The sequence below is a fragment of the Kitasatospora sp. SolWspMP-SS2h genome (genome assembly GCF_003259315.1).
In the GTDB taxonomy this organism is placed as follows: domain Bacteria; phylum Actinomycetota; class Actinomycetes; order Streptomycetales; family Streptomycetaceae; genus Kitasatospora; species Kitasatospora fiedleri.
Window position 1 is genome coordinate 224,173 of sequence record NZ_QLLT01000009.1, and the last position, 54,636, is coordinate 278,808.

At 73.5% G+C, this 54,636-nt stretch carries 59 protein-coding genes and 1 tRNA gene (2 of these 60 cut by a window edge); 36 read left to right on the top strand and 24 right to left on the bottom strand.

Translation table 11 applies throughout. From position 1 onward, the window contains the following. Both K353_RS13600 and K353_RS13605 read left to right on the top strand, forming a co-directional pair. A protein-coding gene (locus K353_RS13600) for a hypothetical protein (protein ID WP_111553845.1) crosses the window boundary here: on the top strand, positions 1-154 show its 3' portion. Its footprint begins 398 nt before the window's first position; the window shows 154 of its 552 coding nt (coding positions 399-552); its start codon lies off the left edge, out of view; the stop codon is at positions 152-154. A 75-nt stretch (positions 155-229) separates the two neighbouring features. After that, complete coding sequence (locus K353_RS13605) at positions 230-580, top strand: DUF2516 family protein (protein WP_233533557.1); 351 nt, start codon at positions 230-232, stop codon at positions 578-580. 208 nt (positions 581-788) lie between these two features. On the opposite strand, the gene K353_RS35560 is transcribed toward K353_RS13605, so the two are convergent. Next, the gene (locus K353_RS35560) at positions 789-2,396 is read right to left on the bottom strand and encodes a PP2C family protein-serine/threonine phosphatase (protein WP_233533558.1); all 1,608 of its coding nucleotides are present in this window, start codon (positions 2,394-2,396) and stop codon (positions 789-791) included. Between the two features lie 227 nt (positions 2,397-2,623). Here K353_RS35560 and K353_RS13620 point away from each other — a divergent pair, with 227 nt between their 5' ends. Together K353_RS13620 and K353_RS13625 are read left to right on the top strand one after the other, a co-directional pair. After that, on the top strand, positions 2,624-3,151 hold the full coding sequence (locus K353_RS13620) for an O-acetyl-ADP-ribose deacetylase (RefSeq protein WP_111553846.1): 528 nt from the start codon (positions 2,624-2,626) through the stop codon (positions 3,149-3,151). 360 nt (positions 3,152-3,511) lie between these two features. Then, on the top strand, positions 3,512-4,750 hold the full coding sequence (locus K353_RS13625) for a Cys-Gln thioester bond-forming surface protein (protein WP_111553847.1): 1,239 nt from the start codon (positions 3,512-3,514) through the stop codon (positions 4,748-4,750). Between the two features lie 144 nt (positions 4,751-4,894). Here K353_RS13625 and K353_RS13630 read toward each other — a convergent pair whose 3' ends face one another. Beyond that, positions 4,895-5,719 carry a class I SAM-dependent methyltransferase gene (locus K353_RS13630; RefSeq protein ID WP_111553848.1) on the bottom strand — a complete coding sequence of 275 codons (825 nt, stop codon included), beginning with the start codon at positions 5,717-5,719 and terminating at the stop codon, positions 4,895-4,897. A 206-nt stretch (positions 5,720-5,925) separates the two neighbouring features. Between K353_RS13630 and mshA the strand changes: the two genes are divergently transcribed. From mshA to K353_RS13645, 3 genes are all read left to right on the top strand, one after another. Continuing rightward, entirely contained in the window at positions 5,926-7,278 is a 1,353-nt protein-coding gene (mshA, locus tag K353_RS13635; RefSeq protein WP_111553849.1) for a D-inositol-3-phosphate glycosyltransferase, read from the top strand. A 122-nt stretch (positions 7,279-7,400) separates the two neighbouring features. Then, entirely contained in the window at positions 7,401-7,916 is a 516-nt protein-coding gene (locus K353_RS13640; protein ID WP_111553850.1) for a YbjN domain-containing protein, read from the top strand. Positions 7,917-7,947: 31 nt separating this feature from the next. After that, positions 7,948-8,433: an SLATT domain-containing protein gene (locus K353_RS13645; RefSeq protein ID WP_111553851.1), complete on the top strand. Its 486-nt coding sequence runs from the start codon at positions 7,948-7,950 to the stop codon at positions 8,431-8,433. 18 nt (positions 8,434-8,451) lie between these two features. Here the strand turns inward: K353_RS13645 and K353_RS13650 are convergent, their stop codons facing one another. The 3 genes from K353_RS13650 to K353_RS13660 all read right to left on the bottom strand — a co-directional run bounded on the left by K353_RS13650 (position 8,452) and on the right by K353_RS13660 (position 10,599). Continuing rightward, positions 8,452-8,748: a hypothetical protein gene (locus tag K353_RS13650; RefSeq protein ID WP_111553852.1), complete on the bottom strand. Its 297-nt coding sequence runs from the start codon at positions 8,746-8,748 to the stop codon at positions 8,452-8,454. Positions 8,749-8,833: 85 nt separating this feature from the next. Continuing rightward, complete coding sequence (locus K353_RS13655) at positions 8,834-9,253, bottom strand: hypothetical protein (protein ID WP_111553853.1); 420 nt, start codon at positions 9,251-9,253, stop codon at positions 8,834-8,836. Between the two features lie 83 nt (positions 9,254-9,336). Then, positions 9,337-10,599 carry an MFS transporter gene (locus K353_RS13660; RefSeq protein WP_111553854.1) on the bottom strand — a complete coding sequence of 421 codons (1,263 nt, stop codon included), beginning with the start codon at positions 10,597-10,599 and terminating at the stop codon, positions 9,337-9,339. A 178-nt stretch (positions 10,600-10,777) separates the two neighbouring features. On the opposite strand from K353_RS13660, the gene K353_RS13665 reads away from it, so the two are divergent. Both K353_RS13665 and K353_RS13670 read left to right on the top strand, forming a co-directional pair. Then, positions 10,778-11,536: a phosphoglyceromutase gene (locus tag K353_RS13665; protein WP_111553855.1), complete on the top strand. Its 759-nt coding sequence runs from the start codon at positions 10,778-10,780 to the stop codon at positions 11,534-11,536. 307 nt (positions 11,537-11,843) lie between these two features. Next, the gene (locus K353_RS13670) at positions 11,844-12,434 is read left to right on the top strand and encodes a lytic polysaccharide monooxygenase (protein ID WP_111553856.1); all 591 of its coding nucleotides are present in this window, start codon (positions 11,844-11,846) and stop codon (positions 12,432-12,434) included. Positions 12,435-12,537: 103 nt separating this feature from the next. On the opposite strand, the gene K353_RS13675 is transcribed toward K353_RS13670, so the two are convergent. Together K353_RS13675 and phoU are read right to left on the bottom strand one after the other, a co-directional pair. Further along, positions 12,538-12,717 (bottom strand): hypothetical protein, encoded by a 180-nt coding sequence (locus K353_RS13675; protein WP_111553857.1) that lies wholly within the window; start codon positions 12,715-12,717, stop codon positions 12,538-12,540. Positions 12,718-12,867: 150 nt separating this feature from the next. Continuing rightward, entirely contained in the window at positions 12,868-13,542 is a 675-nt protein-coding gene (gene phoU / locus K353_RS13680; protein WP_111553858.1) for a phosphate signaling complex protein PhoU, read from the bottom strand. Between the two features lie 286 nt (positions 13,543-13,828). On the opposite strand from phoU, the gene K353_RS13685 reads away from it, so the two are divergent. Next, complete coding sequence (locus K353_RS13685) at positions 13,829-15,088, top strand: cell wall metabolism sensor histidine kinase WalK (protein ID WP_111553859.1); 1,260 nt, start codon at positions 13,829-13,831, stop codon at positions 15,086-15,088. Continuing rightward, complete coding sequence (locus K353_RS13690; RefSeq protein WP_033250991.1) at positions 15,085-15,777, top strand: response regulator transcription factor; 693 nt, start codon at positions 15,085-15,087, stop codon at positions 15,775-15,777. The genes K353_RS13685 and K353_RS13690 overlap by 4 nt, the downstream gene beginning before the upstream one ends. Positions 15,778-15,870: 93 nt before the next feature. On the opposite strand, the gene K353_RS34335 is transcribed toward K353_RS13690, so the two are convergent. After that, positions 15,871-16,560 carry a DUF461 domain-containing protein gene (locus K353_RS34335; protein ID WP_158585405.1) on the bottom strand — a complete coding sequence of 230 codons (690 nt, stop codon included), beginning with the start codon at positions 16,558-16,560 and terminating at the stop codon, positions 15,871-15,873. Positions 16,561-16,935: 375 nt separating this feature from the next. Between K353_RS34335 and K353_RS13700 the strand changes: the two genes are divergently transcribed. From K353_RS13700 to K353_RS13730, 7 genes are all read left to right on the top strand, one after another. Continuing rightward, positions 16,936-17,418, top strand: coding sequence for a CarD family transcriptional regulator (locus K353_RS13700; protein WP_014136563.1), 483 nt, complete (start codon positions 16,936-16,938; stop codon positions 17,416-17,418). Positions 17,419-17,578: 160 nt separating this feature from the next. Beyond that, positions 17,579-18,340 carry a 2-C-methyl-D-erythritol 4-phosphate cytidylyltransferase gene (ispD, locus tag K353_RS13705; protein WP_370447601.1) on the top strand — a complete coding sequence of 254 codons (762 nt, stop codon included), beginning with the start codon at positions 17,579-17,581 and terminating at the stop codon, positions 18,338-18,340. After that, the gene (ispF, locus tag K353_RS13710; protein WP_111553861.1) at positions 18,330-18,824 is read left to right on the top strand and encodes a 2-C-methyl-D-erythritol 2,4-cyclodiphosphate synthase; all 495 of its coding nucleotides are present in this window, start codon (positions 18,330-18,332) and stop codon (positions 18,822-18,824) included. The genes ispD and ispF overlap by 11 nt, the downstream gene beginning before the upstream one ends. A 44-nt stretch (positions 18,825-18,868) precedes the next feature. Next, positions 18,869-19,264 (top strand): PPOX class F420-dependent oxidoreductase, encoded by a 396-nt coding sequence (locus K353_RS13715; RefSeq protein WP_111553862.1) that lies wholly within the window; start codon positions 18,869-18,871, stop codon positions 19,262-19,264. A 66-nt stretch (positions 19,265-19,330) separates the two neighbouring features. After that, a complete protein-coding gene (gene cysS / locus K353_RS13720) occupies positions 19,331-20,725 on the top strand; it encodes a cysteine--tRNA ligase (RefSeq protein WP_111553863.1) in 1,395 nt (464 codons plus the stop codon). Between the two features lie 121 nt (positions 20,726-20,846). Then, positions 20,847-21,839 carry a 23S rRNA (guanosine(2251)-2'-O)-methyltransferase RlmB gene (gene rlmB / locus K353_RS13725; protein ID WP_111553864.1) on the top strand — a complete coding sequence of 331 codons (993 nt, stop codon included), beginning with the start codon at positions 20,847-20,849 and terminating at the stop codon, positions 21,837-21,839. 357 nt (positions 21,840-22,196) lie between these two features. Beyond that, positions 22,197-23,687: a DoxX family membrane protein gene (locus K353_RS13730; RefSeq protein WP_233533559.1), complete on the top strand. Its 1,491-nt coding sequence runs from the start codon at positions 22,197-22,199 to the stop codon at positions 23,685-23,687. Between the two features lie 214 nt (positions 23,688-23,901). Here K353_RS13730 and K353_RS13735 read toward each other — a convergent pair whose 3' ends face one another. The 3 genes from K353_RS13735 to K353_RS13745 all read right to left on the bottom strand — a co-directional run bounded on the left by K353_RS13735 (position 23,902) and on the right by K353_RS13745 (position 26,671). Beyond that, positions 23,902-24,651 carry a nucleotidyltransferase family protein gene (locus tag K353_RS13735; protein ID WP_111553866.1) on the bottom strand — a complete coding sequence of 250 codons (750 nt, stop codon included), beginning with the start codon at positions 24,649-24,651 and terminating at the stop codon, positions 23,902-23,904. 152 nt (positions 24,652-24,803) lie between these two features. Beyond that, complete coding sequence (locus tag K353_RS13740; protein WP_100837644.1) at positions 24,804-25,241, bottom strand: hypothetical protein; 438 nt, start codon at positions 25,239-25,241, stop codon at positions 24,804-24,806. Between the two features lie 332 nt (positions 25,242-25,573). Then, a complete protein-coding gene (locus K353_RS13745) occupies positions 25,574-26,671 on the bottom strand; it encodes an ABC transporter ATP-binding protein (protein WP_111553867.1) in 1,098 nt (365 codons plus the stop codon). A 300-nt stretch (positions 26,672-26,971) separates the two neighbouring features. Here K353_RS13745 and K353_RS13750 point away from each other — a divergent pair. Both K353_RS13750 and K353_RS33765 read left to right on the top strand, forming a co-directional pair. Further along, positions 26,972-27,045: transfer RNA gene (locus K353_RS13750), tRNA-Thr, on the top strand. A gap of 167 nt (positions 27,046-27,212) precedes the next feature. Next, the gene (locus K353_RS33765; RefSeq protein ID WP_146616456.1) at positions 27,213-28,019 is read left to right on the top strand and encodes a DUF6602 domain-containing protein; all 807 of its coding nucleotides are present in this window, start codon (positions 27,213-27,215) and stop codon (positions 28,017-28,019) included. Positions 28,020-28,083: 64 nt separating this feature from the next. On the opposite strand, the gene K353_RS33770 is transcribed toward K353_RS33765, so the two are convergent. From K353_RS33770 to K353_RS13800, 13 genes are all read right to left on the bottom strand, one after another. Next, complete coding sequence (locus K353_RS33770) at positions 28,084-29,202, bottom strand: hypothetical protein (RefSeq protein ID WP_146616457.1); 1,119 nt, start codon at positions 29,200-29,202, stop codon at positions 28,084-28,086. A gap of 151 nt (positions 29,203-29,353) precedes the next feature. After that, positions 29,354-30,508, bottom strand: a complete 1,155-nt coding sequence (locus tag K353_RS13755) for a site-specific integrase (RefSeq protein WP_111553868.1) — start codon at positions 30,506-30,508, stop codon at positions 29,354-29,356. Beyond that, positions 30,508-30,732: an excisionase family DNA-binding protein gene (locus K353_RS13760; protein WP_033250982.1), complete on the bottom strand. Its 225-nt coding sequence runs from the start codon at positions 30,730-30,732 to the stop codon at positions 30,508-30,510. Before K353_RS13760 ends, K353_RS13755 begins: the two co-directional genes overlap by 1 nt. Beyond that, on the bottom strand, positions 30,725-32,077 hold the full coding sequence (locus tag K353_RS13765; protein ID WP_111553869.1) for a replication initiator: 1,353 nt from the start codon (positions 32,075-32,077) through the stop codon (positions 30,725-30,727). Before K353_RS13765 ends, K353_RS13760 begins: the two co-directional genes overlap by 8 nt. A 63-nt stretch (positions 32,078-32,140) precedes the next feature. Continuing rightward, on the bottom strand, positions 32,141-32,311 hold the full coding sequence (locus K353_RS34850; RefSeq protein WP_370447597.1) for a hypothetical protein: 171 nt from the start codon (positions 32,309-32,311) through the stop codon (positions 32,141-32,143). 5 nt (positions 32,312-32,316) lie between these two features. After that, positions 32,317-32,508 (bottom strand): hypothetical protein, encoded by a 192-nt coding sequence (locus K353_RS13770; RefSeq protein WP_111553870.1) that lies wholly within the window; start codon positions 32,506-32,508, stop codon positions 32,317-32,319. A gap of 104 nt (positions 32,509-32,612) precedes the next feature. After that, positions 32,613-33,149, bottom strand: a complete 537-nt coding sequence (locus tag K353_RS13775) for a hypothetical protein (protein ID WP_111553871.1) — start codon at positions 33,147-33,149, stop codon at positions 32,613-32,615. A gap of 14 nt (positions 33,150-33,163) precedes the next feature. Beyond that, a complete protein-coding gene (locus K353_RS13780) occupies positions 33,164-33,352 on the bottom strand; it encodes a hypothetical protein (protein ID WP_030908200.1) in 189 nt (62 codons plus the stop codon). Positions 33,353-33,365: 13 nt separating this feature from the next. Beyond that, positions 33,366-33,557 carry a mobile element transfer protein gene (locus K353_RS13785; protein ID WP_111553872.1) on the bottom strand — a complete coding sequence of 64 codons (192 nt, stop codon included), beginning with the start codon at positions 33,555-33,557 and terminating at the stop codon, positions 33,366-33,368. A gap of 18 nt (positions 33,558-33,575) precedes the next feature. Further along, entirely contained in the window at positions 33,576-34,259 is a 684-nt protein-coding gene (locus tag K353_RS13790; protein WP_111553873.1) for a DUF2637 domain-containing protein, read from the bottom strand. 81 nt (positions 34,260-34,340) lie between these two features. Continuing rightward, positions 34,341-34,517, bottom strand: coding sequence for a hypothetical protein (locus K353_RS34855; RefSeq protein ID WP_199528085.1), 177 nt, complete (start codon positions 34,515-34,517; stop codon positions 34,341-34,343). 81 nt (positions 34,518-34,598) lie between these two features. After that, on the bottom strand, positions 34,599-35,978 hold the full coding sequence (locus K353_RS13795; protein ID WP_111553910.1) for an FtsK/SpoIIIE domain-containing protein: 1,380 nt from the start codon (positions 35,976-35,978) through the stop codon (positions 34,599-34,601). A gap of 5 nt (positions 35,979-35,983) precedes the next feature. After that, complete coding sequence (locus tag K353_RS13800; protein WP_111553874.1) at positions 35,984-36,331, bottom strand: hypothetical protein; 348 nt, start codon at positions 36,329-36,331, stop codon at positions 35,984-35,986. 190 nt (positions 36,332-36,521) lie between these two features. Between K353_RS13800 and K353_RS13805 the strand changes: the two genes are divergently transcribed. The 16 genes from K353_RS13805 to cysC form a co-directional block, all read left to right on the top strand. Next, positions 36,522-36,842, top strand: coding sequence for a putative quinol monooxygenase (locus tag K353_RS13805; protein ID WP_111553875.1), 321 nt, complete (start codon positions 36,522-36,524; stop codon positions 36,840-36,842). Continuing rightward, positions 36,839-38,080: a helix-turn-helix transcriptional regulator gene (locus tag K353_RS13810; RefSeq protein WP_111553876.1), complete on the top strand. Its 1,242-nt coding sequence runs from the start codon at positions 36,839-36,841 to the stop codon at positions 38,078-38,080. The genes K353_RS13805 and K353_RS13810 overlap by 4 nt, the downstream gene beginning before the upstream one ends. A gap of 1,296 nt (positions 38,081-39,376) precedes the next feature. Next, complete coding sequence (locus tag K353_RS13820) at positions 39,377-40,189, top strand: NUDIX domain-containing protein (protein ID WP_111553878.1); 813 nt, start codon at positions 39,377-39,379, stop codon at positions 40,187-40,189. 141 nt (positions 40,190-40,330) lie between these two features. Beyond that, the gene (locus tag K353_RS13825; RefSeq protein ID WP_111553879.1) at positions 40,331-41,362 is read left to right on the top strand and encodes a LuxR C-terminal-related transcriptional regulator; all 1,032 of its coding nucleotides are present in this window, start codon (positions 40,331-40,333) and stop codon (positions 41,360-41,362) included. A gap of 680 nt (positions 41,363-42,042) precedes the next feature. Continuing rightward, the gene (locus K353_RS34340) at positions 42,043-42,195 is read left to right on the top strand and encodes a hypothetical protein (protein WP_158585406.1); all 153 of its coding nucleotides are present in this window, start codon (positions 42,043-42,045) and stop codon (positions 42,193-42,195) included. Positions 42,196-42,260: 65 nt separating this feature from the next. Then, complete coding sequence (locus tag K353_RS34345; RefSeq protein WP_111553880.1) at positions 42,261-43,052, top strand: hypothetical protein; 792 nt, start codon at positions 42,261-42,263, stop codon at positions 43,050-43,052. A gap of 185 nt (positions 43,053-43,237) precedes the next feature. Continuing rightward, positions 43,238-44,461 (top strand): AMP-binding protein, encoded by a 1,224-nt coding sequence (locus K353_RS13835; RefSeq protein WP_111553881.1) that lies wholly within the window; start codon positions 43,238-43,240, stop codon positions 44,459-44,461. Between the two features lie 15 nt (positions 44,462-44,476). Then, entirely contained in the window at positions 44,477-45,487 is a 1,011-nt protein-coding gene (locus K353_RS13840; protein ID WP_111553882.1) for a histidinol-phosphate transaminase, read from the top strand. Continuing rightward, positions 45,484-47,448 carry a S9 family peptidase gene (locus K353_RS13845; RefSeq protein WP_111553883.1) on the top strand — a complete coding sequence of 655 codons (1,965 nt, stop codon included), beginning with the start codon at positions 45,484-45,486 and terminating at the stop codon, positions 47,446-47,448. The genes K353_RS13840 and K353_RS13845 overlap by 4 nt, the downstream gene beginning before the upstream one ends. Then, positions 47,423-48,682: a hypothetical protein gene (locus tag K353_RS13850; RefSeq protein WP_111553884.1), complete on the top strand. Its 1,260-nt coding sequence runs from the start codon at positions 47,423-47,425 to the stop codon at positions 48,680-48,682. The genes K353_RS13845 and K353_RS13850 overlap by 26 nt, the downstream gene beginning before the upstream one ends. 76 nt (positions 48,683-48,758) lie before the next feature. Then, on the top strand, positions 48,759-49,631 hold the full coding sequence (locus K353_RS13855; protein WP_111553885.1) for a TauD/TfdA family dioxygenase: 873 nt from the start codon (positions 48,759-48,761) through the stop codon (positions 49,629-49,631). A gap of 42 nt (positions 49,632-49,673) precedes the next feature. Next, positions 49,674-49,883: a hypothetical protein gene (locus tag K353_RS13860; RefSeq protein WP_111553886.1), complete on the top strand. Its 210-nt coding sequence runs from the start codon at positions 49,674-49,676 to the stop codon at positions 49,881-49,883. Positions 49,884-49,998: 115 nt separating this feature from the next. Further along, complete coding sequence (gene pyrB, locus K353_RS13865; RefSeq protein WP_111553887.1) at positions 49,999-51,045, top strand: aspartate carbamoyltransferase; 1,047 nt, start codon at positions 49,999-50,001, stop codon at positions 51,043-51,045. Between the two features lie 110 nt (positions 51,046-51,155). Next, positions 51,156-52,418: an MFS transporter gene (locus K353_RS13870; RefSeq protein ID WP_111553888.1), complete on the top strand. Its 1,263-nt coding sequence runs from the start codon at positions 51,156-51,158 to the stop codon at positions 52,416-52,418. Continuing rightward, on the top strand, positions 52,384-54,369 hold the full coding sequence (locus K353_RS35565; RefSeq protein ID WP_233533560.1) for an inositol monophosphatase family protein: 1,986 nt from the start codon (positions 52,384-52,386) through the stop codon (positions 54,367-54,369). Before K353_RS13870 ends, K353_RS35565 begins: the two co-directional genes overlap by 35 nt. Next, positions 54,366-54,636, top strand: part of the annotated coding region (gene cysC / locus K353_RS13885; RefSeq protein WP_111553889.1) for an adenylyl-sulfate kinase (this coding region is incomplete at its 3' end). 148 nt of the annotated region lie beyond the right edge of the window; 271 of its 419 annotated nt are in view. The genes K353_RS35565 and cysC, both read left to right, overlap by 4 nt.

The window sequence follows — 54,636 nt, forward strand, 5'->3', positions numbered from 1 at the left end:
GGCGTCGGCCGAGGCCGACGCGCCGGTCGAGGAGGTCGTGGTGGAGGAGGTCGTGATCGCCGAGGTCGTGGTGGACGAGGAGCCCGCCGCGCCGAAGTCCGCCGCGAAGAAGGCCCCCCGCCCCCGCAAGAGCGCCGCCGCCGACCAGGAGTGACCGGCGCGCGGCCGGAACGCCGCGCCGTCGGAGGCCGTTGACTCGGCCGGTGGCCGTGCCAGGATGGAAGAAAGAGTGAGGAGCCCCTCGGTGCAGATCCTGTACGTCAACCTCTTGAACCCGTTGTGGTGGGTCGCCACGGCGATCATCTGTTTCAAGGTGTTCGCGCTCGGCGACGCGGTGTTCCGCCGGGAGGACGCGTACCGGGCGGCCGACAAGAAGACCAAGGGCTTCTGGGTGGTCCTGCTGAGCGTCGTCCTGCTCTGGGACCTGCTGTTCGGCGCCAACCCGATCACCGGCCTGCTGACGCTGGCCGGCCTGGTCGCCGCGATCGTCTACGTGGTGGACGTCCGCCCCGCGATCAAGCTGATCACCGACGGCCGCGGCGGCGGTCGCGGCAACCAGGGCCCGTACGGCCCCTGGTGACGCGGCGCCGGCGTCGGCGCCCGGACGAGGGCGCGGGCACGCGCGCGGACCACGACGGAGAAGAGGGCGGCCCCGGGCGGGGCCGCCCTCCGGCGTCTGCGGCGGCGTCTGCGGCTCCGGGCGGGCCGGGCGCGGGCGGGTCGTTCGGCTCCGCCGCTGGACGGACGGACGGGCGCGGACGGGCGGGTCGGGCGCGGGCGGGCCGCGCTCAGCCCATGATCACCGGCACCGGGTTGCGCTCCAGCAGCAGCACGGCGACGTCGTCGGTGAGCGCCCCGCCGTTCAGCTCCTCGACCTCGGCGATCGCGGAGTCGACCAGTCGGCCGCGCGTCAGCCCGGCGGCCTGGTGGTCGGCGATCAGCTCGATCAGGCCCTCCTGGCCCAGGCGCGGCGAACCGGCCCCGACCTTGCCCTCGACCAGGCCGTCGGTGTACATCAGCAGCCGCCAGCCGGGCGGCAGTTCGACCTGGAGGGCGGGCCAGACCGAGTGCGTCGCGTCGCAGGGCAGCAGGCCGAGCGCCGGGCCGGCCTGGTCGAGCGGGAGCAGGACGGGCGGGCCGTCGGGGTCGAGCAGCAGCGGCGCGGGGTGCCCGGCCAGGTACAGCTCGGCGGTCTCGGGGCCGCCGTCCGCGGTGGGGGCGTCCAGCACGACCATGCAGAGGGTCGCGAAGATCTCGTCGCTGCGGCGCTCGTGCTCCAGCACGTGCTGGAGGGTGGTCAGCAGGGGCTGGCCGGTCAGCCCGGCGAACACCAGCGTCCGCCACGCTATCCGCAGCGCGACGCCGAGCGCGGCCTCGTCGGGGCCGTGGCCGCAGACGTCGCCGATCACCACGTGCACCCGGCCGTCCTTGGTGCGGACGGCGTCATAGAAGTCGCCGCCGAGCAGGGCGCGGCGGCGGCCCGGGCGGTAGCGGCGGGTGAAGGACAGGTTCGCGCCGTCCAGCAGCGGGGTGGGCAGCAGGTGGCGCTGGAGCCGGGCGTTCTCCTGGCCGCGGATCTCGGCCTCGACCAGGCGGCGCTGCGACTCGTCGGCGCGCTTGCGCTCCACCGCGTAGCGCAGCGCGCGGGCCAGCAGCGGGCCGCCGGTGTCCTGCCGGAGCAGGAAGTCCTGGGCGCCCGCGGCGACCGCGGCGGCGCCCAGCTCGGCTCCGGCGGCGTCGGTGAGCACCACCACGGCGGTGTGCGGGGCGCGCAGCAGCAACTCCCGCAGCCCGTCCAGCCGGTCGTCGGCACCGGCCGCCGGGCCGACGCCCTCGGCGAAGCCGTCGGGGAGGCCGTCGGCGAACCCCGGGACGAAGTCCTCGGCGAAGCCGCCGGGGGCCGGGGCGCCGTCGGTACCGGTACCGGGGCCGGAAGCGGAACCGGGGCCGGGGTCGGCGGAGGTGCCGGTGGTGGCGGGCTCGCCGAGGTCGAGCAGGACGCACTGGAAGTCGGTGCCGCGCGGCCCGCGGCGACCGCTGCCGGGCAGCGGCGGCAGGGCGGCGAGGGCCTCCCGGATGCCGTCCACCCGGTGCAGTTCGGCGTGCTGCCCCAGCTCGGCGGCGAGCGAGTCGAACAGGGTGTGCTCGGGCCCGTCGGCCTCCACCACCAGGACGCGGAAGTCGGCGGCGGGCCGGGACGGCTCGGCGGCCCCCGGGGTGCTGCGCGGATGCGGTATCGGCGCCGGGCCGGCGTTCCGGGCCGGGGGCTGACCGGCGGTCGGGCCGGCGGTCTGGCCGGTGCGCTGCGCGCTGTGGGCGCGGCGGCCGCGGCTGCGTTCGGCGGTTCCGGCGCTGCTGGTCGCGTCGGGTGCCCGCCCGTCTCCCGTAGCGGGCATCGGTCGGTCCTTCCTTTCCCCGACTGACCAACGGCTGGTGTCCGTCCGCAGTGCCCGGGTGGCACCGGGCATCGGGGGGCTTCCCGCGACCATAACGTGATCTCCGAGGATTTCTTCGACTGAGCGGCGCGGATGTGGTTATTGCCACGCGTGTGGTGGCGGTTTTGCCTAGGGTTTCCGTGGCTTTCCGCCACGGCGGGACCGGAACTGACTGGAGGTGTGCGGCGGTGACACGGATCACGCTGGTGCAGGGTGACATCACGGAACAGCGGGTGGACGTGGTGGTGAACGCCGCCAACAGCTCGCTGCTGGGCGGCGGCGGGGTGGACGGGGCGATCCACCGCCGGGGCGGGCCGGAGATCCTCGCCGAGTGCCGCGAACTGCGGGCTTCGCACTACGGCAAGGGACTTCCGACCGGTCAGGCCGTGGCCACCAGGGCGGGGCGGCTGCCGGCCCGCTGGGTGGTGCACACCGTCGGCCCGGTGTACCGGGCGGAGGACTACCAGCGGCGCGCGGAGCTGCTGGCCTCGTGCTATCGGGAGTCCCTTCGGGTCGCGGTCGGGCTGGGGGCGCGGACGGTGGCCTTCCCGGCGGTCTCGGCCGGGATCTTCGGCTGGCCGCTGGACGATGCCGCTCGGATCGCGCTGACGGCCGTGGCCGGGGAAGACCCGGACCTGGACGAGGTGCGCTTCGTGCTGTTCGGCGCCGACGCGTACGAGTCGTTCGAACGAGTCCGGCGGGGGCTGACGGGCTGACGGGCGGTTCCTGCGGGCGGTCTGACGGTCTGACGGGCTGGCGGCCTGACGGGCTTGACGGTCTGGCGGCCTGGCGGTCGCTCAGGGGCGGTCGGAGCGACCGCCCGAACGGTTCCATGGTGGCGTGACGGGGCGTCAACACGCCAGAGAAAATCGATAACTCGTTCGAGTGAACTGTCGAACGGGTGGTCGGATCGCCCCGCGGCGGGGACCGGAGGGCGGTCGGCCGGTCCGGGGAGCCGCCGCCGTTCCTGCGCCGACCGGGTGACCGCCCGTCCGCGCCGGGTGGGGCGGCGTCCCCGGCCTCCCCCCGCTGCCTACCGTGAGACGGCCGCTGCCGACCTCCCGGGATGGTGATCCGTGTACGTACGCGCAACCCGCCTTGTCGCCCTCGTCTCCACCGCGCTGCTGGCCCTGTGCCTGCTCCCGGGGACGGCCTCCGCCCGGTGGGAGCCGCCGACCGGGCCGGCCGCCCTGGCCGCCCCGGCCGCGAACCCCCCGGCCGCGATGGTGGTCGCGGCCGCCACCGGACCGGGTCAGACCTACGGCGGCTTCGAGGCCCCGGCCTCCTTCGACCCGCTGTCCGGGTACCCGCAGCCCGGCTACAGCACGGCCGGGTACACCGCGACCGCCCCGGGCTTCGGCGGGATCATCTACGGCACCGCCACCACCGGCGCCCGCCTGGAGCTGTACTGCGTCGACCTCAACACCTCGACCGAGACGGGCATCCCCTACGACCCCGGCACCTGGTCGCTGGCCGACGTGCCCAACCTCGGCCTCGTGCTGCGCGTCCTCACCCAGTACTACCCGGTGACGGGCGAGCCCGCCGCCGCCGGCAGCGACGCCCAGCGGGCCGCCGCCGTCCAGGCCGCCGTCTGGTTCTTCACCGACCGGTTCGTCCTCGCCACCGGCGACCCCAGGTTCGCGCTGACCTCGGCGATCGTCACCCGGGTGATCGGCCAGGGCCCGCTGTCCGAACCGGCCGCCCCCCTCGCGATCGACGGCCCCGGCACGGCCGTGAACGGCGGGATCACCGGCCCGTACACCGTCCGGGGCGGTACGGGCGACGCCGTGCTCTCCGCCACCGGCGGGGACCTGTTCGCCGACGCCGACGGCACCCGGCCGCTCGCCGACGGCGCCACGCTCCCGGCCGGGGACCCGTTCTGGTTCCGCCCGTCCGCGCCCGGCTCCGCCCGGATCCGGGCCACCGCCGCCGCCCAGAGCCCGGTGGGCCAGGCGTTCGTCTACGCCCCCGCCGATCCGGCCGACCCCGATCCGGCCACCGCCCAGGGGCTCGTCCTCGCCCGGGCCGCCTCCGTCACCCACCAGGCCGAACTGTCCGTCACCGTCAACGCCCCGTCCCCCAGCCCGTCCCCGTCCCCGAGCCCCAGCCCCAGCCCTTCTCCGAGCCCGAGCCCCTCGCCCTCGTCCAGCACCCCGGCGCCCAGCCCCACCCACTCCCAGAGCCCCGGACCGCACCCCGCCCTTCCCGACACCGGTGCGAGCACCCCGGTCCTGCCGATCGCCTCGGCCGCGCTGGCCCTGTGCGCGCTCGGCGCGACCGTCCTGGTGCTCTCCCGCAAGCGCCGGCGCCACTGAGCCCCCGGCCAGGGCGCCGCTGACGCCGCCGCCGGACCCGTGCCCCACCGGGTGACGGGCCGCCGCCCGACCGCCGGGCGGCGGCCCGTTCCGCGTGCCCGGCGGGGCGCACGGCCCGTGCGGACCGGCCCGGACCGGCCGGGCTCAGCGTGGGGCCAGCGCGGCCCAGTCCACCGTCAGCTCGCCCTGCCGCCGCCGGGCAGGGGCGTCCCGCAGCGGCCAGTCCGCGGCCAGCGCCGCGCAGGTCGCCGCCCAGCGCTGCCGGGCCCCGAACGCCCCCAGCGGCGCGGCCGCCGCCCAGGCCCGGTCGAAGTCGCGCAGGAAGGAGTGCACCGGGCGCCCCGGCACGTTGTGGTGGATCAGCGCCTTCGGCAGCCGCTCGGCCAGGTCGGACGGCCGCTCCAGGCCGGCCAGCCGGGCCGCGAAGGTCACCGTGCGCGGCCCCTCCGGGCCGAGCGCCACCCAGACGTGCCGCCGCCCGATCTCGTCGCAGGTGCCCTCCACCAGCAGCCCGTCCGGGGCCAGCCGCCCGCACAGCCGGGCCCACACCTCGGCCACCTGGTCCTCGTCGTACTGCCGCAGCACGTTCGCCGCCCGGATCAGCTGGGCCCGCGCCCCGCCGTCCAGCGGCACCTCGAAGCCGCCCCGGCGGAACTCCAGCAGCGGCGGCTCGGCCATCGGCAGCGCCGCCGCGACCCGGGCCGGGTCGATCTCGATCCCGACCACCCGGACGTCCGCCCGCACCGCCCGCAGCCGCGCGGACAGCTCCACCGCCGTCCACGGCGCCGCGCCGTACCCCAGGTCCACCGCGACCGGCGGGGCCGCCGACGCCCGCAGCGCCCGGCCCGCGGTGTACGCGATCCACCGGTCCATCCGCCGCAGCCGGTTGGTGTTCGTGGTGCCCCGGGTGATCGTCCCCACCGGCCGGCTCGACCGGCCCCGGGACAGCGGCGTGTCGCGTACGGCCATGGGCACCAAGCGTACGCAGCCGGTCCGCCCGTGCCGACGCCCGCACCCGTGCCGGCACCCGTACCCACTCCGCGTCCGCTGGCGGGAATACGACGACGCGTTCCCCGGTTGCCCTGGCTGACGTCCCTCCGCCCGCTGCCGCCGGCCGCGGGCGGCGGCACGAGAAGAGCAGACCAGACGGCCGGCGCACAGGGAGGCTTCCGCAGGTGACCCAGCACCTCGTCCGCACGTCCCGCCGGGAGCCGCGCCGCACCGCACCCGCGGCACCCGCCGCGACCGCGCCCCCCGCCCCGGCCCGCGCCCGCCGGCCGCGCCGGATCGCGATGCTGAGCGTCCACACCTCGCCGCTGCACCAGCCCGGCACGGGGGACGCCGGCGGGATGAACGTGTACATCGTGGAGCTGGCCAAGCGCCTCGCCGAGCTGGACATCGAGGTCGAGGTGTTCACCCGCGCCGTCAGCTCGGACGACCCGCCCGCCGTCGAACTCGCCCCCGGCGTGCTGGTCCGGCATGTCACGGCCGGGCCGTACGAGGGCCTGTTCAAGGAGGACCTGCCGGCCCAGCTGTGCGCCTTCACGCACGGCGTGCTGCGCACCGAGGCCGGCCACCGCCCCGGCTACTACGACCTGGTGCACTCGCACTACTGGCTCTCCGGCCAGGTCGGCTGGCTGGCCGCCGAGCGCTGGGGCGTCCCGCTGGTGCACACCATGCACACCATGGCCAAGGTGAAGAACGCGGCGCTCGCCGAGGGCGACACCCCGGAGCCCGCCGCCCGGGTGATCGGCGAGACCCAGGTGGTCGGCGCCGCCGACCGGCTGATCGCCAACACCGCGGAGGAGGCCGCCGCGCTGGCCCACCACTACGCCGCCCGCCCCGACCAGCTGGCCGTCGTCCACCCCGGCGTGAACCTGGACGTCTTCCGCCCCGACGGCCCCGACTCCCGGGCCGCCGCCCGGGCCCGGCTCGGCCTGCCGCAGGGCGCGGCGGTGCTGCTGTTCGCGGGCCGGATACAGCCCCTCAAGGCGCCCGACGTCCTGCTCAAGGCCGTCGCCCGGCTGCTGGACCGGCACCCCCGGCTGCGCGAGCGCCTGGTCGTCCCGGTGGTCGGCGGCCCCTCCGGCACCGGCCTGGCCCGCCCCGAGAGCCTGCACAAGCTGGCCGCCCAGCTCGGCATCGGCGACGTGGTCCGCTTCCACCCGCCGGTCGACCAGCTCCGCCTGGCCGACTGGTACCGGGCCGCCACCGCCCTGGTGATGCCCTCCCACAGCGAGTCCTTCGGCCTGGTCGCCCTGGAGGCCCAGGCCTGCGGCACCCCCGTGGTCGCCGCCGCCGTCGGCGGCCTCCCGGTCGCCGTCCGCGACGGCCGCACCGGCACCCTCGTCCCCGGCCACGACCCGGAAGCCTGGGCCCGCGCCCTGCACCCCTACGTCGCCGACCCCTCCCTCACCCCCGTCCGGGGCGCCGCCGCCGCCCGCCACGCCGCCGCCTTCGGCTGGCTCACCGCGGCCGGCGCCACCGCGGAGGTCTACACGGGGGCGATGTCCGCGGCCCGGGTCTGACGCGACGGCCCGGGTCTGACGCGAGGGCGGGCGTCCGACGTGACGGCCCGGGTCCGGCGTGACGGCGCGCACACGGGGTCCCGCGGGCGCGCGTCGGCCGACCGGGGGGCTAGCGTGGGGCCATGGCTGCCAAGGACGACGCACTCACCCTCCTGCGCGCCGCGCTCGACCAGGCCGGGGTGGCCTGGGAGCCGGCCGCCGCCGATCCGTACACCGTGGTCGCCGCGCTGCCGGGGACGCGCAAGCTCTCCACGGCGTGCGCGCTGCGGATCGGGGACCACACGCTGTCGGTGAACGCGTTCGTGATCCGGCGGCCGGACGAGAACCACGAGGCGTTCCACCGCTGGCTGCTGGAGCGCAACACCAGGATGTTCGGCGTCGCGTACGCGGTCGACCCGCTCGGCGACGTCTACCTGGTCGGCCGGCTGCCGCTGGAGGCGCTGACCCCGGACGCGGTGGACCGGCTGCTGGGCAGCGTGCTGGAGCACGCCGACGAGCCGTTCAACACCCTGCTGGAGCTGGGCTTTGCGACCGCGATCCGGCGCGAGTGGGAGTGGCGCACCAAGCGCGGCGAATCCACCCGCAACCTCGCGGAGTTCGCGCACCTGGCGAGCGGGAACCCGCCCGCCGGGGACTGAGCCGGGTATCCTCCCGGCCGGGGAGGAAACCATGGACACCGAATTCGCCGGACCTGCCGAATCCGCCGCCGCACAACGGAAGTTGGCCTGGCTGGAGGCCGAGCTCGACGCCGAGCTGAAGGAGCGCCGACGCCGCCGCGACTGGGACCGGCGGCGCGCCCTGACCCTGCAACTGGCCACCGTCAGCCTGTCCGCCCTGGTCACCGTGCTGCTCGGCCTGAAGGTCGGCGAGCCCGCCGCCAGCCGGCTCTCCGACATCGCGCTGGTCACCGGCGCGCTGGTCACCGTGCTGGCCGCCTGGGCGGCGTTCTTCGGCTACCGCACGCTCTGGATCCAGCGCGCCGACACCGTCCACCGGCTGAACTCGCTGCGCCGCCGCCTCGGCCTGCTGAAGGCCGAGTACGGGGACGCGGTGCCGGAGCCGGTCCGGCTGCTGCCGCTGATCGACGAGTACCAGGCGATCCTGGAGGACGACCACGACTCCTGGGTCCGGCTGCGGCAGAGCGAGGCCGGCTGAGGGTCCGCCGGGGCCCGTTCAGCCGCCGGCCGGCCCGGCCGGGCCGGGGGCGGCCCGTGCGTGGACTTCGCTCCAGACGGTTTCGCGGGCGGTGCCGTTGTTGCGGACGGGCGGGGAGTACCGGTGGCCCCAGCGGTCACCGAGGGCGAGTGCGCTGAGAACGGCCTGCTGGCCGTCGGGTCCGTCGGGGCGGACGATGGCGAGTTCGATCCGGTAGCCGTCCGGGATCGCGGTCAGCCGGGCCTCCCCGCCGCCGCCGACCCGGGAGAGCTGTTCGGCGATCCCCCAGGCCCGCTGCCGCAGCACGTCGTTCACGAGACGGCGCCCGGGGCCGGGCGGAACAGCTCGCCGGGGAGCACCGGCGTCCTCCAACGGCCTTCCGGTGTACGACATTTCTTCCTCAATTCGGTGTCGGTGCGGGGTGGGCAGGATCGGCCTGCGCCAGGTCCGCGCGAGTGGGGTGACGCACCGCGCACCGGCCGACCGACCAGGGCTCGCCCCCGTCGGCGGGTACGAGCACCAGGTCGCCGCGCTCGTCCGCGTGGGAGAACTCGCCGAGCCGTCCGGTCGCCGCGTCAACCAGCAGCTCGCCGCGCTCCGGCGACCAGAGCATCGAGACAACCCCGGTCAACTCCCCGCCTCGCACGGCGCGCACGTAGGGGGCGCCCGTCCAGATCAGGGTCGCCAACTCACTGGCCACGTCCGGGGTAACCCCGCCCAGTTGCACCAGGTACCTCCCGGTGGCCGCCCGCTCCACCGCCAGCGAGGCCTTCGTGACCGCCGCCGCGACCGGCGAGTTCGGCGAGGTCTGACCGCGCACCCCCCAACGTCGAAAGAGGCCCCTCCCGCCCGGGAGGGGCCTCTGCGCAATCCGGCTGTGCCGCCGCCCGCGGGCGGCGGGCGTCAGGCCGCCGTCTCCACCGGGGCGGGCCGGGCCGTCCCGTCGACCACCGGGGGGCGGGGGCGGCGGCCGATCGCCACGAAGGCGACGGCGGCCAGGGTGCCGGCCGCCGCGCAGGTGCCCCACAGGGTCCAGCTGCCCGCGTACTGGAGCAGTAGGCCGCCGCCGAGCGGGCCGGCGAACGAGGCCAGTGACCAGGAGAGCGAGTAGACGCCCTGGTAGCGGCCGCGGGCCCGGGCGGGGGAGTGTTCGGCGACCAGCGCCATCATGGTGGGGGCGGTGACGATCTCGCCGACCGTCCAGATCGCCACCGTCAGCGCGTACAGCGCGGCGGAGGACCCGGCCAGCGCGGTCAGGCCGAAGCCCCAGCCGGTCAGCAGGGCGCCGACCACCAGCAGGACGGTGCGGTCGCGGGCCTCCATCAGCCGCGTCAGCGGCAGTTGGAGCAGCACGATCAGCACCCCGTTCAGGCTGATCACCAGGCCGAACCGGGCCGCCGAGAGGCCGTGCGCGCCCATGTCCACCGGAAGCGTGGTGGAGCCCTGCTGGACGACCAGGGCCAGCAGCAGGTTCACCGCGACCACGGCCCTGAACGGCCCGTCCCGGAAGACCGTGCCCAGCCCGACCTGCGGCTCCCGCGCGGCGGCACCGGACGGGGCGGCGGCCTCCGGCCGGGTCTCCGGGACCTTCACGAAGACCACCACCGCGCACAGCAGGGTGGTCGCCGCGTCCAGCAGGAACAGCGTCAGGTAGCCGTGCACGGCGATCAGCCCGGCCACCGCGGCGGACGCGCCGAAGCCGATGTTGATCGCCCAGTAGTTCAGCGCGTACGCCCGCACCCGGTCCGCGGCCGGCACCAGGTCGGCGATCATCGCGCTCACCGCCGGGCGGGACGCGTTGCTCGCCAGGCCGACCAGGAAGGCCACCGCGGCGATCGCCACCGGCCCGTCGGTGAACCCGAGCACCGCCGTGAACAGCGCCGTCGCCAGTTGCGCGGCCAGCAGCGTCGGCCGCCGCCCCAGCCGGTCGGTCAGCACGCCCGCGCCGATCGCGGCCACCGCCGAGCCGAGCCCGAACAGCGAGGCGACCAGGCCCGCGTACGCCGCCGAGTAGCCGCGCTCGTGCGTCAGGTACATCGCCAGGAAGGTGACCACGAAGCCGCCGAGGCGGTTCACCAGGGTGGACGTCCACAGCCACCAGAACCGGCGGGGGAGCCCGCCGCCCGCTCTGCGTGCTTCGGAGGCCAGACGGGCGAGGAGGGGCATGGGGGAGCTCCCGGGCGGTACGGCCCCGGCGGCCGCGGGCAGGGTGGTGCGGCCGCCCGCGGGCGGGGTGGAACGGTGGGGGCGGCCCGATCGGTAAGAGTCGAAACCGCTGGGCGAACGTTACCCCCGATCCGGACGGACGAGCGATCGGATTTCGCCCTCCACTAGGCTTGGCCCCATGGCTGACACGACCTATCGCTTGATCCTGCTCCGCCACGGCGAGAGCCAGTGGAACCAGAAGAACCTGTTCACCGGTTGGGTCGACGTCGACCTCAACGAGAAGGGCGAGAAGGAGGCCGCCCGGGGCGGCGAGCTCCTGCTGGCCGAGGACCTGCTGCCGGACGTGCTGCACACCTCGCTGCTGCGCCGCGCGATCCGCACCTCGCAGATCGCCCTCGACAAGGCCGACCGCCACTGGATCCCGGTCCGCCGCAGCTGGCGGCTGAACGAGCGCCACTACGGCGCCCTCCAGGGCAAGGATAAGGCCCAGACCCTCGCCGAGTTCGGCGAGGAGCAGTTCCAGCTCTGGCGCCGCTCCTACGACACCCCGCCGCCGGCCCTCGCCGACGACGCCGAGTACTCCCAGGCCGGCGACGCCCGCTACGCCGAGATCCCGTCCGAGCTGCGCCCGAACACCGAGTGCCTCAAGGACGTCGTCGAGCGGATGCTCCCCTACTGGTACGACGCCATCGTGCCGGACCTGGCCGCGGGCAACACCGTCCTGGTCACCGCGCACGGCAACAGCCTGCGCGCCCTGGTCAAGCACCTCGACGGCATCTCCGACGAGGCCATCGCGGGCCTCAACATCCCCACCGGCATCCCGCTCCTCTACGAACTGGACGCCGACTTCAAGCCGGTCGCCGCCGGTGGCCGCTACCTCGACCCCGAGGCCGCCGCGGCCGCGATCGAGGCCGTGAAGAACCAGGGCAAGAAGTAGCACCCCTTCCCGCCCTCACCCACCTGTCAGCCCCCTGCCCGGCGCAACGACGCCCCGGCCCAGGGGGCTGTTCCGTGTCCGCCGCGAGGGGGACGCTCCCGTATGGAAAGAGCTGTCGAATCGTCAACAAGCTTGCGGTAAAGCCTGGTTAAGGTTTTCGAATGGTTCAGACCATTGACGGGGGGAAGGCGCGCTCCTAGCGTGGAACCACTGTCGGCGTGGGCATGACAATCTTGGTCGCCCCCCACGCGACCCCCTTCCGCGTGCCCACGGCCGTGCACTCCATCCACCCCCACGGAGGAGCACCATGCGCAAGCGCAACATCCTGGCGGTCGGCTTCGCCGCCGCCGCGGCGGTCCTGGCCACCGCCCTCCCGGCCAGCTCGCACGGGTACATCACGACGCCGCCCAGCCGGGCGGGGCTGTGCGGTGCCGGCGTGGTGAAGAAGTGCGGCGACATCCAGTGGGAGCCGCAGAGCGTCGAGGGACCCAAGGGCTTCCCGGCCGCCGGGCCCGCCGACGGCAAGCTGTGCGCGGGCGCGGACGCGCGCTGGGCGCAACTGGACGACCCCCGGGGCGGCGGCTGGCCGACCACCAGGGTCACCGCCGGGCAGCAGCTGACGCTGACCTGGAGCATCGAGGCGCGGCACGCCACCACCTCGTTCCGGTACTTCCTCACCAAGCCGGGCTACGACGCCACCACCAAGCTGACCAGGTCGAACCTGAACCTGACCCCGTTCCTGACCGTGCCGATGGGCGGCAAGCAGCCCCCGGCCACGCTCAGCCACACCGCGACCCTGCCCGCCGGGCTGACCGGCCACCAGGTGATCCTGGCGGTCTGGGACATCGCGGACACCGGCAACGCCTTCTACCAGTGCATGGACGTCAACTTCTCCTGACACCCGGAAGGCCCCCGGCACCCGGCGGGAGCCGGGGAGCACGGCAGGACGGCCGGGCCGCCCCTCGCGGGAGGGGCGGCCCGGCCGTCCGTCGTGCGCGGGCTCAGTGGCCGCCGCAGCAGCCGCCGGTCACGCCGCCGCACTGGCAGGGCGAGCCGGACTGGCAGCCGCAGCCGCAGCCCGGGCCGCAGCCGCAGCCGGCGGCCAGCACCGGCAGCAGCCGCGCGGCGGCCGGGGCCACCGGGTGCGGCGGGGGAGTGGTCGGGGTGCCGGTGGTCTTCATCGGGCTGCCTCCTCGTCCGGGCGGTGCCGGGCGAGCCGAAGCAGCCGCCCGTCCCTCCGAGTGAAACCCCACCGTTGACGACACGTCAACGGGCGCGCGGAGGCTGGTGGTTCCGCAGCCGTGCGCCCCCTCGCCGGACCCGGCGGACGGTTACTCGGCGGACTCCGCGGTGGCTACGAAGTCGGCCACGTGCTCGCCGGTGACCAGGTACACCACCCGCTTGGCGACCGAGACGGCGTGGTCCGCGAAGCGCTCGTAGTAGCGGCCGACCAGGGTGACGTCCACCGCGGTCTCGATGCCGTGGTGCCAGCGGTCGTCCAGCAGGTGCGAGAACAGCTCGCGGTGCAGGGCGTCGATCGCGTCGTCGTCCGCCTCCAGCTCCAGCGCCTTGTCGACGTCCTTGGTGGCGATCACCAGGCCGGCCTTGGCGACCAGCCGCTGGGCGAGCTGCCCCATCTCCAGCACGATCGGGTGCAGGTCGAGCGGGACGGCGGTCTCCGGGTAGCGCAGCCGCGCGACCTTGGCGACGTGCCGGGCCAGGTCGCCGCAGCGCTCCAGGTCGGCGCTCATCCGCAGCGAGGTGACCACGATCCGCAGGTCGGTGGCGACCGGCTGCTGGCGGGCCAGCAGGTCGATCGCGCGGTTCTCCAGGCCGTGGTGCAGCTCGTTGATCCTCTCGTCGGCGGCGATCACGCCCTCCGCCAGGGCGAGGTCCGCGTCCAGCAGGGCCGTGGTGGCCCGTCCCATCGCCGAGCCGACCAGGCGGGCCATCTCGACCAGGCTGTCGCTGATCGAGTCGAGTTCCTCGTGGTACGCGTCGCGCATGCGCTCTTCTCCTCCAGTACCGGTGTCGGTGGCGGTGCCGACCGGACGCCCCGGACCGACCCGCCGGAGGGGCGGGCGGCGCGGGCGGCCGCTGCTGGTGGCGCGAATGGTAGCCGCGTCACCGCCCACACGGGCTTGCCCGGCCCAGACTGAGCCGTTCGGGCGACCTGCCACGGCCGCTGCGGTGAATCGGCGGCAGCGTGAAGGTGAATTCTCGGCAACGTCAGGCCGATGCCTTGATCGCACCCTTACGGAGCCCGCCCGGGCACCATTTACGCTGACAGGCATGGACGTGAACGTGGCCGCCGCCGCTGCCTGCGCCATAGCCGGGCTCGGCGTCGGCCTCACCGCCTCCATCGCCTTCCGTTGGAGCGAGCGCGACCAGGGCAGGGGCAAGGGCGGCAGGACCAGCAGGAACACAGCGCCGGAACCCGACCAGGAGCCGGCCCTCCCCCCGGGAGTGGACACCGTGCTCTCGGTGCTCCGCTCCTGCGCGATCGTGCTCGGCGAGGGCGACGAGGTGGTCAAGGCCTCCTCCGCCGCCTACTCGATGGGCCTGGTCCGCGGCGGCCGGGTGGCCGTCGACCGGATGCTGTCGGTGGCCCGCTCCACCCGGCGGGACGGCGAGATCCGGCAGATCGAGCTGGAGCTGACCCGCCCCGGCGCGGCGGCCCGCACCGCCGAGCCGCTCGCGGTGTCGGTCCGGGTCGCCCCGCTGGGCTCCCGGCTGGTGCTGGTGCTGGTCGAGGACCGCACCGAGCGCCGCCGGATCGAGGCGATCCGCCGCGACTTCGTGGCGAACGTCTCGCACGAGCTGAAGACCCCGGTCGGCGCGCTCTCGCTGCTGTCCGAGGCCGTCGCGGACGCTTCCGACGACCCGGAGGCGGTGCAGCGCTTCGCCGGCCGGATGCAGGTGGAGGCCACCCGGCTGGCCAGCCTGGTGCAGGAGATCATCGACCTGTCCCGGGTCCAGGACGACCAGCTCAAGGTCGACCCGGAGCCGGTCGCGGTGGACGAGCTGATCGCCGAGGCGATCGACCGCTGCCGGCAGACCGCCGCCGCCAAGCAGATCGTCATCGCGGCGGGCGGCACCACCGGCCTCTACCTGGTCGGCAACCGCGGCCAACTGGCCGCCGCCCTCGGCAACCTGGTGGAGAACGCGGTCAACTACAGCCCGCCGCGCACCAGGGTCGCCCTCGCCACCCGCCGGATCTCCAGCGCCGCGGCACTGGGCGAGGCGGACGGCGAACTGATCGAGATCTCGGTGACCGACCAGGGCATCGGCATCTCGGAGAAGGACCGCGAGCGGATCTTCGAACGCTTCTACCGGGTGGACCCCGCCCGCTCCCGCCTCACCGGTGGCACCGGCCTCGGCCTGTCCATCGTCAAGCACGTCGCCGCCTCGCACCGCGGCACCGTGTCGGTCTGGAGCGTCGAGGGCCAGGGCTCCACCTTCACTCTGCGGCTCCCCGCCGGGCAGGCCCCGGTCGAGGACCCCGAAAACCACGCAGCAACCACACTTCCTGCCCCGGAGGCCCGATCGTGACCCGAGTACTGGTGGTCGAGGACGAGGAGTCGTTCAGCGACGCCCTGTCGTACATGCTCCGCAAGGAGGGCTTCGAGGTGGCGGTCGCCGCCACCGGCCCCGACGCGCTGGAGCAGTTCGAGCGCAACGGAGCCGACCTCGTCCTGCTCGACCTGATGCTGCCCGGCCTGCCCGGCACCGAGGTCTGCCGCCAGCTGCGGGTCCGCTCCAACGTCCCGGTGATCATGGTCACCGCGAAGGACAGCGAGATCGACAAGGTGGTCGGCCTGGAGATAGGAGCCGACGACTACGTCACCAAGCCGTACTCCACCCGCGAGCTGGTCGCCCGCATCCGCGCGGTGCTCCGCCGCCGCGGCGAGGACGGCGGCGGCGACGGCGCGGCCGCCCCGGGCGCGCTGGAGGCCGGGCCGGTCCGGATGGACGTCGACCGGCACGTCGTGACGGTGGACGGCGCCAAGGTCGACCTGCCGCTCAAGGAGTTCGACCTGCTGGAGATGCTGCTGCGCAACGCGGGCCGGGTGCTGACCCGGATGCAGCTGATCGACCGGGTCTGGGGCGCGGACTACGTCGGCGACACCAAGACCCTGGACGTCCACGTCAAGCGCCTGCGGGCGAAGATCGAGCCGGACCCGGGCGCCCCGCGCTACCTGGTCACGGTCCGTGGCCTGGGCTACAAGTTCGAGCCGTAGACCGCGACGCGCCGGTGGCGCACCGGCACAGCACGGAGGAGGGGCCCCGCCGCGGCGGGGCCCCTCCTGCTGTTCCGTGCGTGCGCCGCCGGGTCAGCCGGCCGTGGCCGAGCCGGACGGGGCGGCCGGGGCGCTCGCCGAGCCGGTGGCCCCGGCGGAGGGCGAGGTCGAGGCGCCCGCGGAGGGCGAGGTGGAGGCGCCCGCGGAGACGGAGGCACCCGCGGAGGCGGAGGCGCTCGCGGCGGGGGAGGCCGGGGCGGAGGGGGACGCCTTCGCCGGGCCGTAGCCCTCGTACAGGCCGTCGGCCGGCTGCACGTTGGCGTTGGTGGAGACCTCGCCGGCGTTCTTGAAGGTGAAGGTCGTCTTGACGTAGCCGCCGACCGACACGTCCGCGTTCGGCACCGCGGCGAGCGGGCCGCCCTCGGCCCCGAGCAGCACCGACTCGCCGGGCGCGAGCGTGATGCCGTCGACCGGGGCGCCGCTCTTGTCGGTCAGCTTGGCGGCGGTGTCGCCGACCTTCAGGGAGGTCAGCACCTCCGGGCCGTCACCGGTGTTGGCGACGTTGACCGTGACGTTCGCCGGGCCGGTGTACTCGCCGGCCGTCCCCCCGGGGGTGACCACGACGATGTTGTTGAGCCTGACGTCGCTCCCGATGGCCGTCGCCGCGTTGTCCGGCTTGATCTGCAGCGTGCTCGCGTCGTTGCCCGCGGCGCAGGCCGCCAGCGGGACGATCGCGGCGAGGACGATGGCGGCGACAGCGCCGCGTCGAAGGCTCCGGCTCACGGCGGCGACTTCTCCTTGATGGGGGGACGATCCAGCGGAAAACGGATCACGGTCGGTGGTCGAGGGTCAGACTACCGACCACACATATCCGCCTCTCACGGGGTGGCCCCGTGTCGCGGTCCGATCACGATCCGGGGCGCCCGGCGCGCCGGGGGCAAAAACTCAAGATCCAACCATGGTTTCGGAGTCGTGACCAGAGGTTTCACCGCGCGGTCAGACCGCCTCCGACCTGCGGGAAGCCCTGATCGAACACCGGTCGCAGCATGCGACCGGGGTGGTTGTCAAGCCCTGGGACCGGCCCTGACCTGCGAAAACGCCCTTCGAGTCAGCAGAAAAGCGTGTTATTCTGGAAAGCCACGGAAGGGGTCCTGTCACATGACGTTCAAGGTTGGCGACACGGTGGTCTACCCCCATCACGGGGCTGCGCTGATCGAGGCCATCGAAACTCGCCAGATCAAAGGTGTGGACAAGACCTACCTGGTGCTGAAGGTGCAGCAGGGAGATCTGACGCTTCGCGTGCCCGCGGAGAACGCCGAGTTCGTCGGCGTCCGCGACGTGGTGGGCCAAGAGGGCCTGGACCGCGTCTTCGAGGTGCTCCGGGCACCGTACACCGAAGAACCCACCAACTGGTCTCGCCGGTACAAGGCGAACCTCGAGAAGCTCGCGTCCGGCGATGTGATCAAGGTCGCAGAGGTCGTCCGCGACCTGTGGCGCCGCGAGCGCGAGCGCGGCCTGTCCGCCGGTGAGAAGCGGATGCTGGCCAAGGCCCGGCAGATCCTGGTGAGCGAGCTGGCGCTCGCCGAGAACACCAACGAGGACAAGGCCGAGACGCTGCTCGACGAGGTCCTCGCCTCCTGAGCAGTGCGACGCAGCGCCCGGTGGTGCCCGAACGGCACCTCGGGCGCTTCGCCATGCCCGGAAGGGGTGGGTGGCATGGCGGGGCCACGGGCGCGGTTCCACTAACGTGCAGTCAGGAAGGGGGCCTGCCCGCTCGCGGTATCCGCGCTCGGCACGGGCCATACCCATCACACCCGAGGAGCCAAACCTGAACGCCTCAGCACAGCTCGCGGCAGCGGTCGTCCCGGCCGCCGGGCGCGGCGAGCGACTCGGCCCCGGCGCCCCCAAGGCGCTGCGCGAACTCGGCGGCGTCCCGCTGCTGGTGCACGCCGTCCGGGCGCTGGCCCGCAGCCGGGCGGTCGGCCTGGTGGTGGTGTGCGCCCCGCCGGACGGGGTGGCCGAGGTCGTCTCGCTGCTGGACAGCCACGGCCTGGACGGCAAGGACGTCCGGGTGGTGCCCGGCGGCGCCAGCCGGCAGGAGTCGGTGCGGCTCGGCCTGGCCGCGGTCCCCGCCGGGACGCGGGTGGTGCTGGTGCACGACGCGGCCCGCCCGCTGGTGCCGGTCGAGGTGGTGGACGCGGTGGCCGCCGCCGTGCGCGCCGGGGCCGCGGCGGTGGTGCCCGCGGTGCCGCTGGCCGACACCGTCAAGCGGGTCGAGCCGCAGCCGTCCGGCCCCGAGCCGGTGCTGGACACGCCCGACCGCTCCACCCTGCGCGCGGTGCAGACCCCGCAGGGCTTCGACCTGCCCGGGCTGGTCGCCGCGCACGAGCGGGCGCTCGCCGAGGGCGCCGAGGTGACCGACGACGCCGGGCTGATCGAGCGCTTCGGCGGCCGGGTGGTCGTGGTGCCCGGCCACGAGGAGGCGTTCAAGGTCACCCGCCCGCTGGACCTCGTGCTCGCCGAGGCCGTGCTCGCCCGCCGGAGGGCCACCGATGGCTACTGACCCGATCCTCCCCCGCGTCGGCATCGGCACCGACGTGCACGCCTTCGAGGTGGGCCGCCCGCTGCGGGTGGCCGGCCTGGACTGGCCCGGCGAGACCGGCCTGGCCGGGCACTCGGACGCCGACGTGGCCGCGCACGCCGCCTGCGACGCGCTGTTCTCCGCCGCCGGCCTCGGCGACCTGGGCGCGCACTTCGGCACCTCCCGCCCCGAGTGGGCGGGCGCGGCCGGGGTCGCGCTGCTGGCCGAGGCGGCCCGCCTCGTCCGGGCGGCGGGCTTCGAGATCGGCAACGTCGCCGTCCAGGTGATCGGCGTCCGCCCCAAGGTCGGCAAGCGCCGGGCCGAGGCCCAGGCCGCGCTGTCCGCCGCGGTCGGCGCCCCGGTCTCGGTCTCCGGCACCACCACCGACGGCCTCGGCCTGACCGGCCGCGCGGAGGGACTCGCCGCGATCGCCACGGCACTGGTCTACGAACGGCCCGCCGCATAGCCTGAGTGCCGACAAGCCGTCAAGAACCAGGCACAGGAGGAGACATGGGCGTCGAACTCGGCGACAAGGTCGGGGCGCTGCTGGACGCGAAGAGCTACGCGGTGGTGTCCACCGTGCAGCCCGACGGCAGCCCGCAGTCCTCCGTGGTCTGGGTGAAGCGGGACGGCGACGACATCCTGTTCTCCACCGTGCAGGGCCGTCGCAAGCACCTCAACCTGGTGCGCGACCCGCGGGTCAGCCTGCTGGTCAACCCGGCGGACGACCCGTACACCTACTTCGAGGCGCGCGGCGAGGTCACCCTGACCACCGAGGGCGGCCGGGAGCTGATCGACGAGCTGTCGCACAAGTACCGGGGCGAGGGCTACGGCTTCGACGGACCGGACGACGTCCGGGTGGTGATCCGGCTCAGCCCGCGCAAGATCGTCGGCAACATCGGCTGAACGCGGGCACGCCAAAGGGGCCGGAAGGTGGCGGGGCACCCCCCGCCGCCCACTACCCTGGTCGCTGTGAGCCTTCGCCTGTACGACACCATGACCCGCCAGGTACGCGACTTCGTCCCGCTGGTGCCGGGCTGTGTCTCGATCTACCTGTGCGGCGCCACGGTCCAGGCACCGCCGCACATCGGGCACATCCGGTCCGGCCTCAACTTCGACGTGATGCAGCGGTGGTTCCGCTACCGCGGCTACGACGTCACCTTCGTCCGCAACGTCACCGACATCGACGACAAGGTGATCGCCAAGGGGCGCGAGCAGTCCACCGACTGGTGGAAGATCGCGTACGCCAACGAGCGCGCCTTCAACGACGGTTACACCGTCCTCGGGTGCCTGCCGCCGAGCGCCGAACCGCGCGCCACCGGGCACGTCCCGGAGATGATCGAGATGATGCGCGGCCTGATCGAGCGCGGCCACGCGTACGCCGCCGACGGCAACGTGTACTTCGCGGTGACCACCTTCCCGGAGTACCTGGCCCTCTCCAACCAGGAGTTGGAGAACCTGCGGCAGCCCTCCGGCGACAACGAGACCGGCAAGCGCGACCCGCGCGACTTCGCGATGTGGAAGGCCGCCAAGCCCGGCGAGCCGAGCTGGGAGACGCCCTGGGGCCGCGGCCGCCCGGGCTGGCACCTGGAGTGCTCGGCGATGGCGCACAAGTACCTGGGCCGCGCCTTCGACATCCACGGCGGCGGGCTCGACCTGATCTTCCCGCACCACGAGAACGAGATCGCCCAGTCCCGGGCCTTCGGCGACGAGTTCGCCAACTTCTGGGTCCACAACGCCTGGGTGACGCTGGCCGGCGAGAAGATGTCCAAGTCGCTCGGCAACTCGGTGCTGGTCTCCGAGATGGTCCGGCGCTGGCGGCCGATCGTGCTGCGCTACTACCTGGCCGGCCCGCACTACCGCTCGATGATCGAGTACAGCGAGGAGTCGCTGCGCGAGGCCGAGACCGGGTTCGCCCGGATCGAGGGCTTCATCGAGCGGGCCGTGGAGCGCTGCGGCCCGGTCGACCCCGCCCCCGAGGTGCCGCTCTCCTTCGCCGAGGCGATGGACGACGACCTGGGCGTCCCGCAGGCGCTCGCGGCCGTGCACATGGCCGTCCGGCAGGGCAACAGCGCGCTCGGCGCGGACGACAAGGAGTCCACCGCGGCCCGGCTGGCGGAGGTCCGGGCGATGCTCGGCGTGCTCGGCCTCGACCCGCTCGACGAGCAGTGGGCCGGCGGCGCCGAGCAGGGCGAGGAACTCGGCGGCGTGGTGGACGCCCTGGTCCGGCTGGTCCTCGACCAGCGCCAGGCCGCCCGCGCCCGCAAGGACTTCGCCACCGCGGACACCATCCGCGACCAGCTCGGCGCCGCCGGGCTGGCGATCGAGGACACCCCGTCCGGCCCGCGCTGGACGATCGGGCAGTGACACCGGGCCGGACCACCGGCCGCCGGTAGTACCAGTAGCCCTCCGGGGCGCGCCGGGGCCGTACCTTTGTAGGGGTGCGGCCCCGACGCACGAAGCAGACGCAGAGACAGGAAGTACAACCATGGCCGGCAACAGCCAGCGCAGGAACCGCCGCAACCCCGGATCGAAGAAGGGTGCCAGCGTCGGTACCGGCGGCCACAGCCGGAAGGGACTCCAGGGCAAGGGCCCGACCCCGCCCGGCGAGGCCCGCAAGGGCCACCCCAAGCAGCGCGCCGCCAACGCGGCCGTCAAGCGCGAGCGCGACGCCAAGTCCCGCGCGGGCATGCGCCGCGCCGGCGGCGGCTCCCGCAGCGGGCGCGGCGGCGCGGGCGCGGCCGAGCTGGTGGTGGGCCGCAACTCGGTGGTCGAGGCGCTCCAGGGCGGCGTCCCGGCGACCGCGCTCTACGTGCAGCAGTTCCTCGACACCGACGACCGGGTCCGGGACGCCTTCCAGGCCGCCAACGAGCGCGGCGTCCCGCTGATGGAGGCCCCGCGCGCCCAGCTGGACCAGATGACCGGCGGCCTCAACCACCAGGGCCTGGTGCTGCAGGTCCCGCCGTACGAGTACGCGCACCCCGACGACCTGCTGGAGGGCGCCGCCGAGAACGGGGAGGACGCGCTGATCGTCGCGCTGGACGGCGTCACCGACTCCCGCAACCTCGGCGCCGTGGTCCGCTCCGCCGCCGCGTTCGGCGCGCACGGCGTGGTGATCCCGGAGCGCCGGGCGGCCGGCATGACCGCGGGCGCCTGGAAGACCTCCTCCGGCGCGGCGGCGCGGCTGCCCGTGGCGCGCGCCACCAACCTGACCCGCGCGCTGGAGGCGTACCAGAAGGCCGGCGTCATGGTGGTCGGCCTGGCCGCCGACGGCGAGGCCGAGATCGGCGACCTGGACGCGCTGACCGGCCCCGTGGTGATCGTGGCCGGCTCCGAGGGCAAGGGCCTGTCCCGGCTGGTCTCGGAGACCTGCGACCTGCTGGTGCGCATCCCGATGCCGGGCCGGACCGAGTCGCTGAACGCCGGTGTGGCGGCGGGCATCGTGCTGTACGAGGCCGCCCGGCTGCGCGCCAAGCGCTGACGCGGGGGTGCGGTGGCGCCGCGGTGCGACGGCGCCGCGGTGCGGGGTGCCGCGTCACGGTGGCGCCGCGGTGGCGCGTCGTTTTCGTGGGGGAACCGGTCGGGTCCGGTCGGGCCCGATCGGTTTTCTCATGATCACTTCAAATCCTCTCCCGGAATCCACCCGGGAGAGTGTCCTCGGGGCCCGTCACCCGGTTAGAGGGGTGTGGACACCAGAACACCTCTGCGCCTCGGGCAGCGCCCCGCGGGGATAGACGACGGTCCGGGCCTCAACACGGTCCGGGTGCCGTCCGACCCGTCGAGGCTCAGCAGCACCCAGGCCAGTTTCCGGGTCAGGCTCTCCGCCCCGGTGGCCCCGATGATCGACGCCCCGGCCGGTGCCGCCTTCGGTGACCCGTACGGCCTGCGCAGCGGCGTCACCCCGCAGATCGTGGTGCCCGCGGCGTCGGTGCCCGCGCTGGCCGGGATCACCGCCGCCTCGGTCACCGGCGGGGCCCCCCGCCGCAAGGCCCGGGTGGTCACCGCCTGGAGCGGCCGGACCGGGCCCGGCGACACCGCCGCCACCCAGCTCCTGGAAGCCGTCCGGCTGACCACCGTGCCCGCCCCCGCCAAGGGCTTCGAGGACGACGACACCCAGCAGCTCCAGGGCGTCCCGCGCCAGTACGGCCCCGCCGGCACCCCGGGCGAGACCCCGCACGTCGGCGTCCCCGAACTGCTGGACGAGTCGGTCCGGATCGGCGCCGGGCGCAGCTGGCAGCCCGAGGGCGAGCTGCCGGAGGTGCCGTCGCTCAGCGAGGGCTCCAAGCACGCCTGGTACCCCGGCCGCCGGGTCGACCTGGGCCTGGTGCTGCTGCCGCTGCGGGTGCTGCTCGGCTCGCTGTCGGTGTACGCCGGGTTCAGCAAGCTGTGCGACCCGGTGTACTTCGACGGCGGCGAGCGCGGCTCGATGATGCGCTGGCTGTCCTCGCTGCACCCGTGGAAGGTCGCCCAGCCGCTGCTGGACTTCGCGATGGCCCACCCGGTGGGCGCCGGGCTCGCGGTCTCCTTCCTGGAGATCGTGGTCGGCGTGCTCTCCATCCTGGGCCTGTGGCAGCGGCTCGCGGCCGGCACCGCGATGGCGCTCTCCGCGGCGCTGCTGTTCACCGTGAGCTGGAAGGCGGTGCCGGTCTACGACACCCCCGACCTGATCTTCCTCGCGGCCTGGAGCCCGCTGCTGATGGCCGGGGCCCCGTTCGCCTCGCTGGACGGCCGGATCGCCCTGGAGGCGTTCCGCCGGCACGGGCCCGGCGAACCCGGCGCGGTCCGGCGGCGGATGCTGCGCCGGCGCGGCGTGGTCACCGCCGTGGTGGTCGGCCTCACCCTGCTCTCCGGCTCGCTGCTCGGCGCGGCGGTCCGCACCGGCGGCAGCACCGCGCCGGTCGAGCCGCCCACCGACTTCGGCTCCCCGGTCTGGCCGAGCAACAGCCCCTCGCCGACCCCCACCCCGTCGCCCACGCCCACCCCCACGCCGAGCCCCACCCAGGGCCAGGGCCAGAGCAAGGCCCCGGCCGCGCCCTCGCCCTCGTCCAGCCGCAGCGGCGGCAAGGCCAAGCCGTCCGGCGGCACCCCCTCCGGGGGCTCCACGCCGACCGCCCGCAGCGGCGGCGGCCCGGGCACCTCCGGCACCGGTAGCACTGGCGGCAGCAACGGCAACGGCGGCTCCGCCGGCGGCACCGGCACGGGCGGCGCCCCCGCCGGGACGCCGCGCACCGCGCCGCCCTCGCACGGCGTGATCGGCGGCCTGCTGGGCAGCGGGCCGCCGCTGCTCGAACTCGGCATGAGCCCGCAGCGCCCCGCGCCCGCCGCCTGACGGCCGACCCCGCGCGGAACGACACACGCCGTAGGGCCCCTCCCGGACGTCCGGGAGGGGCCCTACGGCTCTGCTCCGGTGTCTTCGGTGCCCCGTATGGCCCCCGGGGCCGTCGGCGGTCGTGCCTGGGCTTCCCCCTCGGGCAGCGGGACGCCCCGGAGCGCGTTCCGCTGCCTCCGGGGCGTCGTGGCGGGTCCGTACCGGGCGCCGTGGACTACCGTCGGGACGCGGAGAGTTCCTTGGCGGCCTCGGTGAGGTCCTTGGCGGTGTCGATGGCGCGCCAGTAGCAGCCCTGCGGGAGCTGGTAGCCGGCCAGCCGGCGTTCGCGGGCCAGCTGCGGGAAGGTGGTGCGCTCGTGGTCGCCGACCTCGGGGAGCAGCTCGCGGAAGCCCGGGGCGAAGACGTACAGGCCCGCGTTGATCAGGAACGGGGACGGCGGAGCCTCGATGAAGTCCAGCACGTTGCCGAAGCGGTCGGTCTCCACCGCGCCCCACGGGATGCGCGGGCGGGCCAGCGCGAGGGTGGCGGTGGCGGCGCGCTCGTGGTGGAAGGCGGCCATTTCGCGCAGGCTGAACCTGGTCCAGATGTCGCCGTTGGTGGCGTACCAGGGCTCGGCGGGGCGCGGCAGGGAGGCGGCGGCGTAGCGCAACCCGCCGCCGCGGCCCAGGGGTTCGGCCTCCACCACGGTCCGGGTGCGCAGCGGCAGGTCGGCCCGTTCCAGCCACTCCTGGAGCACCTCGGCGAGGTGGCCGCAGGAGATCACCACGTCGGTGACGCCCTCGGCGGCCAGCCACTCCAGCTGGTGTCCGATGATCGGCTTGCCGGTGCCGGGGATCTCCACCAGTGGCTTGGGCCGGTCGTCGGTGTACGGCCGCAGCCGGGAGCCCTGTCCGCCCGCCAGGATCACCGCCTGGGTGACGGCGGGGGCGGTGGCACCCGGGGCGGTGCCGGTGTCTGCTGTCATGCGCGCCACGATAGCGGGCCCGCTCGGCCCGGCCCGGGCCGCGTCGGGGGCGGGCACCCCCGGTGCGCGGCCGGCCGGTTGGTTGGGCCCGGGCGCGGGCCGCCGCCGGGACCGTCGGAGCCGTCAGGGCCGCTTCTCCCGTGCGCGGTCGGTCAGTTGACCACGCCGGCGGCGAACGAGCCGTCGCAGACCGGGCGGGCGAAGGAGCGGGCGCGCTTCGCGTCGCCCTGGTACTTCTTCACCGCGGCGCGGCCTAGCTCGCCGGCCAGTGCGGTGCAGTACGGGGTCAGCGACGGGTTCTCGCGCATGGTGCGCTCGAGCAGGTCGAGGGCGGTGCCCGGGTTGTGGTTCTTCAGCTCCTCCATCAGGTCCACCCGGAGGGCGTCCTGCGGGGCGAGCCCCTGGGTGTTGGGGGCCGTGGCGGTGCGGCCGATGGTGCCGTCGCCGCTGGAGGCCGCCACCACCTGCTGGTCCAGGCCCGTCGGTGGGGCCCACGGGACGCGGGTGACGGCGAGCGTGCCGGTGGTCACCAGGACCACCGGCAGCGTGAGGGCAACGGTCTGGGCGATGCGGCGCACGAGCTGTTTCACGCACAGGAGAGTAGCGGTGCGTGGCGGGGCGGGCGCGCCGCGTTACACCATCGGGTGACCGCTGTCCCGTTTTGTTCCGCCATCGGGTTGACGCCGCGTCCGCAGGAGTGACGGAAGCGTCCGGGGAGCGTCACTATCGCGGCCGGAAGTGTCCGGGGAGCCGCCGGGCCGGGTGCGCGGGGACGTTCCGGGAACGCCGGAACCCCCTGCCGACCGCCGTGGGCAGGGGGTTCCGTGGAAGAAGCGGAGAGCGGGGGGCGGGCGCCGCCGTCAGGTACGGCGCCCCTCCTCCGGTGCTCTCGTCTGCGTCTGCGTCTGCGTCTGCGTCAGCGTCAGCGGCTGAGGCGCTTGCCGCCCTCGGCCTCGGTGGTGAACACGTGCGGCTCGTTGCCGACCGGCACGATGTGGATGGTCTCGCCGCGCTGCGGGATCTCGCGGCTGTGCACGCGGACCACGATGTCCTTGTCCTCGCCGGACACCTGGGTGGTGCCGTACACGTAGCCGTCGGCGCCGAGCTCCTCGACCACGTTGACGACGACCGCGACGCCTTCGAGGCCGCCGGCCGGGACGACCTGGAAGTGCTCGGGGCGGATGCCGACCACGACGCTCTTCGCGTCGCCGGCCTTGGCCAGGTCCTCGCGGTCGATGTTGATGATCGAGCCGCCGAACTTCACGCCGCCGTCGACCAGCGGGACCTCGATGAGGTTCATCGCGGGGGAGCCGATGAAGCCGGCCACGAACAGGTTGCCCGGGCGGTCGTACATGGCGCGCGGGGCGTCGACCTGCTGCAGCAGACCGTCCTTGAGGACCGCGACGCGGTCACCCATGGTCATGGCCTCGGTCTGGTCGTGGGTGACGTAGACCGTGGTGATGCCCAGGCGGCGCTGGAGCGAGGCGATCTGGGTACGGGTGGACACGCGGAGCTTGGCGTCCAGGTTCGACAGCGGCTCGTCCATCAGGAAGACCTGCGGCTGGCGGACGATCGCGCGGCCCATCGCGACACGCTGGCGCTGACCGCCGGAGAGCGCCTTCGGCTTGCGGTCCAGGTACTGGGTCAGGTCGAGGATCTTGGCGGCCTCTTCGACCTTGGTGCGGATCTCGGCCTTGTTCACGCCGGCGATCTTCAGGGCGAAGCCCATGTTCTCGGCGACGGTCATGTGCGGGTACAGCGCGTAGTTCTGGAACACCATGGCGATGTCCCGGTCCTTCGGCGGCAGGTGGGTCACGTCGCGGTCGCCGATGCGGATGGCGCCCTCGTTCACGTCCTCCAGGCCGGCCAGCATGCGCAGCGAGGTCGACTTGCCGCAGCCGGAGGGACCGACCAGGACGAGGAACTCGCCGTCCGCGATCTCCAGGTCGAGCTGGTCGACGGAGGGCTTGTCGGCACCCGGGTACACACGGGTGGCCTTGTCGTACGTCACAGAAGCCATGGTGCTTCGCTCCTTCACCGGCAGGAACGTGCCGGACGATCCGAGTAAAGGTGGATGTTCTCGCCGCCGCCCCGGCAACTCCCCACTGGTCTGAACCACTGGTGCCGGGCCCGGCTCCCCGCGACGCTACCTGGCAGTTCATCCTTTTGTCAGCCCTCTGCCGCCCCCGAGTTGGCATCGATCCGGTCACACCCCCTCCCACCCGCCCCCGCACGCCCCGCACAACCAACCCACCCCCCGCGCCCCCGCCCGGTACACTGCCCACTGGTGCCGCCGTGGATCTCCGCGGACGGCCACCGCGCCTCCTTAGCTCAGCTGGCCAGAGCACCGCTCTTGTAAAGCGGGGGTCGTCGGTTCGAACCCGACAGGGGGCTCCGCGCCAGACACTGCAGAAGGGCCAGCTCACCGGGGTGATCCGGACGAGTTGGCCCTTCGTTGTCGCTGTAGTCCCACTGCGGGTGTGCCATGTTCGTGCCAGAAGATGTTGGCGAGAAGCGGCGGTGACCGGCCGCGGCCACATGGTGGAGCCTAGGATCCGGGTATGACCCAAGAGAAGCTCGGCATGATCCTCGGCTCCGTGGCCAAGAAGATGCATGCCGACTTTGAGCAGTCCCGGAACTTCAACCACAACGGTGAGGCCGGTGCATCACGTGAGGCGTTGATACGCGAGTTCTTCTCGGGCTACCTGCCGTCGCATGTTGAGGCCGTCCATAGTGCTGAAATTGTTGCCTCTGGCGGTGAGGTTTCACCCCAGTGCGACATTGTACTCATTGACCGAGGGACACCACCATTTACTACGCTCAATGGCTACAGAATCATCCCCAACGAGTGTGTCTACGGCGTAGTTGAGGTAAAGACAAAGCTCGACAAGGCGCAGTTGGTGGATGCCTGCGAAAAGATTGCCAAGGTTCGTAGGCTTGGTAAAGTTGCTTACCGGCCAGTCCCGGGGCTCATCCCTCGTTCCACATCGGCATACGGTAAGAATTTTAATTTTTTCCCGACATCCGGGATGATCGTTGCTTTTGATGGTCTCAACCTTGAGACAATCGGCAATCATCTGATGGATTGGTGTGGGGGGCGAGACCCGATCGAGTGGCCGGATAGCGTATGGGTTCTCGGAAAAGGTCATTTGCAATGGACAGACCCCAGGAATGGAAACCTTAACAGGTCGCCATTGCCGGGCTCATCGCTTATGCAGGTAGACGCAGTGCCGGGTCAAGACATTTTGTTGCCCATGGCCCTCCATCTGAACATTCACTTCTCTGATGCGTGGATGCACCCTCTGGATTTGATTCCCTACTCCGGTGCCACACCGTTGGGATTTGCGGTAAAGAAATGGAGCTTTTAAAAATCCACGGAGGCTGCTCCAATCGCTAGCGGTGCTTGGCGGTTGGAGCAGCGCCCACTGTGGACTAGCTCGGGGCCGTGAAGCCTGGGCCGGTGAATCGACCATCGCTCAGCTGGTGTACCAGGCCGATTTGGTGGCGCTCAAGCAGGACGCGGATGTCCGGGTCTGGAGCTGCGGGTAGCAGTATCGCTTGACGAGGCTCGTGCGGATGGGCGTCTGTCTTCACGTAGCGGCTATAGTCGAGCAACTGTCCGATAGCCATGCGCACGTCCTCGCGTGAGCTTGAGCCCTTCGCCTCGTAGAGGACGTGAGAGGTGGCATCGTAGAGGTCGGTGCGCAGGGTCGAACTCAGACCCTCAACCCTGATCTGAAATGCACCAACCGTGTGTCCAGCTGATTCCAAGTGAGCCCTGTATGACTTTGTCAGTGCGGCCTCGCGACGGACGGCGATGCTTGCTGCAGTGGCAGCCCTGAGGCTCATCTCCGTGTTGAAAGCCTCGGAGACTACGAAGACGCCTTCGGTGGATGCGTGCGTGGTTATTTTCCTAGCGGAACTCTTTGCTCCCTGTCGCCGCGACGGCAGGGATAGTGCCCCTTGGGTTGCCGGCCCCGAGTTCAGCATCGATGCCGTGATCGGCTGAAACTGAACAAATTCAACCGTGGTTTTTTTGGCTGCGGGGATAGTATCCGCCGCAGAACTTTTGAATGCACCATCGGGGCGCAGGCGGAATACAATCACACTTCGCACCTCGCCATTTTCTCCGCGCACTTTTCGCCACACGTAAGGGAGGCGCTGGTCTAGATTGAAAGTGCCAACATACCGATGCGTTGCTGTTGCGGTTCCCTTGATGGTACCTGCGCGAATAAATACCCGCAGCTTGCGGCCTTGCTCGGCATGGCGGAGGATTGAACGATTTCCCGTTCCGAATGTTCCATCAAATGTCTGGTCGCCAGTCAGGCCAGCCCCGGTGTATTCAAATACGGGGCCTAGTTCGTCTTCCTCGGCTAGCCATCCGTCGTAGTATCCGACGTGCTCCCCAACGCTCGGGTCGGAATAGAGATTAACGCTCTTCTTTTCGTCCGATGGGCAGATTCCACCTTGCGGGCTTCCTCCGAATTCCTGTCGGATCTGAGCCCGCGTGCGGATGTCGCCGGGAGCCATCGGGCCGAGAGAAGTCGTCATGGCCAGACCCTAGATCATGTTGCTGACATGTCGAGGCATCAATCTAGAAGTTACCTCCCCTGCGACGCCGGTAGGCCAGCCCTGTGCGCGCTGGGTGGCACGAACGGAGCTGGCGGCGTACTGCTGGTTGAGGCGCATGTAAGCAGTCCTGCTACTTGGATACCCCCGAGTCTCCTGGTGGCGGTTGATCGAGTAGTGCCCGACGGACTGCCTCGCCCATGCGGTCGGCGATCTCCCGGTCCCGCCCGCTGTTCATGTGCTGGTAGATCAGCGCGGCCCGGGTGGTGCTGTGGCCCATGCGCGTCATCAGCTCGCGGGTGCTCGCGCCGCTCCGGGCGGCGAGGTTGTTGCCGGTGTGCCGGAGGTCGTGGAAATGCGCCTCCGGGGAGACGCCGGCCGCGGCCTTGGCGGCGATCCAGTCGTCGCGGAAGTTGCTGCGGCGGAGTCGTCCACCGCGGGGACCGATGAAGAAGTGGCCGTCCGGGCCCTTTGCGGCGTGCTGGTCGAGGTGGTGCGCGAGGACGGGGACGATGTCCGCGGGGAAGGCCACCGGGCGGTACCCGGCCTTGCTCTTGGGCGCCTTGTCGATCAGGGTGCCGTCGCTCAGCTCGGCTTGGTTGCGCCGGACCCAGAGGAGTCGCTCGTCCAGGTCGACGTGCCGTCGGCGGAGGGCGGCCAGCTCGCCGAGCCGCAGTGTGGTGAACGCGGTCAGCAAGACCAGTGCGCGCCACTGCGGCTGGATCGCGTCGGCGACGGCGTACACCTCGGGGACGGAGAGGGTGGGCCGCTCCGGCACGTCGTAGGTGTCGGCGCCCTTGATCCGGCACGGGTTCCGCTTGATCATCTCGTCGTCCACGGCGGTGGTCATGATGGCGCGGAGCATCTGGTACGCCTTGACCACGGTCGGCTCACCGACTCCGCTCTCCAGGAGGGCCGTTCGCCAGGACCGGACTCGGGCCGGAGTGATCTCCGAGACGAACCGGCCGCCGAGGGCCGGCTTGATGTGCAGGCGGAGCACGCCCTCGTAGCGCTCGCGGGTGGTCGCTTCGAGCTTGCGCTCCTTGAGCCACTTGTCGGCGAACTCGCCGAACTTGACCTTCCCGGCGTCCGGGTCGGTCCAGCGGTCCTCCACGATGGCCGCCTCAAGCACGGACAGCGCGATCTCGGCATCGGTCTTGGTGTCGTAGGTCTTCTCGCCGGGGCGGAGCTGCCCGGTCACCGGGTCCGGGTAGCGGATCTGCCAGCGGCCGGAGGGCAGCCGGCGGACCGAGCCGAAGCGGCGCCTGTTGTTCTTGCTGTTGGCCATCAGGCGGCCCGCCTCTGGCCGGCGCGGCGAGCGGTGATCGGCTGGACGGTGCGCGCGGCAATGTAGGCGGTGACGGCGGACTCGGGGATGCGGACGTGGCGGCCGATCTTGACGAACGCGATCCGGCGTTCGGCGATGAGGCGGCGGGGGAACCGCTCGCCGCTGGTCTCCCAGGTCCCGAGCAGCCGGGCGACCTTCTCGACCGTGAGGAGCTGTTCAGCCACGGGTGGGTTCTCCTTCCGTTCCGGGGGCGGGGGTGAGCGCTTCAGCGAGCCAGCGTTCGCCGGGGGTGAGCCCGACTCCGGCGAAGGTCCAGTGGGCGAGGACGAGGGTGGTCGGCTCGTCGGCCGAATCCGCGGTGCCCGTGAGCGCGGGCAGTTCGGTGCCGAGGGCTTCGGTACGGCGCCAGGCGGCGCGGGCGTCACGGAGGGCACCGAGGGTGGTCGAGTAGCGGCGGGTCTTGGTGGAGAAGTGGCCCCGGAAGCCGAGCATGTGGGCCCAGGCGCGGAGGCGGAGGTCTTCCAGCTCGGGGCGGGCGCCGAGCATCCAGCAGGTGCGGATCAGGCGGCGGGCGTGCTCGGAGATGTCCAGGCGCGCGAGTTCGGCGACGAGCTTGACAGGTCGGTCCAGGGTGCCGGTGGCGCTCTCGGCGCCCTTGGTCGCGTACTTGGCGATGTAGGCCGCGACGGCGCGTTCGGTGAGGGCCGAGCCGGCCGCGAAGTCGGCGGACTTGATGGTACGAATGTCGAGCTGTTTGCCGAAGGCGAAGGTGTGGGCCGTGCCGTCGAGGACAGGCCCGGGGATCTCGGCGGCACCGGCGGCAGCCCGGATCGCGTCGGCCAGGAGATCGGGGGTGGCCCAGGCCGGGGGAGGGGTGGCGCCGCCCTCGGGTCCGTCGAGGCGGATCACGGCGTGGAAGTGGACGGCGCCGCGCTTCTGGTACTCGGCGACCTTGGCGAAGGAGATCCGGGCGTGCTCGCGGAACTCCCGCTGGGAGAGGCCGGCGCGCTTGGCGACTTCGCGGCGCAGGTAGATCGAGAACCGGGCCCAGATCTTCCCGGCGTGCGCGTTCCAGAGCACGGCGGACCGGTAGTCGTAGGTGTCCGAGTTGATCGGGGTACCCAACTCGGCCGCGCCGTCCGGGTGCTGGATCCCGCAGCGGCACCGGCCGGTGGGGGGGCGGTTGTGGACGGCGCCGAAGCCCGGGGCGGTGAAGGTGGCGAAGACGCGGGGGTGCGCGGTGACCGCGGCGGGGGTGCCCTTGCCGCCGGTGAGTCCGGCGGTGATCAGGTGGTAGGTGTCGCGCCGGTAGGTCTCCGCGCAGGCCGGGCAGCGGGTGGTGCGGCGGTTGTTGCAGCGCACGAGCAGGTGGCCGGCGGCGAGGGCGGTCGAGTCGAGGTAGTGCAGGATCTCGCCGGTGCCGGTGTGGACTTCGGTGCGGTGGCCGTCGAGGCGGATGGGCCGTCCGCAGCCACCGAGCCCGGCGAGCTGCCGCATGAGAGCGGGCATGGTGCCAAGGGAGGCTAAGGCGGTCAGGTCGGCGATCGGCGGCGGTGCTGTGGCGGTCATGTGGATCACCTCCGGTGCGGCACGGCCCGGAGCCTGAGGGCTGGATGGCTCCGGGCCGTGCGGTCAGGACTTTGGGGCGGGCTTGGCGTGCTGGTCGGTCCAGATCTCCGCGCAGACCTTGTGGGCGGGCTTGCCACGGTCGGAGCGCAGGTTGGTCGGCTTCTCGCAGATGCCGCAGGGTTCGGCGCGTGGGGACCAGTGCTTCTTGTCGGACCAGTCGAAGCGGGTGCCCACGGCGGTCAGCGCCGGGTAGTGGTGAGGGCGCGTCGGGCCGGGGCCGAGACCGTGCCGGTGCCCTGGCAGGTCGGGCAGGTGACCGGGGCGGTGTCGCGGGAGCCGTCGGGCCGGTGCAGGCCGGTGGCGATGGCGACACTGGCGAAGCCGGAGCAGTTGCCGCAGAGGCGGGCCGGGGCGTGGCTGTGCTGGGGCATGATGAAGCTCTCCTTCTGGTCGTGGTCTTGGGCTGCGGGTTGGAAGGGCGTCGGCTTCCGGGGCGGTGCGATGCTTGGCGGCTTGTGACCGCCCCGGAAGCCGCTCAGATACCGAGGGACAGGGCGCGGGCGCTGGCCCGGTCGAGCAGGTGGTGAACGTCCGCCTGACGAGTCGTCGGAGAGTCGTTGAACACGTCCGGAGAGCTGACGGGCCGTCCGGTGGCGCGGAGCACTTCCATGACCTGATTGCGGGCGCGGCTGACGGTGTGGGTGGTGCCGTAGCCGTGGGCGAGGACGGCGGCCTGTGCGCCCAGGAGGCAGACCCGGCCGGCGGAGTTCCACAGCGCGCCCTGCACCCACCCGAACGCGTTGAGGTAGCGGGAGGTCAGCCGCAGGTGATCGGCGACGGTCACCGGGGTCGGCCGGGCCGGGCGGTGGGCGACCCGGTCGAGGAGCGTCGGGCGGAGCAGCGGGAAGCCGGCGTTCCAGGGCTGCACGGCACTGCCGAGCGGGCAGACGTACGGCGCGAGGACCCGGGCCGGCGCGGGGAAGGTGGCGAGGTACGCCTCGATCTCGGCGACCAGGCCGGAGGCGTCCGGGGTCAGGACCAGCGGGCCGGGAGCGAAGACGGCGGTGGGCATGGCGGAGCCTCCTGTCACTTCTGAGTGACGGCGTTGACGCCGGAGCGGGTGGTCTGGTCGATCACGGGGGCGAGGAAGGTCCCGGCCAGGTAGAAGCCGAAGAGGGCGATGAGGGCGGCGACCCACAGGCGGATGCCGAGGAGCTTGACGGCGGTCCAGACACCGGCGCCGAGGACGACGACCAGGGGCAGGGTGACGTTCATGACGGATCTCCTGTCAGCGGACGGTGCAGCGGTGGGTGCGGGCGGCGATCTCGGCGGCGGCGCGGGAGTCGTAGTCGGCGGAGAAGCCGCAGCGCGGGGCGGTGCAGGCGGCGGTGTGCTTCTCGCGGCCGCGGTTGTCGTAGTAGGTGCCGACCTGGACGGGGCCGATGCGCATCACGTTGCGCAGGCGGATCGGGCAGGGCATGGCTGATCTCCCTTCCTTTCAGGCGAGTTGGGCGGTGATGGCGTCTGCGAAGTGCGGCGGGACGCCGAGGCGGACGCGGAGGGTGTCCGAGTCGATCGGGGTACCGGTTCGGGTCCGGTGGTCGTCGGCGATCTTTCGGGCGTGCTCCACCAGCGCGGCGGGGACTGCCACCGGCGGAGCCGCCGGAGGCGCGGCGGGCAGGAGCGCGGGCACCGGTTCGGCCGCTTCGACAGGTTCGGGAGTCGGTTCGGCCGCCGGGGCGGATGGTGCGATCTCGGCTTCGTAGAGTGAAAGTTCGTGCTCTTCCTCAGGTTCGGCCGGGTGACCGGCGCGGGCGGATCCGTGGGCGAGGAGGGTGCCGCCGAAGAACGCGAGGGCGGGCCAGCCGGCGACGAGGATGCGCAGCCAGGCCGGGACGTGGTCGAGGTCGAGGAGCCCGGCGGTGGCGACGTTGGCCCCGAGCGAGGCGGTCAGGGCGGTGCCGAACCAGATCCAGGCGGCAGGGGCCGGGGTGCCGGCGGTCCGCAGGACGCGCATGCGGTGCCAGGCGGCGACCAGGAGCAGGTCTACCGAGACGGGGTAGGCCCATGCCTTCCAGCCGTGCTGTCCGGCGGCTTGGGCGAGGTCGTGGAGGTGAGCGAAGGACAGGGCGCCGGCGATGGCGGCTTGGACGAGTACAGGGTCCGTGCGGGGCAGTCGCATCGGTCGGTCCTCCTTCCGTTGGTTGGGTCGGGGCCGGGCGGGGCGCTGCGGCTGGCCGCCCGGTCTCGGCGATTTGGGCAGCTACGCGGCGGCGGTGCCGGAGCCGAGGCAGGTCGGGCACAGGGCCTCGACCTCACCGGCCGGGCGGGATTTCCGGCCCCGGCCGACGGTGTGGGTCTCGCGCACCCAGCCGTCACCGGCGCAGGCGGAGCACTTGGGCGGTGCGGGCTTGGTGCGGGCGGTCTTCCTGGCGGCCATGGGGCACGGTCCTTCCGGATTCGGGCATGGCGGGGTAGGGAAGTGGCGCGGGTGCGGTCGCGCCGACCATGGGCGGGGAGGTCAGCCGGTGACGGGGCGGGGCTTGACCAGCGAGGGGCCGTCGACCGGGGTGTTCACCGGCGGGACGTAGGGGCGGAACGCGGCCAGCGAGGACAGTTCGGGCGCCAGACGAGCAGTCTCCCGGCAGATCCGGGCAGCGTCCGCGAGGGACATGTGCGGGGTACGGATGCGGGACCAGCCCCCGGAGGAGTCGCCGGCCACCGCGACGCCGGGCATCTCCGGGACGATCTGCGTAGCGGCGAGCACCGCCTCGGGCGAGATGTCTGCCAGGCCCATCCGTGCGGTCTCCACGTCGTTGACCCGGTGCACCACCCGGCCGGTGAGCTGAGCGCGCAGCATGGTGGCTCCCTTGCCCAGCTCGGAGCCGAAGCGCTGGCCGCAGGCTTCCACGAACATCCCTGCGGCGCGGCCGAGTTGGGCGAGGCGGATCAACTGGGTGACCATGTGGTCGCGCCGCTCTTCGTCCTTGCGGGTGGCGACGAGGAACAGCTCGGCGATCTCGTCCACGATGAGCACCAGCGGAACGGGCCGGACCTCGGTGGGCAGGCCCCAGATGTCCGACGTGATCTCGTCGTCCGGCACCGAGCCGGGAATGCCCTGGTGGCTGCGGATCAGGTCGTAACGCGCTTCCATCTCGCCCACGAGCTTGTCGAGCAGGGAACTTGCCTGACCGGAGTCCGTGGCCAGAGCCGACAGGCGGGGCGCGAACGGAGCCAACTCGACACCGAACTTGCAGTCGATCCCGACGAGCGCCACGTCCAGCCGGGCGAGCCTGGTGATCAGGTTCCGCTGATACACCGACTTGCCGGTCAGCGTCGCGCCCAGGGTCAGGCAGTGCGGCACCGCCCGGTAGTTCCGGACGAAGGCCGTGCCGTCCTCCCGCAGAGCCACCGGGACCAGCAGCTCACCGGCCGGCAGCCGACGCGGCATCCGCACCTTGCGGAGCACGTCGAAGCCGGTCATCCGCAGCTCGATCACACCGGGCTTCACCACCGAGACGTGCACGGCGTGAACGCCCCAGGCGTGCCGCAGCCGCTCCGCCGAAGCCGCCACGTCTGCCGGTTCCTGCCCGGGAGCCAGCCGCAGGCGGACCCGCAGACCCGTCGATGTCGGCCGAACCCGCCGGATCTTCGGCGGAACGGGACGGATCTCCCGCCGGGTGGTCGCCCGGGTGATCAGCACCCGCAGCCGGGACGGCTCAACGGTCAGGCCACAGGCGTCCATCGTGCTGCCATAGGTGACCGAGAACCGGGCCGCCGTGACCGGCAGACCAATCGCCAACCAGTAGAGGGCCGGAGCCTTGGCCCGGGCGTACCCCACACCGCCGGCGACAGCAGCCAGCGGGCCACCCACTTCGGCAAGCGTCAGCAGCTCGGACACCGCGCTCACGCCTTCACGGAAGCCGGGGCGAGGGACGTGATCGCCATCGCGCGGAACGAGATCCCGTGCCGCTTCTGGCCGTTGAACTCGTTCTCCCAGTCCCGAGCCTTGAGCCCGGTCACCGCGACCGGCATACCGACCGCCAGCCCCTCGGAGACGCCGGTCTCCGGCACGGTCACGTTGTAGAGGTTCGCCTCGCCGTCGTCGGCGATCGTCAGCCCCACCGTCAGCAGCTTCGCGCCGGTCTCCCGGTCGATCGCCACCTCGCCCGTCTGCTTGCTCACCAGCTTGAGCGCCGGCGGGATGACCACGAACACGAACGCGGTCGAGAGGTCGATCTTGAACGTGGCCATGGGCCTACTCCTTGAGTCAGCTCCGGCGCCCGTGCGCCGAGTAGCAGCTTCTCTATGAATGTAGGCGCAGTTTTTCTGCGAGTCAAGAAGTTCTGTGAGTGGCTGTGAGGCGGGACTTCTGCGAGCCTTGTGGGTGCGCCCACGACTTCGGCCATGAAGTGTGGGGGCGCCCACAGGTGGAGGAGGGAACATGGCCAACGGATTCGGTCTAGTTGTCCGCTTCGAGCTTCGGGACGACGAAGCCGCAGCGGCCTTCGACGATCTGGTCGAGCAGACACTCGCCGGCATCAAGGCGCTGGAGCCGGGCACGCTCGCCTACGTCGTCCACGCGGTCCCGGACGAGCCGAACGTCCGGGTGTTCTACGAGCTTTACGCCGACCGGGACGCCTTCGACCAGCACGAGCAGCAGCCCCACACCAAGCACTTCCTCGCCCGGCGCGAGCAGTACCTGTCTGGCGTAGATGTGACGTTCCTGTCCGCCACGGCAGGGAAGGGGCCGGTGACGGCGTGACCTCCGAGGAGCGGCGCGCCTTCGGGGCGCGGGTGGCCGAGCTGCGCGAGGCGCGCGGGCTGACGCAGAAGCAGCTCGCTGCCGAGATCGGCAGGACGGCGAGTTGGCTCTCGCAGGTCGAGCGCGGCATCCAGCCGGTGAACCGGCTCGACGTGCTCCGCATGCTCGCCGACGGCCTAGGCGTGCCACTCCAGGTCCTCCGCCCGGACGCGCCGGCGCCTGTCGCCGCTGTAGCGGTGACGCCTACGGAGGAGTCGAACGACCTGGACCAGGCCCGGCTCCTGATTTCCGGTCACCCCGTGCCCGAGGTGCTGCTGACGACAGACCCCACCGAGGCGCCCGTGACCGTCGCAGAACTGCAAGCCGCGGTGGACCGGGTGTGGGAGCTGACCCACAGCAACCAGTTCGCCGAGCTGAGCAAGGCCCTCGGTTCGCTGCTGCCGAGGATCGAGCGCGCCGCCCGGACGGCACCCGCTGAGCAGCGTCCTCAGCTGTGGGGTCAGCTCAGCCGGACCTACCAGGCGCTGTCCGCAGCTTTCGTGCGGCAGGACGAGGGAGACGCCGCGTGGATCGCCGCCGACCGCTCGATTCGTGCCGCCGAGGAGTCCGGCCAGCCCTTGGAGGTGTTCGCCGGCGTCTTCCGGCTGGCGCAGGCGTTCGTGCGCTTGAAGCACTACGACCAGGCAGACCACTCCGCCACGACCGCTCTCCACGCGCTGGAGCAGCACCTCCAGGCGGGCAACCCGACCCCCGAGGCCCTGTCGGTCACCGGCTCACTGCACTTGGTGCTGGCGCTGACCAACGCGCGCTCCGGAGACCGTTCGCGGGCACGCCAAGAGCTGGACCGCGCGAGGAAGGTGGCCCGCAAGCTGGGCGAGGACCGCAACGACTTCAACTTGGAGTTCGGGCCCACCAACGTCGAGATCCAAACCGTCTCGATCGCCGTCGATCTCGGCGACGCGGGTGAAGCGCTCGACGTGGGCACGCGAATCGACGCGTCGGGGCTCTCGGCCGAGCGTCAGGCACGGCTTCTTCTCGACCTTGGCCGGGCCTACACGCAGCGCCGGCAACTCGGTGAAGCCCTGGGCGCCTTGCTTCAGGCAGAGGAGCTGTCGCCGGACCTGATCCACACCCACGTGACGGCACGGGCCACGATTCGTGAGCTGCTGATGGTCGCAGGCCGGTCGGCGACGCCGGAGCTTCGCGATCTCGCCGAGCGAGCTGACGCCCGGGTGTGAGTGAGTAAAAACCTTCTCTACGGGTTCAAGGCGGCTCGCTACCGCTCGCCGCGCGCGCCCCGGCTCCCCGCCGGGCCGACGCTCCTGTCTTCGCCCCGCTCCGGCCCGGCTCCCGCCGGGCGCGCGGCTGTAGCGAGTCCGCGGTGAAGCCCATGGGGCTCTGCCCCAAACCCCGGCCCTCCTCGGAGGGGGAAGCCGGCGGGATCGAAGGTGCACCTTCGTCGTGGTGACGGTGGTGGGGCGCGGGACGGTCCCCTCCTCGACCGGACACCCAAGGGCGTACCCGGAACCTCCAGGGGCCGCCAAGGCCAAGCGCAAGCGTCACGGACGTGAGCCTTGGCGGCCCCTGGAGAACCCGGGTGCGGCGAAGCTGCCCGATCGAGGAGGGGACCACCCCGCTCAGGCATAGGCATGCTGGCTGCGCGAGTCGCGGAAGTCGGTGGAGGGACGGTGGCCCCGGAAGATAGCTTGCCCGCATGACGACGAACAGCGCAGCGCCTGGTTGCCCTGATTGCGAGCAGCCGATGAAGTGCACGGCGATGGTGCTGTCGGAGCGCGAGGAAGACGGCAAGCGCGTCTGCAGAGCAGTTTGGCAGTGTGGCGACCGGCACCTGTGGTGGGGCTGGAGCGACCGTCCGGAGGAGCCTTTGGAGACGTGCCCCTATCCCGACTTCGGGGCTTAGACGGGCCTGTCGAGGCGTGCCACAGCCGTGCCAGATCGAGCGGTACGTGACGGCCACTCAGGGATGCTGGCGGTACAGCGGTGCGGTCGAGCCCAGGGGCGGCAAGTTCCAGGTCAGAGCCGGTCTCGCACGCCAATCCTTGTAAAGCGGGGGTCGTCGGTTCGAACCCGACAGGGGGCTCAGCCAGCAAGGCCGTTGCGCACGTGACGAGGGCCGGGCCGCCGGGGTTGTCCCGGCGGCCCGGCCCTCGGTCGTCGTGCGGGGTGGGCGGGCGACACCGGTCGATGTCGTGCACCGCCCGGCGGTGCACCGGCCCGGGGCTGTTGGGCCGCCGAGGGGCAGGGTGCGCGGACCGACTGCGGACCGGTGGGTCGTCCGGGGTCGCGGTCACCTCCAGCGGGTGACCCGTATATGCGGAGTCCGGTGCGCGGGCGGAGTGCTCGGCGGCCGCGGCATCGTGCGTCAGCAGGGCGGTGGGGCGGTAGGGCGGTGGGGCGGGGCGCGAACTTCCACGGCTGCCGTTCCGGCTCCTGCACCGGGGCGGCGTGGTCCGCGCCGAGTCGTGCGGCGGCCTCGCCGGGGAGCGCCGCCGGGCACCCGTTACCCTCCCCGCATGCAGCTGTCACGGATCGTGGTAACGGCCCGCAACCCCCGCGCACTGGCAGGGTTCTGGGCCGACCTGCTCGGCGGGACGGTGGTCGAGGAGGCGGCGGGGCGGGTGCGGGTCGCGCTGCCGGGGGCGCCGGGGCTGCCGGGGCTGTGCTTCGGGCCGGTCGGGCCGGGCGGGTCCGGCGGCCGGGTCCGGCTCGACCTGGTGGTGCCGGACGTGGCGGTGCTGCGGGGGCGGGCCGGGGTGCGGGCGGTGGGCGGCGCGGGCGGGCCGCGGGTGTCCGTGACCGATCCCGAGGGCAACGAGCTGTGCTTCCACCCGGAGGAGCCGGGCCGGGTCGAGCTGCCCGCGGCGGTCGCCAAGGTCCGGGTGGTGTTCACCGACGCGGACGGCCGGGTGCTGCTGGTGCGGCTGAGGTCCGCGGCGGGCGGCCCGCACTGGGGGCTGCCCGGCGGCACCGTGGAGGCGGGTGCGGAGACGCCCCGGGCGGCGGCCGTCCGGGAGGTGGCGGAGGAGCTCGGTCTGGACCGCGCCCCGGGCCGGCTGCTGGCCGTGGACTGGGTGCACCGCCCCGGCGACCGGCCCCGGGCGGTGCAGGTCTTCGACGGCGGTCCGCTGGCGGAGCCCGAGCTGGCCCGGATCCGGCTCGACCCGGGGGAGTTGGCCGAGTGGCGGCTGTGCGGGGCCGGCGAGGCGGCGGCGCTGCTGCCGCCCGCCGGGTGGGGGCAGCTGTCCCGCGCGCTCGCCGCGCGGGCCCCGGGCCGGCCGCCGGCCGAGTTGGTGGACGGTGCCCCGGCCGGGGGAGAGGGCCTCTGACCTGGTGTTGTCCGGCCCGCCGGACACCCTCCCCCGGTGTGGGGACGGCCCCCGCCGACTACCATCGCTGCGGGCGGCGGGCGCGGGGAGATCCCTCGACACGCGGCGGCCCGCGGCGCGTACGTGGAGAGGGTGCGAGAGATGCGTGCATTGGGCGACGGCGGCGGAGAACCCGGAGCGGAGCAGGGGCGGCTCTCCACCCTGCTGGGGCTGAACGACCGCCTGCTGGAGGTCTACCGCACGGTGGTCGCCCGCCCCGGCTGGGGGGTCCCCGAGATCGCCCGCCACCTCGCGATGGCCCAGACCGAGGTGCGCACCTGCCTGGACGGCCTGGCCGAACTCTCCATGCTGTACGCGCCGGAGGACTCCGCCGGCCCCGTCGCGCTCAACCCCGAGATCGGGCTGGCCGCGCTGCTGAACCGGCGCGAGAGCGAGATCCGGGCCCAGCAGGCCCAGCTCGCCGACGCCCGCAGCGAGGCCGCCGAGCTGGCCGCCGTCTACTCGGCGCACTGGGGCCAGCGCGGCAACCTCAGCCTGGAGCGGCTGGACGAGGTGGCCTCGGTCCGGGCCCGGCTGGCCGAACTGGCCGGGCAGGCGCGGCAGGAGCTGATGTCCTTCATGCCGGGCGGCGCGCAGAGCCGGGAGGCGCTGGACGCCAGCCGCCCGCTGGACGAGCGGACCCTGGCCGCCGGTGTCCGGATCCGCACCCTCTACCTGGACAGCGTCCGCAACGACCGGGCCACCACCGAGTACGCCCACTGGCTGGCCGGCCTCGGCGGCGAGATCCGCACCATCCCGTCGCTGCCGATCCGGATGCTGATCGTGGACCGGGAGACGGCGCTGCTCCCGGCCGACCCGAAGAACACCAAGGTCGGCGCCGTCATGGTGCGCGCGCCCGGGGTGCTGGCCGCGCTGGTGCACCTCTTCGAGGTGTCCTGGCAGCAGGGCCAGCCGCTGGAGGGGGTGCGGCCCGGCAAGCAGGACGGGCCGACGGCGCAGGAGCTGGAGCTGCTGCGGCTGCTGGAGGCGGGCAGCACCGATCAGGTGGCGGCCCGTCAGCTCGGCGTCTCGCTGCGCACGGTGCGGCGGATGATGGCGGACCTCACCGGCCGGCTCGGCGCCCGCAGCCGCTTCGAGGCCGGGGTGCTGGCGGGCCGGGCCGGCTGGATCTGACCGGCCGGTGGCCGTGTGCTGCCATGGCAGTTAGCGGCCTTCCGCGGGTCCGTTTCCCGGTCGGCGCCGTGCCACCATGGACAGCCGTGTATGCGATACATATCCGGTTCGGCGTTCCGAGCCCCGATGCCGGTCCGGACCGCGTTCCGGACTCCGTTCCGGGCCGCGCGGCCGGCCCCGTAGCCGGCCCCGCAGCCGGACCCGCGGCCGATCCCGTCACGGGTTCCTGGGACATCAATGACGTCGCGCGGGAAATGTCCGCCCACCCCTCGGACTGTCTCGTGCAACATGTCTACGCGCCTAGAACGAGTGGTTCCGGACATTTGGGGGTCATCTACCTCACCGGGCCGAGCGCGCGCATAGCGGGCGAGCGGGTTCTCGCGGTGGTCCGGCAGCTGCTCCGGGGCGGTGCCGTACGTTCCGATTTGGTCGTTTCCGGCGGTATGGGACTTGCCGGTCTGTGCGACGGAACGGTGCGCCTGGCGTGGTGAATGGCACCTTGTTGCCTGGGCAGCATGAGGCCAGCGGGCAGACCTGGAGCGACGCCCGGAAGATGTGTCACCTTTGATTCGTGGCGGTCAGGTGAATTCTTGGAATCGGGGGGCGGCGGGAATGCCGCAATTCCCCTCCGGGAAGGCCGGTCCCCAGTGAATTCGACGTCCCCGCGAAAAGGATCCCCCATGTCTGTGCGCTTCCTGACCTCGCTCGTCCTCGCCGCGGCGGCCGCCGCCGTGCTGGGGGTCGCGACGGCGGAGCTCCCGACCGCCGCCGGGACCGGGACGGCCGCCGGGACGGCGGCGGTCGCCACCGCGAACAGCTGGGGCTGGGACTGACCGGACCGGACGCCCGCCGCCCCACCGCCGGCCCGCCAGCGGGCCCCGCGCCCAGAGGAGCACCCATGAACCGAGCCGTGGACGACACCCCGGCGGGCGGCGGCACCAGCCCGTCGCCCCGGCTCCGCGACCGGATCGCGGCGGCCCTGGTGGAACTGGAGCGGCTGCACCGCGAACTGGAGTCACTGCGCCAGCCGGCCGCGATGCCGCTGCGCGAACGGGTCAGCGGCGGCCGGCGGGGCGGCGGCCCGGGCTTCGACGAGGAGGCCTGCGCCGCCCGCACCGGCATCACCGGGACGCTGGCCTGCTGGGCCGGGGCGGTCGCCGACCGGCTGCCCGCCGCCCCGGCGCCCGCCCGGGAGGCCGGCCCGCTGGCCGCGTTCCTGGTGCGCCACCTCGACGCGCTGCTCGCCCTGCCGGCCGCCGACGAGGCCGCCGACGAGTTCGGCGCGGCCGCGGCCGCGGCCCGCGGGGTGCTGCGCCGGCGCGGCGCGGACGCGGTCCTGCTGGGCCGCTGCCCGCGGCCCGGCTGCGGGAGCCCGGTGGAGGCGTCGACGGCCGGGCCCCGGCCCGGCGGCGCGGTGCGCTGCGCGGCCGGGCACGACTGGCAGGTCGGCGAGTGGCTGGCCCTGCGCCGCACCCTGACCGCCCCCGACGGCCCGGGCGCCTCCGGTGCCCCCGGCGCTCCGGCCACGGCCCGCCCGCGCACCCTGCCGACCCGGCTGGCGGCCCAGGCCGCCGGGGTCTCCGAGGCGACCGTCCGCAAATGGGCCAGCCGCGGAAAGCTGACCCGCTACGGCGACTTCTCGCGGGCCGAGTACGACGTCGACGAGCTGGCGGCGCTGGCCGCCCGCTGAGGACCGATAAAAAAATCCCCTACCGGAAGGGCCTTGGCGAGCGCACCCGTGGCGCTCTCCGGGGCCATTTCGGCGTTCCCCGGGAATGCTTTTCCGATGGTTGACACCGCGAGATGCAAAGTGTCACACTCCTGCCGACGGAAGAAGTGTCTGAATTTCCGGACGAAGCAGGTTTCATGGCAAGCGTGCATTCCGAATTCCTCGCGTACGCCCGCCGGTGCGTCCCCTTCTACCGAGAACTCGGCGCGGACGCCGACTTCCCCCTGGTGGGCCGGGCCGAGCACCAGGCGGAGGGCGGGCGGTTCCGCCCGGAGGGGGCCGGCGAACCGGAGCATTGGATATCCTCCAGCGGCACCACCGGGCAGCCCCTGGAAGTGGCCCTGGACGAATCCGCCTGGTACGCGGTGAACCACCGTTTCTTCGCCCAGATCCGGGAAATCGCCGGACTGCCCGCGGAGCTCTTCTCGCGCGGCGCGCCCGCGGTCCTGTTCGTCAGCAACAAACCCGGGCGGCCCACTTTCGTCCGCCCGCTCCCGGCCCTGAACGACGGGCTCTACCTGCGCCTGCAACTGCCCGACGCGGGGGCGTCCGTCCCGGCCGTCCTGGCCCGGTTCCCGGCCCCGGTCCTGTACGGCAAGCCGACCTACCTGCTGGACCTGCGCACCGAACTGCTCCGGCAGGGCATGGCGCGGGCGCCCTGGCGGCCCCGGCTGCTGCTGACCAGCGGGGAGCCGCTGCACCCCGACGACCGGGACCGGCTCACCGGCTACTTCGGCGCGCCCCTGGTGGACGCGCTGGCCTCCACCGAGGGCGGCCTGATCGCCGCCACCGCGCCCGACGAGCGGGTCCACCGGGTACTGGGCGAGAACGTCCGGCTGGAGGTGCTCGACGCGGCGGGCCGGCTCGCGCCCTCCGGCGCCGGCGAGCTGGTGCTCACCAACCTGGTCAACCGCAGCACCGTCTTCGTCCGCTACCGCACCGGCGACTTCGCCGAACTGAAGACCGCCGCCGACGGCACGCAGCGCCTGCTGCGGCTGCGCGGCCGGGAGCCGGAGACGGTGCCCTTCCGCACCGGTGAGCTGCCCGCCGACGAGGTGACCCGCGCGGTCGGCTCCGTCCCCGGGCTGGCCGACTTCCGCTTCGAACTCGGCGGCGGGCGGCGGACGCTGCTGCGCTGGACCGCCGAGCCGACCGGGCCCACCGAGCCGACCGGGACGGCCGAGACGGGAGAGCCGACCGGGCCCGCCGACCCGGCGGCGGTGGCAGGCCTGCTGCGCGAGGCGCTGGCCCGCCTGCTGCCCGGCGAGGACCCCGAGCTGGAGCAGTGCGAGCGGATCACCCCGCCGGGCGGGAAGAAGCGCCGCTTCCAGCTCCGGCCCGAACCCACCGGCGCCACCCAACACACCTAGGCGGGGAACCCCCTGATGACCCTGAACCTGACCTGGACCGGCAACCAGTTCCTCGACCCGCGGGAGCAGTCCGAGCAGCTGCGGCTGGCCGCCGACCCGATCGACCTCACCAACAAGGGCGACGTCTGGAGCGAGAACGTCGCCGCCGCCGTCGCCGCCCGGTTCGGCGTCCCCGCCCCGTTCGTCCGGGTCGGCGCCGGGGCCACCCAGCTCATCGACACGCTGCTGCGCAGCGCCTACCGCGGCCTGGTGGTCGACGTCACCCCGAACTTCCACCTCACCGCGACCGTCTCCCGCCAGCAGGGCTGGAACTACCGGGCGGTGCCGGTGCGCGAGCCCGCCGAGCTGCTGCCCGCCCTCGAACCGTTCCTGGACCGGCCCGAGGCGGTGATCGTGCTCTGCTCGCCGCGCAACCCGCTGGGCTACCAGTTCGACCCGGCGGACGTCCGGGCCCTGCTGGAGCGCGCCCGCGGCCTGGTGGTGCTGGACGAGGTCTACGCGGACTTCGCCCCCGCCACCGCGCTCGGCCTGGCGCCGGAGTTCCCCCACCTGGTGGTGGTGCGGACCTTCTCCAAGGCCTGGGGGATGGCCAACCTGCGGATCGGCTTCGCGGTCTCGCAGGGCTTCGCCCGCCCGGACTTCCCGTTCTGGCTGATGCCCAACAGCGTCTCCGGCGTCGCCCAGCAGACCGTGCTGCGGCTGCTGGCCGAGCCCGCGGCGGTGGAGGAGAGCGTCCGCCGGGCGCGGGCCGCCCGGGAGACCCTGGCGGCCGCGCTGGCCGCGGTCGAGGGCGTGCGGGTGTGGCCCTCGGACGCCAACTACGTCTGCCTGGAGACCCCCCGCGCCGAGTCGGTCGTCGCGGAGCTGAAGGCGGCGGGCTACCTCACCCGGCTGCTGCACGACCTCCAGGGCTACCCCGCCGACTGGCCGGCCGGGGTGCGGATCAGCGTGCCCCGGGAGACCGAGATCGCGGCGGTGGCGGCCTGCGTCGAGCGGGCCCACGCGGCGGCCCGGACCGCCCCGTGAGCGAGCCGGGCGGCGAGCTCAACGGCGTCCCCTCGATCAGCGCGGACGGCCGGTTCGCCGCCTGGCTGTCCAGCGGCAGCGCGGCGGTCCGGCTGGTGCTGCACGACCTGGCGCGGGGCCGGGAGGTGCACCGCGGCCGGGTCGGCGCGGCCCGCTGCCGGGCCTTCACCTGGACGCACCTGCCGGGCGTCGGCCTGGCCGAGGCCGAGGCGGACGCGGCCGGCGCCGAGAACTGGGCGCTGCACCTGGTCCGGGTCGAGTCCGGGCAGTGGCAGCGGCTGGGCGACGGCGCCGCCCGGATGCGGATCGCCGGGCTCTCCGAACGGCACCCCGACCAGGTGGTGGTCGCGGTCGACGCCGCCGCGCCCGGCCACCGCGACTACCTGCGGATCTGCCTGCGCACCGGGGCGGGCACCCCGGTGCTGACCGGCTCCGCGCACGCCGCCGTCTACTTCGACCGGGAGCTGCGCCCCCGGCTCGCCGAGACCGTGCTCCCGGACGGCGCCCGCGAACTGCGCCACCTCGACGCCGGGGACGGCGGCCGGCCGACCCCCGGGGCCCGCTACCTGCACGTGCCGCACGAGGACGCGCTGACCGCCCGGGTGCTCGGGTTCGCCGCCGACCCGGCCCGGCTGCACCTGGTGCTGCCGGACGGCCCGGACGGCGTCCGGCTGGCCGAACTCGACTGCCGCCCCGGCGCGCCCGCGGGCGCGCCGCGCACCCTGCACCGGCTCGCCGGCGGCGACTACGCCGGGGTGCTGACCGGCCCGGACGGCCGGCCGGAGCTGGTCCACGTCGAGCGCGAGCGGCTCGCCTGCGTCCCGCTGGACGGCCGGTGGGCGGACGCGGTGCAGCGGCTGCGGGCCGCGCTGGGCACCGAGCCGGAGGTGCTGGAACGCCGGCCGGGCGCCTGGCTGGTCGCCTCGCACCGCCCGGAGCGGGACGTCCACTACCTGGTGCACGACCCGGACGGCGGCGGCACCCGGCCGCTGTGCGAGGCCCGGCCGGGGCGGGCGCCGCTGCCGGTGGAGTGCCACCCGGTCGAGGTGCCGCTGCGCGACGGCCGGCGCGCCGTCGGCTACGTCACCCGCCCCACCGGGCCGCGCCCGCCGGACGGCCCGGGCCCGGCGGTGCTGCTGGTGCACGGCGGCCCGTGGCGGCGCAGCCGCTGGCGGTACACCGAGCGGCGGGCCTGGCTGGCCGCCCGCGGCTGCACCGTCATCGAGCCGAACTTCCGGGGCTCCACCGGCTTCGGCTCCGGCTGGATCTCCGCCGCCGACGGGCAGTGGGGCGCCGCGATGCAGGACGACCTGGAGGACACCCTGGACTGGGCGGTCGCCGAGGGGCTGGCCGACCCGGACCGGATCGCCCTGGTCGGCGGCAGCTACGGCGGCTACGCGGTGCTGCAACTGGCCGCCACCACCGACCGTCCGCTGCGCTGCGCGGTGGCCAGCTCGCCGCTGACCGACCTGGTGGGCTTCGTCGCCGAGCCGCCGGCGTTCTGGCGCAGCGCCGCCCCGATGCTGCGCCGCCGGATCGGCGACCCGGCCCGGCCGGAGCAGCGGGCCGCCCTGGCCGAGCGCTCACCGGTGAACCGGGCCGCCGGGGTGCGCTGCCCGGTGCTGCTGGTGCACGGCGCCAACGACAGCCGGGTGCCGGCCGCGATGGCGACCCGGATGTTCATGGCACTGGCCCGGGCCGACCGGGACGCGACCCTGGCGCTCTTCCCCGACGAGGGCCACGAGGTGGTGACCGCCGCCAACCGGGCCGCCCTGGACGGGCTGACCGCCGGGTTCCTGGACCGCTGGCTGCGGCCCGCCCCCGCCCCCGGCGCCCCGGAGCCGGGCCCGGCCCCGGGCAGCACGGTGAAGTTGTTCGACTCCCCCCGGGCCGCGCGCCGGAAGGCGGCCGACCCGCAGAACGAGGAAGCAGACCATGGCCATTCACCTCCTCGGCAGTAACGCGCTGTTGCTGCTGACGCCCAAGACGGGCAGCACCTGGATCCGCCGCAAGATCCGGGAACTCGGCCTCGCCTTCGAGGACGTCGGCGACCCGGGCATGCGCGAGCACGACCTGCTGGCCGACTTCGACCGCTCCGCGTACTCCTTCGTCGGCGCCTTCGTGCGCGACCCGCTGGAGTGGTACCGCTCCTACTGGTCCTACCGGATGGAGAAGGGCTGGCGCCCGCAGTACCCGCTGGACGAGCACTGCGAGAGCGACGACTTCGAGACCTTCGTGCGCCGCGCCGTGACCACCCTGCCGGGCGCCCTGGGCAACATCTACGCCTCGTACGTGGGCGAGCCGGGCGCCGAGGTCGACTTCGTCGGCCGGCAGGAGGACCTCCGGGAGGACTTCGCCCGCTTCCTCGACCTGGCCGGCGAGCGCTTCGACCGCTCGGTGCTGGCGGGCGGCAGCCGGATCAACGCGACGACGATCCGCCCCGACTACCCGGAGGAGCTCAAGGAGCTGATCACCCTCTCCGAGTGGGAGACCATGCGCCGCTTCGGCTACCTCGCCGACCGGCCGGACCCGATCGGGCTGGCCGAGGCGCAGCGGCGCTACCCGCAGGAGGCCAACGACCTGCGGCTGCTGGCGCTGTGGACCGAGAAGATCCACTGGGCGCCGGACGACAAGAAGCGCGAGGCCGGCCGGCCCGTCCCCGCCGACACCCGGTACGCCCGGGTGAACAGCAACTTCGCGCTGTTCGCCGAGCACAAGAAGCAGGACCCCGACTACGCGGGCGAGCGCTACCGGGCCGCCCTGCGGCTGGACCCGGACCACCCCCGCACGCTGTGCAACTACGCCCTGCACCTGGTCGAGCACCGGGACGACGTCGCCGAGGGCCGCCGGCTGATGCTGCGGGCGCTCGCCCTGCGCCCCCACCACCCGCACACCCTGGGCAAGCTGGCCCGGCTGACCGCCGACCGGCTCGGCGACCCGGAGCTGGCCGAGGTGCTCTACCGGCAGAGCCTGGCGGCCAACGCCGCGCAGGCCGAGCTGCGGGCCGAGTTCGCCGGCTTCCTGGCCGGCCGGGGCCGCACCGGGGAGGCGCTGGCCCTGCTGGCCCCGGCGGCCGACCATCCGGAGGCCGACCGGCTGACCCTGCTCACCCACGCCACCCTGCTGGCCCGCTCCGGCCGGCTCGCCGAGGCCCGGGACTTCCAGCGCCGCGCCGCGGTCGCCACCGCCGCCTAGGAGCCGTCCGGCCGGTCCCGTCGCGGGCCCCCGGGCCCGCGCGACCCCACCACCCACGTCAAGGAAGGCAAGGACGATGCACCCGCAGAGCCCGCTGGCCCGGCAGATCCAGGACGAGCGCGTCGAGGGCGTCGGGAAGTCCGTCGAGCAGGTCGCGGCCGAGGCCCGCGAGACGATGGAGAAGAACCGGATCTGCCTGGTCCGCGGCTTCCCGCCGGACCCGGACCGCTACCTGGAGTTCCTCGGCCGCTTCGGCGAACCGCTGATGAACTACTCGTCGCTGAGCGCGCTGGAGAAGACCGACCCGCACCCGCAGATCAACCGGGTCAAGTACAAGAGGAAGGTCACCGGCGCCCAGTCGGTGCACTACGTGGCGGGCGGCCTGCGGCCGCACTCGGCCCGGTCCTGGCGCTCGCCGCGGCCCTCGCACTTCGCGATGCTGATGGTCGAGCCGGGCTGGCGGGAGGCCCCGGCGGGGGAGCGCGGCGAGTCCGTGGTCCTGTGCTGGAACGAGCTGTTCACCCGGCTCGCCGAACGGGACGGCGAGGTCTTCGAGCGGCACTTCGCCCGGCTCTCGGGCACCCCGCTCACCTTCGAGGCGAACAACGTCCGCGAGGAGCTCAGCGACCTGCCGCTGCTCTACCCGCTGCCGGACGCCCGCGGCCCGTACGACGTGGGCGTGCGGCTCAAGCAGGACCTGCCCGCCAAGGTCGAGGCGATGGGCGGGCGGGTCCCGGAGTCCGAGGAGTACCGCGAGTCGCTGGCGTACCTGATGGAGGCGAGCGCGGACGAGGCGTTCTTCGCCTGCTTCCCGCTGGAGCGCGGTGACCTGCTGCTGCTCGACAACCACCGCTTCGCGCACGGCCGGCTCCGGATCGTCGGCGAGTACGAGGCCGACGGCGAGGTCCGGTCGAACAACCGCGAGCTGTGGAGCGTCACCGTTCACTGAGGACTCCGCCCGGAGCCCTCCCGTCCCGAAGGAAGCGAGCAGATGAGCAATCCCGACGACACCCCCCGCACCGAGGAGCAGGCCGACCTGGACGCGGTCTGCGCCGAGCTCCAGGGCGAGCTGGACGCGCTGATGGGCGGGGCCGGCACCGACGCGGCGGCCCGGTCGCTGGACACCGCGGTGGCCTCGCTCAAGGAGGTCGAGCAGCGCAACGTCTCGTCCGTCCAGCTGGTCGCCCTGCACGCGGGCTGACCGCGCCCGGACGACCGCCCGCGCCGCCCGGCGCCGGGCGGTCGTCCGGTGTCCGGACACCGCCGGCCCTACACTGTCGGCGCAGCAGATCACCACCAGGAAGTCGGTTTCCGTCATGTCTCTCATCGGCAGGCACGTCCTCTCCAGCGACCTCTTCGACCGGGACGAACTGGAGCGCCTCTTCGCCCTGGCGGACCTCCTGGCCCCGGTGGCCCGGGGCCGCCAGGTGGTGCGGGTGCTGGAGGGCGCGGTGATGGCGAGCCTGTTCTTCGAGGCCAGCACCCGGACCAGGCTCAGCTGCGAGTCCGCGTTCTCCCGGCTGGGCGGCTCGGTGATCTCCAGCACCGGCGCGGAGATCATGTCGATCTCCAAGGGCGAGTCGCTGGCCGACACCAGCCGGGTGGTCAGCGGCTACAGCGACCTGATCGTGATGCGCCACCCCGAGGAGAGCGCCGTCCACGAGTTCGCGGCGGCCACCAACGTCCCGGTGGTCAACGGCGGCAACGGGGCGGGCGAGCACCCGACCCAGGCCCTGCTGGACATGTACACCCTGCACCGGGAGTTCTCCCGCACCGGCCGCTCCATGGACGGCCGCCGGATCGCCCTGGTCGGCGACCTGCGGCACGGCCGCACGGTGCACTCGCTGATCAAGCTGGTCTCGCTCTACCGGGACCTGACCATCGTCTGCGTGGCCCCCGGCCCGCTCGGCATGCCCGCCGGACTGCTGGAGCTCGCCGAGGGCCGCGGCCACCGGATCGAGCTGAGCGACCGCCCGGAGAGCGGCCTCAAGGACGCCGACCTGGTCTACGCCACCCGCCTGCAGACCGAGCGCTTCGCCGACCAGCCGCTGCCGTACAGCGACGAGTTCCGGATCGACAGGGCGCTGGTCGCCCGGGCCTGCCGGGAGGACGCGGTGATCATGCACCCGCTGCCCCGGGACAGCCGCCCCGGCTCCAACGACCTGGCCACCGACCTGAACCGGGACCACCGGCTGGCGATCTTCCGGCAGACCGACGCGGGCATCCCGATGCGGATGGCGCTGTTCGCCTCCGTCCTGGGCGTCGCCGACCAGGTGCCCGGCGCGCTCCGCCCGGCGACCTGGTTCCAGCCCGAGTACACCGGGCCGGACGACGCCCCGTTCTACCGCAACCCCGCCTCCTGACGGCCCGGTAGCCCCGACAACAGCACACCCAAGCCCTCCTGGAACGCCGGGGCGGGCCGGTCACCGACCGGCCCGCCCCGGCGTTCTCCGGTTCCGCGACGAGGAAAGCCATGAACGTTCCCGTGAGACGCGGCGGCGGAGACTTCGCCGTGTACCGGACCCCGCTGGTCTCGGTCACGATGGCCAGCACGTTCGTCCTGAAGCTGGTCTCCTTCCTGTGCATCCCGTTCATGACGATCTACCTGAGCCGCACCGTCGACGCCCCGCCGTACGTGATCGGCGCGATCGTCGGGCTCAGCCAGATCGGCTCGCTCGGCGCGGGCTTCGTCAGCGGCGTGCTCGCCGACCGGGTCGGCAAGCGGCGGGTGCTGCTGGTGGGGCTGTTCGGCAGCTCCGCGGTCTTCCTGCTGTTCTTCCTGACCGCGACCTTCCTGCGCGCGACGGTGGCCTTCCCGGTGCTGTTCGCCCTGCTGAACACCGGCTACGGGATGATGTCGGCGTTCTTCTGGCCGGTCACCCAGGTGATGATGGCCGACAGCCTGCCCGCCGAGCGCCGGCCGACGGTGTTCCGGCACCGCTACGTGCTGACCAACTGCGCGGTGGCGATCGGCCCGCCGGTCGGCGCCTTCCTCGGGATCGCCTCCGCCCGGGCCGCGTTCGTCGTCTCCGGCAGCTGCTACCTGGCCTTCTCGCTGGCCTTCTGGTGGCTGACCCGGGGCACCGAGCTCGGGGCGGCCACCGCGCCGTCCGAGCGCCGCAGCCTGGGCGGCGCGCTCCGGGTGCTCGGCGCGGACCGGACGTTCCGCGGGCTGACCCTGTCGATGGTGCTGTTCGCGCTGGCCTACTGCCAGATCGAGTCGAACCTATCCGCGGTGGTCAGCCGGGGATTCGCCGACGGCGTGCGGTTCTTCTCGGTGCTGCTGACGGTGAACGCGGTCGCGGTGATCGCCCTCCAGCCGCCCGCCACGGCGATCGCCAAGCGGCTCAGCCCCCGGCGGACCATCCAGCTGGGCAACGGGCTGTTCGCCGCGGTCTGCCTGGCCTTCTGCTTCGTCGAGTTCAGCAAGGCCGGCCTGGTCGCCCTGGTGGTCCTGGTCAGCATGGCCGAGGTGCTGGTGGTGCCGACGGTCAGCGTGGTGGTCGACGAACTGGCGCCGCCCGGCCTGCGCGGCACCTACTTCGGGGCGTCCACCCTGCGCAACCTCGGCCTCGGCGTCGGCCCGGCGGCGGGCGGCCTGGTGCTGGCCTGGGCCGACCGGTCGCTGCTGTTCGCGGCCATGGGCCTGTGCGCCCTGGCGGCCTGGGCCGTCATCCACCTCACACTCAAGGAGAACCCCGGTGCGGATCCTGGTCCTTCACCAGAACCTGTTTGACCGGCTCGGCTACGAGCGGGCCATCGACCACGAGGCGCACGACGTCACCTACGCGGGCGCGCCCGAGTACCTCGACAACATCCCGGACCGCGTCCGCTGCGAGAAGTTCCCCTGGGACCCGGCCCGGGACGTCGCCGAACAGCTCCGCCCGCTGCTCGCCGCCACCCCGCACCAGCGCGTCCTGGCCCGGCACGAGAAGCTGATCACCCCGGCGGCCGAGCTGCGCGCCGAGTTCGGCATCCCGGGCCAACTCCCGGACGCCGCACGGAACTTCCGCGACAAGCTGGCGATGAAGAGCGCCGTCGCCGCGGCCGGCCTGCGGGTGCCCCGCCACCTCCCCGCCGACGCCCTCCCCGCCACCGCCCCCTGGCCGGGCCGCACCGTGCTCAAGCCCCGGGACGGCTCCGGCAGCCAGGGCGTCCGGGTCTTCGACTCCTACGCCGACGCCGCCGCCCACCTCCGCGCCCAGGACGACCCGCGGGCCGCCGCCCGGCTCGAACTGGAGGAGTACGTCGACGGCCCGATCTGGCACGTCGACGGCTTCCTCTTCCGGGGCGAACCCGTGATCGTCCAGCCCTCCCGCTACATCGGCACGCCGCTCGGCTTCGAACGCGGCGAACCGGTCGGCACCGTCCAGCGCGACGACCCCGCCCTCGCCGACTGGGCGGTGCGCTGCGTCCGCGCCCTGGGCGGCGAGACGCTCACCTTCCACCTGGAGGCGATCGAGACCGCCGACGGCCCGGTCTTCCTGGAGGCCGCGGCCCGCTGCGGCGGCGGCTACATCGTCCGCGCCACCGAACTGCGCACCGGCGCCTACCTGCACACCCTCGACATGGCCTCGGACGTCGACGGCGCCCTCGCCGAACGCCTCATCGGCCCGGCCCGCACCGACCTCCACCACGGCTTCTTCCTCTACCCCGGCCACGTCCACGGCGCCGCCCCCGTCACCGTGCGGGTCGCCGACGGCCTGCTGGACGACCCGGTGCTGACCGGCCACCGCCTGGCGCCCCCCGGCACCCGCTGCCCCGCCGCCCCCTCCTACCGCCCCGAGAACCTCCCGCTGTCCGGCACGGTCGCCCACCCCGACCCCGACGCGGCGGAGGCGTGGATCCGGCGGCTGTTCGCCCGCACCACCGTGCACGTCCACCACCCCGCCGCCGAGGCGTACGACGGGACGGCCGCCGGCCCCGAGGACCACGCACTCGCCCACCGGCTCGCCGAACAGGCCGGCGAACTGCTGCTGGGCCTGCGCACCGAGACCGCCCTGGCCGACCCCGGCAGCCTCAAGGACCTCGGCGACGCCCGCTCGCACGCCTTCCTGACCGCCGAACTCGCCCGGCACCGCCCGCAGGACGCCGTCCTCTCCGAGGAGGGCGTCGCCGACCCGGCCCGGCTCGACGCCCACCGGGTGTGGATCGTCGACCCGCTGGACGGCACCCGCGAGTACGCCGAGGCCGGCCGCGCCGACTGGGCGGTGCACGTCGCGCTCTGGGTCGACGGCCGACTGGCCGCCGGAGCGGTCGCCCTGCCCGCCCGCGGCACCACCCTCTCCACCGCCCGCCCGCACCCGGCGGCCGACTCCACCGCCCGCGACCTGCTCGGCAGCCGCACCCGGCCCCCGGCCTTCCTCGCCCGGGTCGCCGCCCGGGTCGGCTCCGACCTGGTCGGCATGGGCTCGGCCGGCGCCAAGAGCGCCGCCGTCCTGCTCGGCGAGGCCCGCGCCTACGTCCACGCCGGCGGCCAGTACGAGTGGGACTCCGCCGCCCCGGCCGCCGTCGCGCTGGCCGCCGGGTACCACGTCTCCCGCCTGGACGGCTCCCCGATGCGCTACAACCGGGCCGACCCCTACCTGCCCGACCTGCTGGTCTGCCGCACCGAGGACGCCCCGGCCCTGCTGGCGGCGATCGCCGCCGAGACCGCCGCCGAACCCGTCGCCGAGGACCGCCCGTGACCGCGCCGGCGCCCGCCCGGCGCGGCGCCACCGTGTGGCTGACCGGCCTGCCCAGTGCGGGCAAGACCACCCTCGCGTGCGCGCTGGCCGAGCGGCTGCGGGCCGAGGGGCACCGGGTCGAGGTGCTGGACGGTGACGAGATCCGCGAGTTCCTCTCCAAGGGTCTCGGCTTCACCCGCGAGGACCGGCACACCAACGTCACCCGGATCGGCTTCGTCGCCCAGAAGCTCGCTGCCAACGGCGTCAAGGTGCTCGCCCCGGTGATCG

Excerpts from the sequence above, each read along its gene's own strand:
- K353_RS13870 (WP_111553888.1), top strand. The coding sequence starts at position 51,156 with ATGAACGTTCCCGTGAGACGCGGCGGCGGAGACTTCGCCGTGTACCGG.
- K353_RS13775 (WP_111553871.1), bottom strand. The coding sequence starts at position 33,149 with ATGCCCACCGCCGTCTTCGCTCCCGGCCCGCTGGTCCTGACCCCGGAC.
- K353_RS13820 (WP_111553878.1), top strand. The coding sequence starts at position 39,377 with ATGCAGCTGTCACGGATCGTGGTAACGGCCCGCAACCCCCGCGCACTG.
- K353_RS13855 (WP_111553885.1), top strand. The coding sequence starts at position 48,759 with ATGCACCCGCAGAGCCCGCTGGCCCGGCAGATCCAGGACGAGCGCGTC.
- phoU (WP_111553858.1), bottom strand. The coding sequence starts at position 13,542 with ATGCGCGACGCGTACCACGAGGAACTCGACTCGATCAGCGACAGCCTG.
- K353_RS13805 (WP_111553875.1), top strand. The coding sequence starts at position 36,522 with ATGGCCAACGGATTCGGTCTAGTTGTCCGCTTCGAGCTTCGGGACGAC.
- K353_RS13825 (WP_111553879.1), top strand. The coding sequence starts at position 40,331 with ATGCGTGCATTGGGCGACGGCGGCGGAGAACCCGGAGCGGAGCAGGGG.
- K353_RS33770 (WP_146616457.1), bottom strand. The coding sequence starts at position 29,202 with ATGACGACTTCTCTCGGCCCGATGGCTCCCGGCGACATCCGCACGCGG.
- K353_RS34345 (WP_111553880.1), top strand. The coding sequence starts at position 42,261 with ATGAACCGAGCCGTGGACGACACCCCGGCGGGCGGCGGCACCAGCCCG.
- K353_RS13675 (WP_111553857.1), bottom strand. The coding sequence starts at position 12,717 with ATGAAGACCACCGGCACCCCGACCACTCCCCCGCCGCACCCGGTGGCC.
- K353_RS13630 (WP_111553848.1), bottom strand. The coding sequence starts at position 5,719 with ATGGCCGTACGCGACACGCCGCTGTCCCGGGGCCGGTCGAGCCGGCCG.
- K353_RS13770 (WP_111553870.1), bottom strand. The coding sequence starts at position 32,508 with ATGCCCCAGCACAGCCACGCCCCGGCCCGCCTCTGCGGCAACTGCTCC.
- K353_RS13700 (WP_014136563.1), top strand. The coding sequence starts at position 16,936 with ATGACGTTCAAGGTTGGCGACACGGTGGTCTACCCCCATCACGGGGCT.
- K353_RS13670 (WP_111553856.1), top strand. The coding sequence starts at position 11,844 with ATGCGCAAGCGCAACATCCTGGCGGTCGGCTTCGCCGCCGCCGCGGCG.
- K353_RS13800 (WP_111553874.1), bottom strand. The coding sequence starts at position 36,331 with ATGGCCACGTTCAAGATCGACCTCTCGACCGCGTTCGTGTTCGTGGTC.
- K353_RS13735 (WP_111553866.1), bottom strand. The coding sequence starts at position 24,651 with ATGACAGCAGACACCGGCACCGCCCCGGGTGCCACCGCCCCCGCCGTC.
- K353_RS13780 (WP_030908200.1), bottom strand. The coding sequence starts at position 33,352 with ATGAACGTCACCCTGCCCCTGGTCGTCGTCCTCGGCGCCGGTGTCTGG.
- K353_RS35560 (WP_233533558.1), bottom strand. The coding sequence starts at position 2,396 with ATGCCCGCTACGGGAGACGGGCGGGCACCCGACGCGACCAGCAGCGCC.
- K353_RS13785 (WP_111553872.1), bottom strand. The coding sequence starts at position 33,557 with ATGCCCTGCCCGATCCGCCTGCGCAACGTGATGCGCATCGGCCCCGTC.
- K353_RS13665 (WP_111553855.1), top strand. The coding sequence starts at position 10,778 with ATGGCTGACACGACCTATCGCTTGATCCTGCTCCGCCACGGCGAGAGC.
- K353_RS13790 (WP_111553873.1), bottom strand. The coding sequence starts at position 34,259 with ATGCGACTGCCCCGCACGGACCCTGTACTCGTCCAAGCCGCCATCGCC.
- K353_RS13685 (WP_111553859.1), top strand. The coding sequence starts at position 13,829 with ATGGACGTGAACGTGGCCGCCGCCGCTGCCTGCGCCATAGCCGGGCTC.
- K353_RS13660 (WP_111553854.1), bottom strand. The coding sequence starts at position 10,599 with ATGCCCCTCCTCGCCCGTCTGGCCTCCGAAGCACGCAGAGCGGGCGGC.
- K353_RS13840 (WP_111553882.1), top strand. The coding sequence starts at position 44,477 with ATGACCCTGAACCTGACCTGGACCGGCAACCAGTTCCTCGACCCGCGG.
- K353_RS13645 (WP_111553851.1), top strand. The coding sequence starts at position 7,948 with ATGGACACCGAATTCGCCGGACCTGCCGAATCCGCCGCCGCACAACGG.
- K353_RS13860 (WP_111553886.1), top strand. The coding sequence starts at position 49,674 with ATGAGCAATCCCGACGACACCCCCCGCACCGAGGAGCAGGCCGACCTG.
- K353_RS13755 (WP_111553868.1), bottom strand. The coding sequence starts at position 30,508 with ATGGCCAACAGCAAGAACAACAGGCGCCGCTTCGGCTCGGTCCGCCGG.
- K353_RS13745 (WP_111553867.1), bottom strand. The coding sequence starts at position 26,671 with ATGGCTTCTGTGACGTACGACAAGGCCACCCGTGTGTACCCGGGTGCC.
- K353_RS13850 (WP_111553884.1), top strand. The coding sequence starts at position 47,423 with ATGGCCATTCACCTCCTCGGCAGTAACGCGCTGTTGCTGCTGACGCCC.
- K353_RS34340 (WP_158585406.1), top strand. The coding sequence starts at position 42,043 with ATGTCTGTGCGCTTCCTGACCTCGCTCGTCCTCGCCGCGGCGGCCGCC.
- K353_RS34855 (WP_199528085.1), bottom strand. The coding sequence starts at position 34,517 with ATGGCCGCCAGGAAGACCGCCCGCACCAAGCCCGCACCGCCCAAGTGC.
- K353_RS13730 (WP_233533559.1), top strand. The coding sequence starts at position 22,197 with ATGATCGACGCCCCGGCCGGTGCCGCCTTCGGTGACCCGTACGGCCTG.
- K353_RS13640 (WP_111553850.1), top strand. The coding sequence starts at position 7,401 with ATGGCTGCCAAGGACGACGCACTCACCCTCCTGCGCGCCGCGCTCGAC.
- rlmB (WP_111553864.1), top strand. The coding sequence starts at position 20,847 with ATGGCCGGCAACAGCCAGCGCAGGAACCGCCGCAACCCCGGATCGAAG.
- K353_RS13765 (WP_111553869.1), bottom strand. The coding sequence starts at position 32,077 with ATGACCGCCACAGCACCGCCGCCGATCGCCGACCTGACCGCCTTAGCC.
- ispF (WP_111553861.1), top strand. The coding sequence starts at position 18,330 with ATGGCTACTGACCCGATCCTCCCCCGCGTCGGCATCGGCACCGACGTG.
- K353_RS33765 (WP_146616456.1), top strand. The coding sequence starts at position 27,213 with ATGACCCAAGAGAAGCTCGGCATGATCCTCGGCTCCGTGGCCAAGAAG.
- K353_RS13715 (WP_111553862.1), top strand. The coding sequence starts at position 18,869 with ATGGGCGTCGAACTCGGCGACAAGGTCGGGGCGCTGCTGGACGCGAAG.
- pyrB (WP_111553887.1), top strand. The coding sequence starts at position 49,999 with ATGTCTCTCATCGGCAGGCACGTCCTCTCCAGCGACCTCTTCGACCGG.